We start from the raw sequence: 54,179 nt of genomic DNA on the forward strand, positions 1-54,179 counted from the left end.
GTACGGTATGGGCATCGGTGATCCGTTGCTGGCCACGTCCTGAGGCGCGGGTGTCGCCCGGCGCGTTGGGCGGCACCCGACTTTAGTTGGCCCGCCAGTGGGCGGCTTTCACCCTTCGGCCGCTTGGCGCACCCACGCATTTACGGTAGTTTGCCTCGCGCAATAGCCGTGAGATTCGCCAGAGGTAGTTATGAAGAAGTGGCAATGTGTGGTCTGTGGACTGATTTACGACGAAAGCCAGGGTTGGCCCGATGAAGGCATCGCCGCTGGTACGCCGTGGCAGGATGTCCCGGAAGACTGGCTCTGCCCCGACTGTGGCGTGGGCAAGATGGATTTCGAAATGATTGAGATCGGTTGATCGGCAATCTTTAAACGGCGACCTGCGGGTCGCCGTTTTGTTTGGGCAATGCGCATACTAGAACCGAACAAGCCGAATGATGGGCGAGGTGGGTATGCGCAAATGGCAGTGTGTGGTGTGTGGCTTTATCTATGACGAAGCCCTTGGCTGCCCCGAAGAGGGCATCGCCGCCGGTACGGCCTGGGAAGATATTCCCGCTGACTGGCTGTGCCTCGACTGCGGGGCCGGCAAGGCCGACTTCGAGATGATCGAGATCACCTGAGAGGGTGTTGGCAAATGACCGCGCTCGGCCATGCTGCGTTGAAATCGACCGTAGCGCCACACCCGCTACCCCTGAAAAATGCGTTCTGGTCACGGCCACCTGTGCTGTCGCCAAGTTTGAGGAATCGATGATGAGTGCACCCGTTGTGATAGTCGGAACCGGCCTGGCCGGTTACAACCTGGCGCGCGAATGGCGCAAGCTCGACAGCGAGACGCCCCTGCTGCTGATCACCGCCGACGACGGGCGCTCCTATTCCAAGCCCATGCTCTCCACCGGTTTCGGCAAGAACAAGGATGCCGATGGCCTGAGCATGGCCGAGCCCGGTGCCATGGCCGAGCAGCTCAAGGCAGAAGTGCGTACCCATACCCGCATCAGCGGCATCGACCCGGGCCACAAGCAGCTGTGGATAGGCGAGGAGGCGGTGCCCTACCGCGACCTGATCCTGGCCTGGGGGGCTGAGCCGATCCGTGTGCCGGTGGCCGGAGATGCCCAGGATGCGATCCTGCCGATCAATGACCTGGAGGACTACGCACGCTTCCGTACCGCGGCGGCGGGCAAGCAGCGCCTGCTGTTGCTCGGTGCCGGTCTGATCGGCTGCGAGTTCGCCAATGACCTCAGCCTGGGCGGCTATCAGGTCGAGCTGGTGGCACCCTGCGAGCAGGTGATGCCCGGCCTGCTGCATCCGGCGGCGGCGGCGGCGGTGCAGGCGGGGCTGGAAAGCCTCGGTGCGCGCTTCCACCTGGGGCCGGTGCTGGCCAGCCTCAACCACAAGGGCGCGGCCCTGGAGGCGCACCTCTCGGATGGCAGCGTGCTGGCCTGCGACCTGGTGCTCTCGGCGGTGGGCCTGCGCCCGCGCACCGAACTGGCGGCGGCCGCCGGCCTGGCGGTCAATCGCGGGGTGGTGGTCGATCGCCTGCTGCAGACGTCCCACGCCAATATCTATGCCCTCGGCGACTGCGCCGAGGTCGATGGCCTCAACCTGCTCTATGTCATGCCCTTGATGACCTGTGCCCGTGCCCTGGCCCAGACCCTGGCTGGCAAGCCGACTGCGGTCAGCTATGGACCCATGCCGGTGACGGTGAAAACCCCGGTCTGCCCGCTGGTGGTATCGCCGCCACCGCGCGGCCTGCAGGGTGAGTGGAGCGTGGAAGGCAGTGGCGGCGACATCAAGGCGCTGTGCCGCGACAGCAGCGGAGCCCTGCTCGGGTACGCGCTGACCGGTACGGCCGTGCAGGAAAAATTGGCCTTGAATAAGGCTCTGCCAGCACTTTTGGCGTAAATGGCAGCTGCTCTGTCGGTTATGTCTTTATGTTGTCCGCTGAAACTGTCTGACAACACTGGCGCAGCTCCAAATGGCATGCCATTCTCGGTGGGTCTGCCGCAGCCCAGAGCTGTTGCGGCGCCTTGGACGCTGCTCGCGCAGAGCAGCCCCGGACACAACAACAAAAACCGTCAAAGAGGCATTTATGCGTAAACCGGAACTCGCCGCCGCCATCGCGGACAAGGCAGATCTGACTAAAGATCAGGCCAGCCGTGTACTCAACGCCGTACTCGAAGAAATCACTGGTGCATTGAACCGCAAGGACAGTGTCACCCTGGTGGGCTTCGGGACCTTCGTCCAACGTCATCGCGGTGCCCGCACCGGGAAGAACCCGCAAACCGGTGAGCCGGTGAAGATCAAGGCCAGCAACACGGTCGCCTTCAAGCCGGGCAAATCGCTGAAAGACGCCGTCAACTAAGTTGCAAAACCCGGAGTCGCCAGGCTCCGGGTTGCCCACCCACTGTTTTCCCTTCTTTCAGCCGGATGTAGTCCCCGGCGCGAAGCGCTACAATGCGCGGCCTTTTCATTCCCCTCGCGAGGCCTTGCGCATGAAATTCCGTTTTCTTCTGTGGATGCTGGGCCGTCTGATGGCCAAGGCGAGCCGTGACAATCCGGCGTTTCAGCAACAGCTCGAAGGCCGCGATATGGTCTTTCAGCTGCACACCCTGGACGGCAAGGTTGCCCGCCACTTTATCGTCAAGGACCGGCGCATCAGCAGCAAACGCGGCCCGGCCAGCGAACCCGCCTTTGCTCTGGGCTTCAAGGATGCTGCCTACGGTTTCGCCACCATGAATGCGAAGAACAAGCAGCTGGCCTTTATGCAGGGCATCCAGAACAAGGAGATCCAGATCCAGGGCAACCCGGCGCTGGTGATCTGGTTCCAGGGGCTGACCAAGTACCTGATGCCGAAGAAGAAAACCGCGGCGAAAAAAGCCGCCTAAGCCGCAGTAGCGCGCGTCAGGGCTGGCCGGCGTGCCCGGCATTGGTTAGGCTGGGCCGAGTTCTTCGAGAGTTCGCCCATGCGTTTGCTGATTACCTTTCTGTGCCTGGCCGCCAGCCTGGCCCATGCCGCGCCGCCCAAAGCTGAAGCCTTTGCCCCATTGTTCGAACTGGCCGGCATCCGCCTGCTCTGCGAGCAGAGTGCGCCGCTGGTGCAGCGCGGCCTTGGTCAACAGCAGCAGGCGCAATTGGCCCAACTGTTCGCCGCCGATGCCCTGTGCCTGGATCTGGCCAAGCGCATGGTGGCCAGCTTTGATCAGAAGGGTCTGATCGAAGCCACGCGTGTGCTTGAGAGCCCGCTGGCCCAGGGTTTTACTGCCGCCGAGCGGGCGGTGGGTGAGGGTGGTGCAGAAGATCTGGCCGCCTATCGTCAGCAACTGGCCGAGCGCCCGCCCCGGGAGGAGCGTCTGCAGCTGGTCAAGCGCCTGGATGCCGCGGCCCACACCACCGCACTGGCCACTCTGTTGCGCTATGAGGTCGGCAAGACCCAGGCCCTGCTCGCCCTCAAGGCCCGTGGCGAGAACATCGACGAACAGGCCCTGAGCAGCCAGACCCAGGCTCAGGAGCAGGCCCTGCGGGCCTCCAGCACCACCGCAGTGGAGTCGTTTATGCTGTTCGCCTACCGGCGCATGCCCAGTGCGCAGCTGGCCGACTATGCAGCGCTCTACGAGCAGGAGGCGGTCGCGTTGCTGCTGGATCGCAGCCTGGAAATCCTCCCCGAGCTGTTTGCCGCGCGCCGCGCCCAGCTGCGTAAATAACCCCAGGTAGTGTTCGCGGTCGAGATCGCCCACACAAAAAAGCGCCCCCGTCGTAACTCCTTTAGGAGCGGCGGGGGCGCTTGGTTATGGGGCTCGGATGCAGGTGACTCGCCTAGACACTGGGCTAAGTTGCATCCGTGGTGGGTTACGGCGCAACGCATCTTGCGCAGTGATCTAGCGGCGTTGTACGCCTAACCCACCCTACTTGATCGCCTAGTACTGCGAAGCCAGCTCGCGCAGGGCCACTTCGGCGGCCAGCACCTTGTTGACCGCTTCCTCGGCCTTGTCGCGGCTGATGCCCAGGTTGTCGAGCAGGTTCTGCGGGATTTCGCCCTGGGGGCCGGCCCCTATGCCGTGGTTGCGCAGCAGTTTTACCGCCAGGCACACCAGATTCGGGTACATCGCATGGGGGCCGTTGTAGTCGGTGTCGTGCTGGAAACGCAGGGCGCTGGCCAGTTCTTCCGGCATATCCCAGTAGCGCATCAACCAGGCCCCGATCTGCTCGCGGCTGATACCCAGCAGGTGCTGCTCGATATAGCTGTGTGGCAGATGCGGGTTGACCTCCAGGTGGCGGCAGATCAGCGAGAAATGCGGCGGGAAGACGTGGGCCAGGACCAGGTAGCCGAAGTTGTGCAGCAACCCGGCGAGGTAGGTCAGGCCGGCTTCCGGGCGCTGGGCGCGGGGGATGGCGCGGGTCAGGCCTTCGATCACCGCTGCGGTGTAGATCGCCTGCTGCCAGTAGGGGGTGGCGTGCTGCGGCTTGTCCTTGGGCAGGCTCAGGGTCTTGCCCAGGGCGAGGCCCAGGGCCAGGTTGATCACCAGATCGAAGCCGAGTACGCGGACGATGGCATCTTCCACCGAGCGGATCTTGCCGGGGGCGGCGTAGTAGGGCGAGGCCGCCCAGCTGACCACCTGGGCAGCCAGCGCCGGATCGGTTTCCACCACGCCGGTGATGTCGTCCACCGTGGCGTCAGGGTCGACCCGCAGCTTGATGATCTTCTGCGCGGTTTCTGGCAGCGGCGGGATCTCGATGGTTTCTTCCAGGCGCTGCTGGATGCGTCGGGCGGTAAAGGCCTGCACCGCCTGGGTGATTTCGGCGCGGTCGTCGTCGGGGCGATCTAGGTTCAGGCGGATATTTTCCAGCGGCTCGCCGAAGCGCGCGGCGCTAGCCTTGCTCAGCAGGCTCTTGAAGGCCTCGGTGGGCAGTTCCAGCAGCACGCCGGGGGTGCCGGATTCGACAAACAGGCTGGGCACCTGCAGCAGGCGCTCGTCGTACAGGCAGGGCGAACTGGTCAGCGGCGGCAGCCCGGGCAGCGCCTTCAGGTTGTGTTTGCCGAGCATGCGCTCCAGGCGTTCCGGCTTGACTGCGACGAGCTGGCGGCCGGTCAGTTCGGTGAGGCGCTTGAGGTCGAGCAGCTGGCTCTGCGGGTAGAGCACCAGCAGGGCCCCGACGGCATCGTCGAGCAGGACCGCCTGCAGGCGCTGCGCGGCCGGCAGATTGGGCAGATCGCTGCGCACCTGATAGCTCAGGCCCAACTTCTCCAGAAGTTGCAGAATCACCGCTGGCGGTTGCGGTGCGGTGGAAGTGGAGAGGGCGAGTTCAGTCATGGCGATATCCGGCTGAGGCAGCAGTTTGGCAAGTATATGCAGCTGTTGGGATGGGCTAGGCGCTCAGGTGACGGATGCTCCGTGAACTGGTTCACACTTGCCCATATTGTTGTCCGTGGCGTAACCAGCGCTCCAGCAGCGGGCTGACATGCTGCGGCCAGCGCTCCAGTAGGGCCTGTGCGGCATCGCGCACCGCGGGTAGCAGGTCGGCGTCGCGCATCAGGTCGGCCACCTTGAACTGCAACAGGCCGGTCTGACGGGTGCCGAGCATTTCGCCGGGGCCACGCAGTTCCAAGTCCTTTTCGGCGATAACGAAACCATCGCAGGTCTCGCGCATGATTGCCAGCCGTTCGCGGCCCAATTGCGACAGCGGCGGGTGGTAGAGCAGCAGACAATGGCTGGCGGCGCTGCCGCGCCCGACCCGTCCGCGCAGCTGGTGCAACTGAGCCAGGCCGAGGCGTTCGGGGTTTTCGATAATCATCAGGCTGGCATTGGGCACGTCGACGCCCACTTCGATCACCGTGGTGGCCACCAGCAGTTGCAGCTGGCCCTGCTTGAACTGGTCCATCACCGCGGCCTTTTCCGCCGGCTTCATGCGCCCGTGGATCAGCCCGACATTCAGCCCGCCCAGCGCCGCCGATAAATCCTCGAAGGTGGTCTCGGCAGCCTGGCAGGTCAGCTCTTCGGATTCCTCGATCAGCGTGCATACCCAGTAGGCCTGTCGCCCTTCGTTGCAGGCCAGGCGCACGCGCTCGACCACTTCCAGGCGGCGGCTGTCGGCGATCACCAGGGTATTCACCGGGGTGCGGCCTGGTGGCAGTTCGTCGAGGATTGAGGTGTCCAGGTCGGCGTAGGCGCTCATCGCCAGGGTTCTGGGAATCGGCGTTGCGGTCATGATCAGCTGGTGCGGGCACATGCGCCCGCCGATACCTTTCTGCCGCAGGGCCAGACGCTGTTGCACGCCGAAGCGGTGCTGCTCGTCGATAATCACCAATGCGAGTTTCTGGAACTGCACTTCTTCCTGAAACAGCGCGTGGGTGCCGACCACCATGGGCGCGCCGGCAGCGATCTGTTCCAGGGCGCTGGCGCGGGCCTTGCCCTTGAGCTTGCCGGCCAGCCAGGCGACTTCGATGCCCAGCGGCGCGAGCCACTTGCTGAAGGTGATGAAGTGCTGCTCGGCGAGGATCTCGGTGGGGGCCATCAGCGCCACCTGATAGCCGGCCTCCAGGGCCTGCAGCGCGGCAAAGGCGGCGACCACCGTCTTGCCCGCGCCGACATCGCCCTGCACCAGGCGCAGCATGGGCTCGTCCTGGCTGAGGTCGTAGGCGATCTCCGCGCCGACCCGCTGCTGTGCGCCGGTGGGGGTAAAACCCAGGTTGGCCAGGTACTGTTGCGGCAGGGTTTTCGCCAGGGGCAGGGCGGGTGCCTGCTGTGCGCGGACGCTTTCGCGCAGGCGTTGCAGCGACAGCTGGTGGGTCAGCAGTTCCTCGAAGGCCAGGCGGTGCTGGGCCCAGTGCCGCCCTTCGGCCAGTTCCTCAAGATCGGCGTCCGGCGGTGGCCGGTGCAGGTAACGAATGGCCTGATCGAGCGGGCTGAGCTGGTAATCGTCGGCCAGTTCGCGCGGCAGCCAGTCCGGCAGGCTGTGCGGGCCGAGGCGGGCCAGGGCCTGTTCGCTCAAGGCGCGCAGGCGTTGCTGAGTCAGGCCTTCGGTGGTCGGGTAGATGGGGGTCAGGGTCTGTTCCACGGCAATCGGCTCGCTGCCCGACAGCGCGCGGTATTCCGGGTGGTAGATCTCCAGCCCCGAAGAGCCGGGGCGCACTTCGCCGTAGCAGCGCACCTGAGTGCCGCGCTTGAGGCCTTCCTTCTGCGCCTGGCTGAAGTGGTAGAAGCGCAAGGAGAGGGTGCCGCTGCCGTCCTGCAGGCGCACCAATAAGCTACGTCGCCTGCCCATCACCACATCCGCGCCGGCGACGATACCTTCGACCACGGCATCCTGACCCGGGCGCAGTGCGCCGATCGGCACGATGCGGGTGCGATCCTGGTAGCGCAGCGGCAGGTGGAACAGTACGTCCTGCAGGGTTTCCAGGCCGACCTTGGCGAGCTTTTCGGCCAGGGCCGCGCCCACGCCTTTCAGCGCGGTCACCGATACCGTGGCCAGCTCGCTCATGCCCGGTCTCAGGCCTTCTGAGCCGGCGGGCGGGCCACCGAGCACAGGCGGATCGAGTCGGTCAGCACCTCGATGGCGTTGGGCCGTGGGAAGCTGGCGCGCCAGGCGATGGCCACGGTGCGGAACGGCGCGGGCGGGCTGAGTGGGCGCACTTCGATCACGCCGGGGGCGTAGTGGTGGCTGTCCACCGCGGAGAAAGGCAGGATCGAGATGCCGAGGCCGGAGGCGACCATATGGCGGATGGTTTCCAGGGAGCTGGATTCCACCGTGGTGTGCTTGGCATTGTCTTCGCCGCCCTTGCGCAGGCTGGGGCAGGCTTCCAGTACCTGATCACGGAAGCAGTGACCTTCACCGAGCAGCAGCAGGCTCTTGTCGTTGAGCAGCTTGCTGTCGATGGTGTCCATCGCCGCCCAGGGATGGCCGGCGGGTAGCAGGGCGTAAAAGGATTCATCGTAGAGCGGCTTGGTCAGGACATCGGCCTCCTGAAACGGCAGGGCGATGATAATGGCGTCCAGCTCGCCGTTGCGCAGCTTGTCGCGCAGCACGTGGGTGAAATTTTCTTCGATGTACAGTGGCATGTCCGGGGCGACCCGGTGCAGCTGCGGGATCAGGTGGGGAAACAGGTAAGGCCCGACCGTATAGATGGCCCCGATCTTCAGTGGCGCGGCCATCTGGTTCTTGCCGGCCTGGGCCAGCTCGCGGATGCTCTGGGCCTGCTCCAGCACCTTCTGCGCCTGGGTGACGATGCCCTCGCCGACCGGGGTCAGGCGTACCGCGCTCTTGCTGCGCTCGAAAATCAGTACCCCGAGCTCGTCCTCAAGCTTCTTCACCCCCACCGACAGGGTCGGCTGGCTGACATGACAACGCTCGGCGGCGCGGCCGAAGTGTTGTTCCTGGGCCAGGGTGACGATGTAGCGCAGTTCGGTGAGGGTCATAGTGTTTATCCATTAAATTGCGCCTAAGCATAGCCTTTGCAATGCAATCAACCAACCGGGCTAAACTGCCCGCCTGCAAATACAGGGAGAAGCCCATGGCGGGTTCAGCGAGTCTTTTGATTGCCGGCTGCGGCGACGTCGGTAGCCGTCTGGGGCTGCGCCTGGCTGCGGAGGGTTGGACCGTGCATGGCCTGCGCCGCTCGGTTGCGCAGTTGCCCGCGCAGATCCTGGCGGTGGCCGGGGATCTGCAGGCCGACGCCTGTCCGCCGGCCTGGCCGACGGGCCAGCTGGATTACCTGGTGTACTGCGCGGCGGCCAGCCAACATGACGAAGCCGGTTACCGCGCCGCCTATGTCGACGGCCTGCGCCGGGTGCTGGGTTGGCTGGCCGAGCATGGGCAGCGGCCCAAACGCCTGCTGTTTGTCTCCAGCAGCGGCGTTTATGGCCAGCAGGGCGGCGAGTGGGTCGACGAGGCTTCGCCGGCCGAGGCCGAGGGCTATTCCGGGCGCATCATGCGCGAGGCCGAACAGCTGGCGCTGGGCAGCGGCTTGCCAGCCAGCCTGGTGCGCCTGACCGGGATCTACGGGCCGGGGCGGCAGTGGTTGCTCAATCAGGTGCGCCAGGGCTACCGGGTGGCCACCGAGCCGCCGCTCTACGGCAATCGCATCCATGTCGACGATGCCGCCGGTTTGCTCGCGTTTCTGTTACAGGCCGATGCCCAGGGCGTGGCGCTGGAAGATTGTTATATCGGCGTCGACGATCAACCAGCACCGCTGCATGAAGTGGTGGCCTGGCTGCGCGAGCAGCTCGGGGTCAGCCACTGGGCAGAGCAGGCGACGGTGCGCCGTGCCGGCAGCAAGCGCTGCAGCAACGCCCGCGCTCGGGCCCTGGGTTGGGAGCCGCAGTACCCCAGTTATCGCGAAGGTTACAGCGCGATCCTGGCGGAGCGCTGAGGTGGATGCCAATCGGCTGCTGGCCCGCACCTGGTTACCGGGGGTGGAACTCTTCCATGCCGATTTTTCCGGGCAGGCATTTGCGCGCCACAGCCACGATGCCTTTGCCATCGGAGCCATCCTGCAGGGCGTTGGCGGCTACCAGTGCCGGGGTGCGCGGCATGCCTTGCCGGCCGGCACCCTGTCGCTGATGAATCCGCAGGAGGCCCATAACGGCTATGCCGAGTCCGAGCGCCTGGTGTATCGCATGCTCTATGTCGAAGAGGGTCGGCTGCCGCATCTGCTGGGGCGCAAGCGCCTGCCGCGTGGCTTTGCCGAATTGAACCCGCAGGATGATGGCGCGGTAGCCCTGGGCCTGGCGCGCCTGGCGGCGGCGTTCGAGCAGGCGGATGTACTGACTCTGGAAAGCGAGTTGCTGGCGGTGCTGGAGCGGGTGTTCCTCCGTCATGGTGGATTGCCGGCGGCCCAGACCACGCGACGCGATGGCGGGGTGATCCTGGCCCTGCGCGATTATCTGGAGGCGCACTATGCCGAGGCCGTCAGCCTGGAGCAGTTGGGCCAGCAGCTACAGCGTCATCCGCGGCATCTGATCGAGGCGTTTCGCCGGGTCTACGGCGTACCGCCGCATACCTACCTGCTGCAGCGCCGGGTCCGCGAGGCCAAGCGTCGCTTGCTTGCGGGCGAGGCGGTAGTGGCGGTGGCGCTGGACCTGGGCTTTTACGATCAAGCGCATTTCTCCACGACGTTCAAGCGCTTTACCGGGGTCAGCCCCGGGTTGTTTCGCCGCTCGGCCGCCTGAGTTTCTTCCAAGACCGGTCCAGCTCGCCCGTTGAAACTGGCTCCCGTTCAATTCGGGAGTCGTTTATGTTCGCCTTGTTTGTGCTGGTCGCCAGCACCCATTTCGCCGCCCTGCTGTCGCCGGGGCCGGACTTCTTTCTGCTGATCCGCGCCGCGCTGCTCAAGGGCCGGCAGCAGGCGGATGGCTGCGCCGCCGGGATCGCCCTGGCCAATCTGCTGAGCATGTTGCTGGTGCTGCTGGCCCTTGGTCTGCTATCGGCCCAGGGGGGCTGGTTATGGCCTGCTCTGCAGGTCGCGGGTGGGGCCTATTTCATCTGGCTCGGTGGTCAGGCGCTGTGCTCGCAGCGGCGGCTGGAGCTGACCGCGGTTGAGCCGCAGGCGTGCGCGGGAACCTGGGTGGACGGCCTGCGCGAGGGGCTGCTGGCCAGCTGCCTGAATCCCAAATTGCCGATTTTCTACGCCGGCTTGTTCGGCGTGCTGCGCGAGGCGGCGATGCCCGCCTGGGGGATGCTACTGAGCATGCTGTGGATGACGCTGGTGGTGCTGATCTGGGACCTGGCCCTGGTGCGTCTGCTCGGGCAGGCGCGTTGGCGCGGCTGGTTGCAGCGGCGCGTGGTCTGGCTGGACCGGCTGTGCGGCGGTTTTTTGCTGGTACTCGGAGTGTGGTTGGTATGTGCCTAACGCCGTTGCAGCCGCCAGTGCAGCGGGCCCTTGTGGTAGTCGGGCATTTCGTCGATGGCCGCGCGGTTGAGCGCCTGGAAGATGCGCAGCTGGTCGCCTTCGCGCTCGAACAGCCAGCTCTGTCCCTGGTCGCCCAGTTGCAGCCAGATACTGTCGGCCTCGCCGCTCATGGCGGCGCAATCGCCGGCCAGGCACAGGGCGTAGCGATCGGCCCCGGGCAGGCCTTCGAGCTTGCCGTCGGCGGCGAACAGCACCAGGCCACCTTCGCCCAGGCCCTGTCTGATGACCCAGGTGCCGCCCAGGTAGGCCCGATACAGGGCCTGCTCGAAACGGCTGCCGGGCGCGGCGTAACCGCTGTCGGTCGGGTTGGCGCGGACAAAGCGCTGTTGCGGCCAGGTGTCGCTGGCGGCCTGCACCAGCTCGTTGCGGTCCAGGCTCAGCCACTCCTGATGATCGCCGTGGAAGTGCACGCGGAAACCACCATCGGGTTCGCGGCTCAGCCGCCCCTCGCCACGTTCGAAGCCATTGCTGAAGCTGGCTTGCTGGCGCTGGCTGTCGACTTGCCATTCCAGATTGGGGCCATAGGCGAGCAGGGCTTCCCGCAGCTCACCGCCGGCCGCCGCGGCGTCGATGGCCGCCTGGTTGATCCAGATACCGTCAGGGTCTTGCGTCTGGCTGACACAGCCGCTGAGTAGCAGGGTGGCGATTAGCAGGCTGGGCAGGCAACGCATGGGACGTCCTTGGAAAGAGGCGGCGGGGTGGGGAAACCCCGCCGGAGGGGCTTACTCGAGTACCAGAATCGCGTCCATTTCCACCTGGGCACCCTTCGGCAGTGCTGCTACGCCGATGGCGGCGCGGGCCGGGTAGGGTTGCTGGAAGTAGCGGCCCATGACTTCGTTGACGGTGGCGAAATGCGACAGGTCGGTGAGGAAGATGTTCAGCTTGACCACGTCCTTGAACGAGCCGCCAGCGGCTTCCATAACAGCCTTGAGGTTCTCGAATACCTGCACGGTCTGGGCTTCGAAGCCTTCCACCAGCTCCATGGTGGCGGGGTCCAGCGGAATCTGCCCGGACATGTAGACAGTGTTGCCGGCCTTGATCGCCTGGGAATAAGTGCCGATGGCGGCCGGGGCCTTGTCGCTGCTGATAACGCTCTTGCTCATGGGAGCTCCTTGATAAGGGTGTTGAGAATGACGCACGCGGCGTGTCGTCTCGCCTTGAACGCTGTGTGCGTCCAAGGTCAGGCCGCATAGGGTGGTCGATAGCCGGGGGCGCTGTCAAAGCGACAGGCAATGTAAAAGATATTTCCCAGTGACTATAGGGTCATTCGTCGGTGCCGGGTTTGCCGAGCAGACGCTGGCGCTGTTTGTCGGCTTGCTGGAGCGTGGCAACCGACTTCAAGCGTCGACTATCGCCACCTGCGGTTGACCCGCCTGCTGAGGTTGCAACGACAGGCGTGCGGCGCTGCGTCGGGCGATGTCGCGGTAGGCCTGGGCCAGGCTGCCCTCGGGTGCGCTGACCACTATCGGCAGGCCGTCGTCGGCACCGAGGCGGATGCGTATATCCAGCGGCAGTTCGCCGAGCACTTGACTGCCGTACTGCTCGGCCATGCGTCGCGCGCCGCCGCTGCCGAAGATATGTTCTTCGTGGCCGCACTGGCTGCAGATATGCAGGCTCATGTTCTCGATGATGCCGAGCACCGGCACATTGACCTTGTCGAACATCCGCAGGCCCTTGCGGGCATCAAGCAGGGCGATGTCCTGGGGCGTGGTGACGATCAGCGCGGCGGACACCGGCATGCGCTGGGCCAGGGTCAGGTGGATATCGCCGGTTCCTGGCGGCAGGTCGACGATCAGATAATCCAGGTTGTCCCAGGCGGTTTCGTTAAGCAGGCGAGTTAATGCCTGGCTGATCATCGGCCCGCGCCAGATCACCGGGGCTTCCTCGTCGACCAGAAAACCAATCGACATGCACTGCAGGCCATGGCCGAGCATGGGCTGTAGCTTGCCGTCGCGGCTCTCCGGCAGGCCAGATAGGCCGAGCAATCGCGGCTGGCTGGGACCGTAGAGATCGGCGTCGAGCATGCCGACCCGTGCGCCGTCGGCGGCCAGTGCCAGGGCCAGATTGGTCGCGGTGGTGGACTTGCCCACCCCGCCCTTGCCCGAGGCCACCGCGATCAGTTGCTTGACCGCGGGCAGTGCCTGGACGGTCGCAGGTGCCGCCTCCACGGTCCAGGCCACCTGGATTTCCACCGCCTCGGCATCGGTCTGCGCCAGCAAGTGGCCGCGCAGTTGTTCCGCCAGGATTTGCCGGTAACCCTCGGCCGGAAAACCCAGTTGAATTGCCAGGCGCAGTTGCCCGCCCGTTGTATCCAGGCTGCGCACGGCCCCGGCCGAAAGCAGATCGCAGCCGAGGTAGGGGTCGATCCATTGGCCGAGGGCCAGTTCGGCCTGTTGCAACAATGGGGTTGGTGCAAGGTGTGGGGCGCAAGCGTTCATGGCGTGTTCCTCGGTTAAGGTTTATGCGGGGCCAAACAGCGCCAGCAGCGTCATCGCCGTCAGCAGCAGCCCGGCGCTTAGCAGCACCAGCAAGAGAAAGGGTTTCCAGCCCTGGGCCAGCAACTCGCCGAGGCTGGTGCGCATGCCTAGCGCGGCCATGCTCAGCAACAGACAGGCCTGGGATGCGGCGACCAACACCTCGCGCAGGCCGGCCGGTAGCCAGCCCAGACTGTTGAGGCCGAATAGCGCGAGAAAGCCCAGCAGGAAGTAGGGAAACTCGCCGCCGCTGCTATCGCGGCTGCGCAGGAGTACGCCGAGCAGCAGCACCAGCGGTGCCAGCAGGGCGACTCGCAGCAGCTTGGTCAGGGTGGCGACATCGCCGGCGCTGTCGGACACCAGATAACCAGCCGCGGCGGCCTGGGCCACGTCGTGAATGCTGGCACCGAGCAGCAGGCCGCTGTCCAGGGCGCTGTAGCCGAGGGCGGCAAGCAGCGGTGGATACACCAGCATCGACAAGGTGCCGAGGGCGGTGACGCCGACCACCACGCCGAGCAGGCGGCGTTCTTCCAGGCGTCCCGCGGGAATCACCGCGGCCACGGCGATGGCCGCGGATACCCCGCAGATCGCCACCGCCACCCCGGCGACCAGGCTGTGCAGGGTCGGCAGGCGCAGCCAGCGGCCGAGGGCCAGGGCCGCGCCTATCACCAGCGGCGTGCTGCCGAGCACCACCAGCAGCGGCAGGCTGCCGACCGCCAGCACCTGCTCGATGCCGATGCGCGCGCCGAGCAGGGCCACGCCGATGCGCAACACCTGGCGGCTGCAAAAGCCCACCCCCGGTTGCAGGCGCGCATCGCCGGCCTGGCTGGCGAAGCCGAAGCCCAGCAGCAAAACCAGCAGCAGCGCCGGCGCGGCGTAATGTTCGGCGAGGAAACTGCCGGCCAGCGCCAGCACCACGCCGAGGGCGATGCCGGGATACAGGCGGCGCAGGCTGACGAACGAGGGGGCCAGCAGTTGCAGGGTGCGTTGGTTCATCGCAGCCGCTCGCCCAGTTCGCGCAGATAGGCCCAGGGGTAGAGTCCGCGGTAGTGGCCGTCGCTAAAGAACAGTTGCAGTCCGCTGATGCCGGAGACTTGCAGCTTGTCGACGCCGACATCGGCGTCGATCAGGCTCAGGGCACCACGCTGGCGGGCCTGGGCGCAGGTCGAACAGGCGCAGCTCTTGCGCAGGGCCAGGCAGCTCAGGCGGCTGAGTTGGCCATCCGGCCACAGCACCTCGAGGGTTTTCTGCGCTTTGCGCAGGCGGATTTCGCTGGGGGCGGCAGTCAGGGTCTGGGTGCTCATGGGCATGGGTATCTCCAGCATCGTCAGGCGCTACAGGGTTTTTGCCGGCAGCGGCGGTTCGCCATTGGGCACCAGCAGCGTTGGCACTTCCGGCGGCTTGACCTGGCGCTGCTCGCTATCCAGCGGGCGGGCGCTGCCGGTGGCCGCGGCGCTGGCGATCAGCGCTGCCAGCAGTGCGCGTTCGAACCAGGGTTTAAGGCGCTCGGGCACGGTCAACGCTCCAGAAATTGCAGTTTGTCGGTCTGGTCGACCCAGTCATCGGCATTCGCCAGGGGGGCATTGGTCTGGGTGATGACCGGCCAGAGCTGGGCGAGGTCGGCATTCAGCTCGATGAAATGGCTTTGCTCGGGCGGTACTTCCTTGTCGGCGAAGATCGCGTCGGCCGGACATTCCGGGCCGCACAGGCTGCAGTCGATGCAGGCCTCGGGATTGATCACCAGAAAGTTCGGGCCTTCGTGGAAGCAATCGGTCGGGCACACCTCGACGCAGTCGGTGTATTTGCAGCGGATACAGTTTTCGGTCACTACGTAAGTCATCGGGTCTTCCTCGCTTCGTGGGCGGGAGGGGCTTTGGCCGCGACGCTTGGTTGCCAGCGATTCGTGGCTGAAGCTCCTCCCACACGACGTCTGCCATCCGGCCTTAAGCGGCGGCGTCCAGTTTCGACAGGGCCCAGCGGGCCAGCTTGCGCACGTCTGGGTCGGGGTCTTCCATGGCGGTTTCGACAAAAGGTCGGCCGGCGCTGTGGCCGATGCTGCCGAGGGCACCGATCGCCGCCTTGCGCAGGTTGCTCATGGGGTCGCGGGCGCAGACGCCGAGGGCCGGGATCGCGCCCACTGCGGCGAGCTTGCCGAGGGCGTCGACGGCTTTTTCGCGGACTTGCCAGAAGCTGTCGTGGGTGGCGTCCACCAGCGACTGCAGCGCTGCCTGGCAATCCAGTTTGCCGAGGCTCACGGCCGCTTCGACGCGCACCTGCCAGTGCTCGTCCTGGAGAATCTCGATCAGGGTCGGGCCGACCTGCTCGGCTTCGGCGTAGACCAAGGCACCGGCCGCGGCACGGCGCACCTCGGCATCGGTATCGTATTGGGCGCGCTGCATCAGCGCCGGCAGGTTTTCCGGCTGCTTGAGCCAGCCGATCACCGCCACCGCCTCGCGTCGCACCTGGGCATCGGCATCGTTTAAACGGAGTAGCGCCGGGGCCTGGGCCGCCGGATTGCGCAGCGGCTTGAGCGCGCGGAGGATGCCTGCGACCACAAAGCTGTCCTGGCTCTGTTCCAGTGCTGCGAGCAGCGGCATGGCGGCAGCCGGGTCCTTGAGGTCGGCGAGGGCGTGGGCGGCGGCGTTGCGCACCACCTCGTCGCTGTCGCCGAGGGCGGCGATCAGCGCGTCGGCGATATCTGCGGCGTCGAACTCGTCGACCACCTTGGCGGCTTCCTGGCGTACTGAGGGATCGGGGTCGTTGAGGGCGAGGATCAGCAGCTCGGCCGCTTCAGGCTCGCCGCAATCGACCAGTTCGAGCACCGCCACCCGGCGGATCGCGGGGTCGGTCGAGGCGAGGTTTGCGGCGAGGCTCTGCAGTTGAGGATCGTCGTAGTGCTTCATGGGGTAGTTCCTTGATCAGCGCAGCAAATAGGGGATGTTTACCTTTACTGCATCGGTCGGGCAGTCGGTCTCGCAGGGCATGCAGTACCAGCATTCGTCGTATTTCATATGGGCCTTGCCGGTGTCCGGGTTGATCCACAGGACATCCAGCGGGCAGACATCGATGCACACGCGACAGCCCTTGTCGGCGATGCATTTGTCCTCGTCGACGACGACGGGAACGCTGGAACGGTGGTTGGCTACGGGCTTGGGGTGCTCCTCGAATTGCTTTCGTTTGGGGGAGCGGCCTGGGCCGCCAAAAGCGCAGCAACGGGTTCGGGGCCACGCCCGCTCCTACAGGCTCGATCAGGCATTGGCGGCTTTCTTTACGCGCAGCTTGCTGTAGGCGTCCTTTTCTTCGCCGAGGGCCACCACGTAGTCGGCGACCGGGCGTTTGCCGTGGGCCATCTGGCCGTTTTCGTCCTTGAACAGACGGCTGTGGTAGAACCACTCGGCGTCGTTCTGCTCGGGGAAATCGACCCGGTAGTGGTAAAGCCCCCAGCGCGACTCGGTGCGATACAGCGAGGCGCGGGCGGCCATCTCGGCGCAGTCGATGATCGATTGCACTTCCAGGGCGCGCAGCAGTTCGTGGGGGTCGGCGGCGCAGAGTTTGGGTAGGTCCGCACGCACGGCCAGGATGCGTTCCAGGCCGATTTCCAGCTTCTTGGTGACCTTGGGCGGCTGCAGGTAATCGTTCACCAGGCGGCGTACCTTGTATTCCATCTGCTCCGGCGGGATGCCGTCCTTGACCAGCAGCGGTGCCTGGATGCGCGCCAGCTCCTCGGCGATAAAGGCTTCGTCGAGCTGGATTTCGCCGCGCGCCTGGGCGAACGCCGTAGCGCTCTCGCCGCAGATCTGCCCATAGACGAAGGCACCGAGCATGTAGTTGTGCGCCACCGAGGCCATGTCGCCGGCACCGTACAGGCCCGGCACCGTGGTCGCGCCCGTCTCGTCGGTCCACACACCGGAAGCGGAGTGGCCGGAACAGAAGCCGATCTCGGAGATATGCATCTCCACCATGCGCTGGCGGTAGTCAATCTGGCGGCCTTCGTGGAAGCGCCCGCGGGTCGGCCGTTCGTTGGTGTGCAGTACGGTCTCGATTTCCTGGATGGTTTCCTCGGCCAGGTGGTCGAGCTTGAGGAACACCGGGCCGGTGCCGGATTCCAGCTCCTTGAAGAACTCCAGCATCATCTGTCCGGACCAGTAGTCGCACTCGATAAAGCGCTCGCCGTAGGCGTTGGCGGTGAAGCCGCCGAGCGGGCCGGTGACGTAGGCGCAGGCCGGGCCGTTGTAGTCCTTGAGCAGCGGGTTGACCTGAAAACACTCCAGGTTCACCAGGTCGGCACCGACGTGGTAGGCCATGGCGTGGCCATCGCCGCAGTTGGCCGGGTTCTCGTAGGTGCCGAACAGGTAGCCGGAGTTCGGCAGGCCGATGCGCCCGGCCGCGCCGGTGGCCATGATCACCGCCTTGGCGCGGATGATGATCGGCTCGGCGGTGCGGGTGTTGACCCCGATCATCCCGGCGATATTGCCGTCGGCGTCCTTCAGCAGGCGCGTGGCCTGGAAGCGGTTCTCGATCTCCACCCGAACGCGGCGCAGGCGGCGGTAGAGGATCTTCTTGACGTTGTGGCCCTCGGGCATCGGCAGCACGTAGGTGCCGAGGTGATGGACCTTTTTCATGTCGTAGTCGCCGGTTTCGTCCTTCTGGAAGTGCACGCCCCAGGAGTCGAGTTTCTCGATCATCGGAAACGAGCGCTGGGCGTAGGCCAGTAGCGCCGGCTGATGGACGATGCCGTCGTTGGCGATGGTGATTTCCTTGACGTACTGCTCGGGCGTGGCGTGGCCGGGGACCACGGCGTTGTTGAGGCCGTCCATGCCCATGCAGATGGCACCGGAGCGCTTGACGTTGGCCTTCTCCAGCAGGATTACCTTGAGTGTTGGGTCCAGCTCCTTGACGGTCACGGCGGCCATTGGGCCGGCGGTGCCGCCGCCGATTACCAGCACGTCGGTATCTATTACCGGGATGCCATTGATGTGGGTGGTAGTCATTGTCGTCTCCTATTTCCGATCCACTCGGAACTGGTATTTGAATGAGTCGCCGCGGTAGCAGAGGTATTCGAAGTCGATTGGGCGGCCGCCCCGATCGTGGGTCAGGCGCTCGACGCGCAGGATCGCTTCGCCAGCCTTGAGGCCTAGCAGGTGCTGCACCTCGTCGTCGGCAAGCATGGCGTCGAGGCCGATATCGGCGCGGCCTAGGGCAATGCCGAAGAGGTTTTCCAGCATCGGGAAGATGTCGCCGGACAGATCCAGGCCGAACAGCCGGCGACCGATATCCAGGGGGAAGTAGCTGTTCTCCACGCACACCGCCTCGCGGTTGAGGTAGCGCACGCGCTTGACCTCGACCACGTCCTCGCCGGGGGCCAGATGCAGGGCGACGACTACCGCCTTGGGTGGCTTGCGTTGCTGGATCGAGAGCAGCCGCGCGGTAGCCTCGTAACCCTGGGCCGCCATGGCTTCGCCGAAGCCTTGCAGGCGCTGCACGTTCTGCACCGCCTTGGGCTTGCTGACGTAGGTGCCCTTGCCTTGGGCGCTGAACACCAGGCCCTCGTTGTGCAGGTCACGCAGGGCCTGGCGAATGGTGATGCGGCTGACGCCATAGGCCTGCATCAGCTGGTTCTCCGAGGGCAGGCGGGCATGCACCGCGTAGCTGCCTTCGAGAATCTGCTGGCGCAGGCTGTCGCGGATCTGCACATACAGCGGCAGCGGCGACTGCCCCGGCGCTAGTTGTTGGATACCGTTCACGGAGGGAGTCTCCAGCCTGTCATGACAGGTCATGTCGAGCGCGGACGTGAGTAAGGGCTGTGCACTCATGGCTCAGCCCACCTGGTTCTGTTGCTGGAAGGCGCACAGGGTTTCCTGACGGATCAGGTCCATGCATTGGCGTTTGAGGGCGATGAATTCGGGGCTGGTCAGCATGCTCTGCTCGCGCGGACGCGGCAGCGCAACCTTGATGTCGGCGATGATCCGGCCGGGACTGGCGCTCATCACCACGATGCGGTCAGAGAGGAACACCGCCTCGTCGATATCGTGGGTGACGAACACCAGGGTGTTGCGGAATTCGCGCCAGATCTGCAGCAGGTTCTCCTGCATCATGATCCGCGTCTGCGCATCCAGGGCCCCGAACGGCTCGTCCATCAGCAATACACTGGGGTAGTTGGCCAGGGCGCGGGCGATGCCGACGCGCTGCTGCATGCCGCCGGAGAGGGTGCTCGGGTAGGCGTCCTCGAACGCCGCCAACCCCACCAGGGAGAGGAAGGTGCGCGCCACGCTCATGGCTTCGTTGCGCCCGACCCCGGCCATCAGTGGGCCAAAGGCGACGTTGTCGCGCACGGTTTTCCAGGGGAACAGCGAGTGCTGCTGGAACACCATGCCGCGATCCGGGCCGGGCTCGGTAACGGCCAAACCGTCGATGCTCAAACTGCCGCGACTCGGCTGGACGAAGCCGGCAATGGCGTTGAGCAGGGTCGACTTGCCGCAGCCGGAAGGGCCGAGCAGGCAGACGAATTCGCCGGGTTTGATCTCCAGTTGGGCGTTCTGCACCGCGGCGCGTTTGCCGCCGTTGTGGTCGAACTCGATGTGCACGTCCTGCACGCGGATATGCCCGCGTCCGCTGGTCTCGGCCTGGGCGCGCTGGCGGCTGTGGTCGAGCACGGCCAGGCGGTTGTCGCTGACGGCGCTGTTCATGGCCGGCCTCCTTTGGCTTGCCAGCGCAGCAGCGGGGTGCAGGCCTTGCGCACGAGCAGTGTGCAGAGGGTGCCGAGACCACCGATGGTGAGCATGCCGATGATGATTTGCGGGTACTGGATCAGCGTGTAGGAGGTCCAGGTGAAGTAGCCGATGCCGTACTGGCCGCTGATGATTTCTCCGGCCAGCAGGGAGAACCAGGCCACGCCCATGCCGATCGCCAGGCCCGCGACGATGCTTGGCATGGCACCTGGAATGACCACGTGCCAGAGGATCGCGCGCTTGCTTGCACCCAGGCTGCGGGCGGCACGCACCAGCACGTCGGGGGTCTGTTCGACGCCGTGTACGGTGTTCAGCACGACGGGAAAGAGCGCGCCGAGAAAGGTGATAAAGATGATGCTCGACTGCTCGCTGGGCAGCATCAGGATCGCTAGAGGAATCCAGGCCACCGCTGGGATCGGTCGCAGTAACTCGATATACGGCAGGATGATGTCCTCGGCCCAGCGCGAGCGGCCCATCAGCACACCGAGCATTACGCCCAGGACCACCGCCATGCCATAGGCGATGGCGATGCGTTCCAGGCTGTAGCCGATATGCAGGTAGAACTCCTGGCTGGCCAGTTGCACCAGTAGGGCTTCGCCGACCACCACGGGGGTGGGGATGTTTTCGAAGTTCAGCAACAGGTTGAAGTCGTTGCTGGCGGCCAGGTGCCAGAGCAGCACGGCCATCACCAGGGCACCCGTGCGTACCAGGTAGTGGGCGAAATTGGCCGGCAGGCGTCGCCGGCGTGGCGTCGGCGCGCTAGGGCCCGTGCTCGGGCTCGGCGGCACCGCCAGCAGCGCTGGGCTGACGGCTTCAGCGGGCTGCAACGCAAGGTTCTGTTTAACACTCATGGTCAATCCTCGGCTCAGGTGCGCCCCCGCGCTCTGCGACGCGTGGGGCGCTCAGGCGGATTAGGGCAGCATCGCCAGCGCTTCGCTGAGCGGCAGTGCGCTGCCGCCGTGCTCGGCGATGTGTTGCTGCGAGTCGGCTTTCTTCATGAATGCGACCACCTCGCCGGCCTTGTCCTTGACCAGGTAAGCGGCCTTGCCGAACAGCTTGAGGCCGGTCAGGTTGTCGTAGACGTAGGTGCTGTTGATCGCCTGGCCTGCGGCCTTGGCTTCTTCGGCGGCGACGAGCATGGCGGCGATGCTGTCGTAAGCGACCATGCCCTTATCCTTGAACCAGATTTCCGCCGGTTTCAGCGCCGGGTTGCGCGGCTCGGAAGTCACCACGCTGGCGACCATCGCGTCGTAGTCCAGGCCGCTGGTGGCATAGGCTTCTTTCAGATAGCTGGCGTCGATCCAGGCGTCGAAATCGAGGTCGGGGATCTGCATTTCTTTCTGCAGCAGGGCGTGGTCGTACTTCAGCGCCTCGACCCACTGCGGCTTGATGCTGGCCTCCATGGTGGAAATGCCACCGTTGCTGAAGTAGAGGTAGAGCACTTCCTTCTCCGCGCCCGTCCATTCGGCAACCTGGGTGGCGGCGCGCATCGGATCGTCCTGAATCCAGCGCTGTGCTTCCAGGGTGGCCATAAGAACCGCCTTGACCACCTCCGGATACTGTTTGGCGAATTCGTCGCGCACTACGATGCCGTGGAAGGTCGGTACGCCGGCCTCGCTGCCGTCATAGATCTTTCGTGCGGTACCACGAAATTCCATGATCTCCGACCAGGGGCAGAAGTCGGCGTGGGCGTCGATCTTGCCGGCGGCGATATTGGCTGCGCCCACCGGCGGGCTCTGGTTGGCGATGCTGACCTTGTCGAACAGGTCGGCGTCGCGCAGTGCCTTGAGGGTCATGCCCCAGGCAGCGCTGCCCACCGGCACCGAAATGGTCTTGCCGGCGAGATCGGCCAGCGACTGCACCGAAGAGGCGGCCGGCACCACGATGGCGTTGCCGGTGCCCTTGAGGTTGTAGCCGGTTACCGCGATAAAACGGCTTTGCTGCTTGCCGGTTTCCTGGAACTTGGCACCGTTGACGATCAGTGGGTAATCGCCCATCACGCCGAAGTCCAGCTTGCCGGCGAGCATCTGGTTGGTGATTGGCGGGCCGGAGTCGTAGTCGCGAAATTCGATGGTGTAGCTGGCGTCGGCGTATTTGCCGGTGGTTGGCAGGTACTTCTCGATCAGCTTGAGTTTCTCCAGCACGATGCCGCCGGAAACGGTGTTGGTAACCATGCTTTGATGACCGATGCCGATCTGGATTTTCTCGGCCGCGGCCGGGCCGGCGAATAGCAGAATCGAGCCGAAGAACAGGGTGGTAAACAGGCTGTTTGGGTTGTGCATAGTCTTCCCCTTGTCGGTTGGGCAACTTGTACTAACAGGACATAACGCCTGCTTTGAAAGGTGCACCGGCCGTGCCAGGAAGCGCTGAAATCGCCATAGGCGTCTGTTTTTAAACGGCAAATAGCGGGCTTTTATGACTCGCTGGTCAAGCCTGTTTTGCCCGCCAATCGCCCCCTGCTGGTGCGCGAAACGCGCCCAAGGGCCAAGCCGGCGCAAGCGCTGACGCGGGGTTTAGGACAAGTAAGGCAAGTGGCAGGGTAGGCGCGGACGGGTGGCGATGGCGGGGTAGCCTGGACAGGCGCAACGCAATCCGGGAGCGATTGGGTTGAATGCAGAGGGAGGGGTTGAGCGGTTTCTTAACTGGCCGTCAGGCCTTGACCCGGTTGATATGAATCACGCCCTTGAGCGCGCGCAGCTTCCTGATCACCCGGGCCAGGTGGACGCGGTCATGCACGCTGACGATCAGCAGGACCACGCTGATACGGCCGTCGCGCTCGTCCATGCTGATCTTCTCGATATTGCCGTCGGCGGCGTTGACGCTGCCGGCCAGCAGGGCGATCAGGCCGCGCTGGTGTTCCAGTTCGATGCGCAGTTCGACGTTGAACTCGCCGACCACGTCCTTGGCCCAGGACAGCTGGATACACTTCTCCGGGTTATGCCGGATTTCGCCGATGTTCCTGCAGGTTTCCAGGTGCACCACCATGCCCTTGCCCGCGGACAGGTGGCCAACGATGGGGTCGCCGGGAATCGGTGTGCAGCATTTGGCGTAGCTCAGTACCAGGCCTTCGGTACCGCGAATGGCCAGCGGGCCTTCGGCGTTCTGCAGGGTTTCGCCGCCTTCGCTGAGCAGGCGGCGCGCCACCACATAAGCCATGCGATTGCCCAGGCCGATATCTTCCAGCAGGTCTTCGATCACCTCCAGGCGATACTCGTCGAGCACCGCCTTGACCCGTTCCGGCGCGAGCTTCTCGATCCGGCTGTTGAAGCCGGCCAGCACCTTGTTGAGCAGGCGCTCGCCGAGGCTGATCGACTCGGAGCGGCGCTGCAGCTTGAGGGCGTGGCGAATATGGGTGCGCGCCTTGCCGGTGACCACGAAGTTGAGCCAGGCCGGGTTCGGCCGCGCGCCGGGGGCGCTGACGATTTCCACCGTGGCCCCGCTCTGCAGCGGCTCGGACAGCGGTGCCAGGCGGCGGTTGATGCGGCAGGCGATGCAGGTGTTGCCGACATCGGTGTGCACGGCGTAGGCGAAGTCCACCGCGGTCGAGCCCTTGGGCAGCTCCATGATCCGCCCCTTGGGGGTGAACACATAGACTTCGTCGGGGAACAGGTCGATCTTTACGCTTTCGATAAATTCCAGCGAGTTACCGGCGCGCTGCTGCATCTCCAGCACGCCCTTGACCCACTGCCGCGCGCGGGCATGGCTGCCCTTGGGCTGGTCTTCCTCGTTGGATTTGTACAGCCAGTGGGCGGCGATGCCGTTGTTGGCCAGCTCTTCCATCTCGCGGGTGCGGATCTGGATCTCGATCGGTACGCCGTGCATGCCGAACAGGGTGGTGTGCAGCGACTGGTAGCCGTTGGCCTTGGGGATCGCGATATAGTCCTTGAAGCGCCCGGGCAGCGGCTTGTACAGGTTATGCACGGCACCGAGCACGCGGTAGCAGGTGTCGACCTTGTCGACGATGATACGGAAGGCGTAGACGTCCATGATCTCGTTGAAGGCCCGCCGCTTGCCGCGCATCTTCTGGTAGATGCCGTAGAGGTGCTTCTCGCGGCCCACCACCTCGCCTTCCATACCCTCGCGGGCCAGGCAGTGGCTGATCGACTCCTCGATCTTGTTGACGATTTCCTTGCGGTTGCCGCGGGCCCGGCGCACGGCGGCGCGGATGCGCTCGGAGCGCATCGGGTGCATGGCCTTGAAACCCAGGTCCTCGAACTCGATGCGCATGCTGTGCATGCCCAGGCGGTTGGCGATGGGCGCGTAGATTTCCAGGGTTTCCTTGGCGATGCGTCGGCGTTTCTCGCCGGACAGCACTTCCAGGGTGCGCATGTTGTGCAGGCGGTCGGCCAGCTTGACCAGGATCACGCGGATATCGCGGGCCATAGCCATGGCCATCTTCTGGAAGTTTTCGGCCTGGGCCTCGGCCTTGGTCTCGAAGTTCATCTGGGTCAGCTTGCTGACCCCATCGACCAACTCGGCCACGGATTCGCCGAACTGGGCGTCCAGAGCTTCCTTGGCGATACCGGTGTCTTCGATGACGTCATGCAGCATGGCGGCCATCAGGCTCTGATGGTCCATGTGCATATCGGCGAGGATGCTCGCCACCGCCAGGGGGTGGGTGACGTAGGCTTCGCCGCTGCGCCGGCGCTGGCCGTCGTGGGCCTGCTCGGCGTAGAAATAGGCGCGACGCACCAGGTTGACCTGGTCGTCGTCGAGGTAGGTCGAAAGTCTGTCGGCGAGGGCGTCTATGCTCGGCATGGGCGTTCCCCTTGCCGATTCAGATGACCCTGCGCCTGACGACGTCGACCCGGCATAGGCTTACAGAGGCTCGTTGGCCTCTTCCTCGAATGCGGCAAACAGCGGTTCTTCTTCGACGATCTCGTCCTGGGCGATGACGTCATAGCTCATCAGGCCGGCAGCGATTTCGCGCAGGGCGACCACGGTCGGCTTGTCGTTTTCCCAGGCGAGCTTCGGCTCTTTGCCGCCGGTGGCCAGCTGGCGCGAACGCTTGGTGGCGAGCATGACCAGCTCAAAGCGGTTATCAACGTGATCCAGGCAATCTTCGACGGTAACGCGGGCCATGGTGTTCCTCGTAGCAAATGCGTAATAAAGCGGGCCCAAATGGGCGGGCGGACTGGATAGTCTAGTTAAGCCCGTGGTACGGCCGCAAGCTTTAAGCTACAAGCGGCAAGAAATACCCGGGTTGCGAACGTGCCGCATACGGCGTTAAACCAGCAATTCGCTGAGCAAACCACTGTGGCGCTGCTGTTGCGGCCCCTGCAGCAGTTGGTTGGCGCGGAAAATGGATTTCAGGTCGCTGAGCGCGTGGGCGAAGTCGTCGTTGATCAGCAGGTAGTCATATTCGACGTAGTGGCTCATCTCGCTGACCGCCTCACGCATGCGCCGCTCGATGATCTCGCCGCTGTCCTGGCCGCGGTTGGTCAGACGATGGCGCAGGGCCTCCTGGGTCGGCGGCAGGATAAAGATCGACTTGGCCTCGGGCATCAGTCGGCGCACCTGTTGTGCACCCTGCCAGTCGATTTCCAGAATCAGATCGTAGCCTTCGGCCAGGGTCTGCTTGACCCACTCCTGGGAGGTGCCATAGAGGTTGCCGAACACCTCGGCATGCTCGAGGAATTCGGTGTTGTCGAGCATGGCATGGAACTGTTCGCGACTGACGAAGTGGTAGTTGACCCCTTCCACCTCGCCCGGGCGCATGGCGCGGGTGGTGTGCGACACCGAGACGCGAATCTGCGCCTCGCTGTCGATCAGAGCCTTGACCAGGCTGGTCTTGCCCGCGCCGGAGGGGGCGGAAACGATATAGAGGGTGCCGGTGGTGACGGTCATGGATGCATCCTGGAAAACTTTGCTCGTAGGGTAGCAGCGTCGTGCGCTGGGTTATTCGATGTTCTGTACTTGTTCGCGCATCTGCTCGATCAGCACCTTGAGGTTGACCGCCGCCTGGGTGCTGCGGGTATCGAAGGCCTTGGAGCCCAGGGTATTGGCTTCGCGGTTGAGTTCCTGCATCAGGAAGTCCAGACGCCGGCCGGCCGCGCCGCCGCTTTTCAGCACACGGCGTACTTCGCCGACATGGGTGACCAGGCGATCGAGCTCTTCGGCGACGTCGCTTTTCTGCGCGAGCATCACCAGCTCCTGCTCCAGGCGTTGCGGGTCGAGTTCGGCCTGCATCTCGGCGCAGCGGTCGAGGATCTTCTGCCGTTGGCCGGCGAGCATCTGCGGCACCAGTTCGCGCAGGGCGACGACCTCGGTGGCGATGGCGTCCAGGCGTTCGTTAAGCAGCTTGGCCAGCTCGGCACCTTCGCGCGAACGGCCTATTTTCAGTTCATCCAGCGCCTGGGTGAAGAGACTCAGGGCGGCCTTGTTGAGGGCTTGCGGGTCGGCGGCATCGGCCACCAGCACGCCGGGCCAGCCGAGCACTTCCAGGGGGTTGAGCGGGGCGGGCTGCTGGATCAGGTCGGCCACGCTCTGCGCCGCCGCCACCAGCTGCGCGGCGCGGTTCAGGTCAACCTGCAGGGCCTTGCCGGTGCTGTCTTCGGTAAAGCGCAGGGTGCACTCGACCTTGCCGCGCGACAGGCCGCTGCGCAGCGCTTCGCGTACCGCGCCTTCGAGGTCGCGAAAGGCTTCCGGCAGGCGCAGGTGCGGTTCCAGGTAGCGGTGATTGACCGAGCGCAGCTCCCAGCTCAGGGTGCCATTGGTACCGGCCTGTTCGGCGCGGGCGAAGGCAGTCATGCTGTGGATCATGGGGCAAACCTCGCAGAAACGTCGTAGCTCAAGGCGCAGGATTGTAGCGCAGTGCGTCGGTCGCTCCCAATTCGGCATACCGCCGCGGGCTTAGGGCCCTATAATGCCGGGCAGATTTTTTATTAAGAGCAGGTATTCCCAGATGAAACGTCCCAGTGGCCGCGCCGCCGATCAGTTGCGCTCGATTCGCATCACCCGCAACTACACCAAGCATGCCGAGGGTTCGGTGCTGGTGGAATTTGGCGATACCAAAGTGATTTGCACGGTCAGCGTCGAGTCGGGTGTACCGCGCTTCCTCAAAGGCCAGGGCCAGGGCTGGCTGACCGCCGAGTACGGCATGCTGCCGCGCGCCACCGGCGAGCGTAACCAGCGTGAGGCCAGCCGCGGCAAGCAGGGCGGTCGTACCCTGGAAATCCAGCGCCTGATCGGCCGTTCGCTGCGCGCCGCGCTGGATATGAGCAAGCTGGGCGAGAACACCCTGTATGTCGACTGCGACGTGATCCAGGCCGATGGCGGCACCCGCACCGCGTCCATCACCGGTGCCATGGTGGCCCTGGTCGATGCGCTGAAAGTGATCAAGAAGCGTGGCGGCCTGAAAGGCGGCGACCCGCTCAAGCAGATGATTGCCGCGGTATCGGTGGGCATGTACCAGGGCGAGCCGGTGCTGGATCTGGATTATCTGGAAGATTCGGCGGCGGAAACCGACCTCAACGTGGTGATGACCAGTGCCGGCGGCTTTATCGAAGTGCAGGGCACGGCCGAGGGCGCGCCCTTCCAGCCGGCCGAGCTGAATGCCATGCTGGCATTGGCGCAGAAAGGCATGGCCGAGCTGTTCGAGTTGCAGTTGGCGGCCCTGGCTGACTGATTGAGCTGTACTACAAGCCCGTAACGCAAGGAGAAGCACCATGAGCGACGAGTCCCCAGTGCCGCAGCCGGCACCCAGTCAGGAAGCCCGGCAATGGGCGATGTTCTGTCACTTCGCGGCCTTTCTCGGGCTGGTGTTTCCCTTTGGCAATCTGCTTGGGCCGCTGATTGTCTGGCAGATCAAGAAGGACCTCGACCCCTTTGTCGATCAGCAGGGCAAGGAAGCCCTGAACTTCCAGATCAGCGTGTCGCTGGCGATGGCGCTGTGTTTCCTGCTGATGGTGGTAATTATCGGCTTCCCGCTGCTGGTACTGGTCGGGGTTGCCGCGCTGGTGCTGACCGTTATTGCCGGGGTCAAGGCCAATGAGGGCCAGGCCTATCGCTATCCCTTCGCCTGGCGTCTGGTGAAATAGGCGCAGGCGCACAACAAAAAAGCCGGCATCACGCCGGCTTTTTTGTTGTCTGTTGATCAGACGCTGAGGGTCCAGTCGTAATCGACGATCAGTGGCGCATGCTGGGAGAACCTTGGCTGGCGCGGCAGGCGTGCACTGCGCACGCTGCGGCGCATGCCCGGGGTCAGCAGCTGGTAGTCGTAGCGCGAGCCGAGGTTGAGCAGTTCGGCCTGCTCGCTGTCCGGCCACCAGCTGAACTGCTCGCCTTCGCGGCTGACTTCGCGCAGGGCATCGACATAGCCCATGGTGCCGATCACTTCATCCATCCAGGCCCGCTCGGGCGCGAGGAAGCCCGGCGATTGCTGGCAGTCGCGCCAGTTCTTCACGTCGAGCTTCTGGTGCGCCACGTAGAGCGAGCCGCAGTAGATGTATTCGCGGCGCTTGCGGCGCTGCTTGTCCAAATAATGAGTGAAGTCGTCCATAAACTTGAACTTCTGGTTCAAGCTTTCATCGCCGTTCTGCCCCGATGGCAGCAACAGGGTGGCGATACTTACCTTGTCGAAATCGGCCTGCAGGTAGCGCCCGTAGCGATCGGCCATTTCAAAGCCGAGGCCGCTGATTACCGCCTTGGGTTGCAACCGCGAATAGAGTGCCACGCCACCTTGGCTCGGCACTTCAGCATCGCAGGCATAGAGGAAATAGCCATCCAGTTGGAGGGCTTGGTCGTCCAGTTCAAAGGCGGAGGCGCGGGTGTCCTGCAGACAGATGACGTCGGCATTCTGTGCTTGCAGCCAGCTGAGCAAACCGCGCTCGACTGCAGCATGAATACCATTCACGTTCACACTGATGATCCGCATAAATGGCCCCCAAAATCACGTGCGTGTATGATACCCGAGCTCACCTCTATTAGCTAAATTCCTAGCAGATCCGTGTTGTCCGGGGCTTTTCCATGCAAGCGTACCAGCGCGATTTCATCCGTTTTGCCATCGAGCGTGGGGTTCTGCGCTTCGGTCAGTTCACCCTGAAATCCGGGCGGATCAGCCCGTATTTCTTCAATGCCGGCTTGTTCGACAGTGGTTCGGCCCTGGCCCAGCTTGGGCGTTTCTATGCTGCTGCGGTGGTAGACAGTGGAATCGCCTTCGACGTTCTGTTCGGCCCGGCCTATAAGGGCATTCCGCTGGCGGCGACCACTGCAGTGGCACTGGCCGAGCATCATCAGCGCGATCTGCCCTGGTGTTTCAACCGCAAGGAAGCCAAGGATCATGGCGAAGGCGGCACCCTGGTGGGTGCACCGCTGGCCGGTCGGGTGTTGATCGTCGACGATGTGATCACCGCCGGTACGGCCATTCGCGAGGTGATGCAGATCATTCAGGCCCAGGGCGCGCAGGCCGCCGGTGTGCTGATCGCACTGAACCGCCAGGAGCGCGGCAAGGGCGAACTGTCGGCGATTCAGGAAGTCGAGCGCGACTACGGCATGCCGGTGGTGAGCATTGTGTCACTGCAGCAGGTGCTGGAATATCTGGCTGACGACGCCGAACTCAAGCAGTATCTGCCTGCGGTCGAGGCTTACCGCGCCGAATACGGCATCTGATTTCTTGAAGTGAGGTACGGCATTGATGCGCACAACCAGGCTGATCCGCTGTTCGCTGTTGTTGGGCCTACTGCTGCCGGTTGTGGCGAGTGCGGTCGAGCTGTACCGCTATACCGACGAACGCGGTACCACGGTACTCAGCCGCCAGGGCGTGCCGCCTGAGCATATCGGCCGGGGTTACCAGGTGCTGAACGAGCAGGGGCGGGTGATCCGGGTGATTCCCCCGGCCCCCACTGCCGAGGAATTGCGGCGTATGCAGCTGGAGAAGGCGCAGGCGCTCTCCGATGTGCAGCTGCTGCGCCTCTACAGCACCCCGGAAGACGTCGAGCGGGCCCGGCAACGTAAGCTGGCCGAGCTCGATGGCCTGATTGGCGTGGCGCGGGGCAATCTTCAGTCGGTGCGTAATCAGCAGGCCAGTCTGCAGAGCCAGGCCGCCGAGCATGAGCGCGCCGGCCGCGAAGTGCCCGCCCACCTGCTGGCGCAGATCGATAACCAGATTGCCGAGCAGGCGCGTCTGAAAAGCGATATCGAGCGCTACCAGGCGTTGCGTGAGCAGTCGAATGCCAATTTCGACGCCGATCTCGAGCGCCTCAAGCAGCTGACCGAGCGCTAGCGCCGTAACGCTTCGGCCAGCTCAAGGGCTGGCCGAAGGGCATGGCTGAGGCCGATCAGGGGCGCTTGCGGTTGCAGATCAGGGTGCCGACGCCGCTGTCGGTGAAGATTTCCAGCAGCACCGCATTGGGTACCCGACCGTCGATGATATGGGCGCTGTTGACGCCACCCTGCACCGCTTCCAGGGCGCAACGGATCTTCGGCAGCATGCCGCCGTAGATGGTGCCGTCGGCGATCAGGCCGTCGACCTGCTCGGTGGTCAGGCCGGTGAGCACCTCGCCCTGCTTGTCCATCAGCCCGGCGATATTGGTCAGCAGCATCAGCTTCTCAGCCTGCAGCGCCTCGGCCACCTTGCCGGCCACCAGGTCGGCGTTGATGTTGTAGGACTCGCCGTTCTGGCCGACGCCGATGGGCGCGATGACCGGGATAAAGTCGCCCTTGACCAGCATATTGAGCAGGTCGGTGTTGACTCCGGTAACTTCGCCGACATGGCCGATGTCGATGATTTCCGGCTGAGTCATCTCTGGGGTCTTGCGGCTGACTTGGAGCTTCTTGGCGCGGATCAGTTGGGCATCCTTGCCGGTCAGGCCGATGGCGCTGCCGCCATGCTGGTTGATCAGGTTGACGATGTCCTTGTTGACCTGGCCACCGAGGACCATCTCCACCACGTCCATGGTGGCCGTGTCGGTGACGCGCATGCCGTCGATAAAATGGCTCTCGATGGACAGGCGCTTGAGCAGATCACCGATCTGCGGGCCGCCGCCGTGGACCACCACCGGATTGATACCCACCGCCTTCATCAGCACGATGTCGCGGGCGAAGCCGGTTTTCAGCTCGTCGCTTTCCATGGCGTTGCCGCCGTATTTGATCACCAGGGTCTTGCCAACGAAGCGGCGAATATAGGGCAGCGCTTCGGACAATACCTTGGCGACGTTGGTGGCGGCATCACGTTCGAGGGTCATGCAGGGCTCCAGTGGGTAAGCGGTGTTGATCAAAAGGGCAGATCGAGTTCAGGTATGACGCTGTAGAGTTGGGCGCGGAACACGTCCTTGATGCGTTCGAGTTCATCCTCGTTTTCCGCTTCGAAGCGTAACACCAGCACCGGCGTGGTGTTGGAGGCACGTACCAGACCCCAGCCCTTGGGGTAGTCGACCCGCACGCCGTCGAGGCTGGTGATATTGCCTTCGCCCCAGACCGCATCGCGTTGCAGGCGCTCGATAATGCCGAACTTGTTCTGCTCGGTGACCTGGATATTGATCTCAGGGGTGGCGATATCGTTGGGGAAGGCCCCGAAGATCTGGTCGGCATCGCGCTTGTCCTGGCTGAGAATCTCCAGCAGGCGGGCGGCGGCGTAGACACCGTCATCGAAGCCGAACCAGCGCTCCTTGAAGAAGATATGCCCGCTCATCTCGCCGGCCAGCAGGGCACCTGTTTCCTTCATCTTCTTCTTGATCAGCGAGTGGCCGGTTTTCCACATCACCGGACGGCCGCCGTAGCCGCTGATCAGAGGGGTCAGGCGGCGCGTGCATTTGACGTCGAAGATGATGTCGGCCCCAGGGTTGCGCGACACCACGTCCTTGGCGAACAGCATCAGCAGGCGGTCCGGGTAGATCATGGCCCCGCTGTTGGTCACAACGCCGACACGGTCGCCGTCGCCATCGAAGGCCAGGCCGAGGTCGGCCTTTTCTTCCTTGACCTTGGCGATCAGGTCGACCAGATTTTCCGGCTTGCCCGGGTCCGGGTGGTGGTTGGGGAAGTTGCCGTCCACCTCGCAGAACAGCGGAATCACCGTGCAGCCGAGGGCCTCGATCAGTTGCGGGGCGATCACCCCGGCGGCACCGTTGCCGCAGTCGACCACCACTTTCAGCGGGCGCGCCATGGCGATGTCGTCGCGGATCTGCTGGAAGTAGCGCTGCAGCACATCGACCTGCTCGACCGAACCTACGCCGCTGGCCAGGTCGTTGTTGTCGATGCGCGTCTTCAGCGCCTGGATCTGCTCATTGGCCAGGGTGTCGCCGGCGATAACGATCTTGAAACCGTTGTAGTCCGACGGGTTGTGGCTGCCGGTGAGCATCACCGCGGATTTGCCGGCGAGGATATTGGCGGCGTAGTAGACCACCGGGGTCGGTACCATGCCGACGTCGCTGACATTGCAGCCACAGTCGAGCAGGCCCTGGATCAGCTGTTGCACCAGCTCCGGGCCGGACAGGCGGCCGTCGCGGCCCACGGCGATGTTTGGTTCGCCCTGGGCCAGGCTCTGCGAGCCAATGGCGCGGCCGATCCAGTAGGCGCTTTCCGCGGTCAGGCTGCTGCCGACCACGCCACGGATGTCGTAGGCGCGGAAAATATCGGCGGGTAAGCTGGGTGCGGTTTGTTGAGTATTCATTGCAGGGGGTTGCTCCAGTCCCAGGAGATCCTGGTCTTCGTCGAGAATATCGATATCGAGGATATCGGTGTCTTGAAACAGTGGATCAACCAGGCCGGCCGCTGCCATTTGCTGCGGATCGGGTGTCGGGGCGGACGTTTGCGCGGGGGCGCTCGCGACAGTTTCATGGGCTCGGCGTGGCAGACGTGCCAGAGCGTGGGCCAGGCTGTCGAGCGCTGGCAGGCTCAGGCTGAAGGGTTTGACTGCCTTGCCGGCCGAGAGTTCTTTGATCAGTTGGGCCAGCTGCATGACGTCCTTTTGCAGGCGGCGCTGCAGGGTGCTGTGCAGCTGGTGCAGGCCGAGCAGGGAGCCGAGCAGGGCGATCAGGCCGATGATCACCAGCAGCAGTGGCGAGTAGGTCAGCTGCTGCAGTGCCGGGCCCGGGGTAAAGCCGAGCGTCCAGTTGGGGTTGCCGGTGGGGAACGTCTGGGCCTGGCCGCTGGCCTGGCCAATACTGGCCAGCACCTGGGCGGCGGTATTGCTGAACTGCTGGCTCAGCTGCACCTGGCCGACATCCGCCGGCAGGGTCGGCAGGCTGGCCAGCAGCTGGTCGAGGTCGACGGCCAGAAGCAGGGTGCCATACAGCGGCTCGCCGTCCCTCAGGCGCAGCGGCGCGGCGCTGTAGACCAGCCAGCGCTGGCCGACCTTGTAGGCTTCGGGGGCAGGGTTCTGGTCGCTTTCCACCCGGCGCAGCATGTCCAGGGCGGCAAAGTTCATCGGCGCACTGCGGGTCATGTCCTGCCGGGCCTGGCCGCGGGCATTGAGGTGGGCATCGATCACTCCGTGCCAGTGGCCGAGATTGCGTTCGGCGGCGCGCAGCTGGTTGCTGTCCTGGCTTTGCAGGGCTTCGAGCAGTTGCGGGTTGCGCGCGGCGCTGGCGGTGTTCGCGGCCAGTTGTTGCAGGGCCTTGTCCAGGGCCGAGGCCTGGCTGCTGCCCCAGGCCTGGCTGAGCTGTTGCTGCTGCCGCTGCTGGCTGCTGTCGAGTATGCCGAACCAGAGCAGGCCGCCGGCGACGAGCAGTCCGGCGAGTGCGGCCAGCAGGCCCGGCAGGATGGCATTGGCAGCCTGCTGCTGGGGGCTTGGCGCGGAGCTTGTGGCCTGGTGGCCTGGATTGGCGGAGGCGGCATCCTTGGCAGTGCGCTTGAAGAGTTTCATGCGGCGTCTCCTCGACGGTTCATCCTACAATCATTGGGGCCAATCAGTGGCTGCCGGAGTGGCCGAAGCCGCCTGCGCCACGCTCACTTTCGTCGAACTGCTCGACCAGCTGGAAATGCGCCTGGACCACCGGCACCAGAATCAGCTGGGCGATACGCTCGCCGATGGCAATGGTGAAGGCGCTCTGCCCGCGGTTCCAGCAGGACACCATCAGCTCGCCCTGGTAGTCCGAGTCGATCAGGCCGACCAGGTTGCCGAGGACGATGCCATGTTTATGGCCCAGGCCCGAACGCGGCAGGATCATCGCCGCCAGACCCGGGTCGCCGATATAGATTGATAGGCCAGTGGGGATCAGCACGGTCTGTCCGGGTTCCAGTACCAGCTCCTGCTTGAGCATGGCGCGCAGGTCGAGGCCGGCAGAGCCCGGCGTGGCGTATTGCGGCAGGGGGAATTCGTGGCCCAGGCGCGGGTCGAGGATCTTGGCTTGTAAGGCGTGCATGCGGGACTCGTTGTTGTGTAAGTGGCTTCAGGTGCGGGGCAGACGCTCGGCGATAAAACCAATCAGCTGGCGGGCGATCTTGCTCTTGCTGGTCTGGCCGAAGCTGCTCTGTTGCAGTTCGCGGTCGATGATGGTGATGGCGTTTTCCTCGCTGTTGAAGCCGATGGTGGGGTTGGCCACGTCGTTGGCGACGATCAGGTCGAGGTTCTTGTCCTTGAGCTTGCGCGAGGCGTACTCCAGCAGGTTCTCGGTTTCGGCGGCGAAGCCGACGCTGAAGGGGCGGTCGCTGCGTCCAGCCAGAGTGGCGAGAATATCCGGGTTACGCACCATTTGCAGGAGCAAACCATCGCCGCTGCTGGGGTCTTTCTTCAATTTGTGCTGGGCGACCACTTCTGGGCGGTAATCGGCAACCGCGGCGGCGGCGATCAGCAGGTCGCAGGGCATGGCGGCCTCGCAGGCGGCGAGCATGTCGCGGGCGCTGGTGACATTGATGCGGTCGACCCGCTCGGGCGTCGGCAGATGCACCGGGCCGCTGATCAGGGTGACCTTGGCACCGGCTTCGGCTGCGGCCTCGGCCAGGGCGAAGCCCATCTTGCCGGAGCTGTGGTTGGTGATATAGCGCACCGGGTCGATGTTTTCCTGGGTCGGCCCCGCAGTGATCAGTACATGTTTGCCGGTCAGGGCCTGGCCCTGGAAGCAGTCGGCGGCGCATTGCGCCAGTTGCTCGGCTTCGAGCATGCGGCCCAGGCCGACATCGCCGCAGGCCTGGCTGCCGGCGGCCGGGCCGAACAGGTGCAGGCCGCGCTGGCTGAGTAACTGGGCATTGGCCTGGGTCGCCGGGTCGCGCCACATGGCCTGGTTCATGGCCGGAGCCAGGGCTACGGGGGCGTCGGTGGCCAGCACCAGGGTGGTCAGCAGATCGTCGGCCACGCCCTGGGCCAGGCGCGCCATCAGGTCGGCGGTGGCCGGGGCGATCAGCACCAGGTCGGCCCAGCGCGCCAGGTCGATATGGCCCATGGCGGCTTCGGCAGCGGGGTCGAGCAGGTCCAGGTGTACCGGGTGGCCAGAGAGGGCTTGCAGGGTCAGCGGGGTAATAAATTCGCGGCCGGCCCGGGTCATGACCACGCGCACGTCGGCGTCCAGATCCTTGAGTCGGCGAACCAGCTCGGCACTCTTGTAGGCGGCAATGCCGCCGCCCACGCCCACGATGATGCGTTTCCGATAAAGCCGCTGCATAGGCCTGCCTTTTATAGACGGTGGATGTGCGCCGCGGCGGTGCGCCGGCCGCCGCGCAAAAGTTGCGCTACGATAGCACAGAGGCCGCACGGGAGCAGCGGTGTGCCCAGTCCTGCGGCCTTCGCCCGGAGGCTGGCGGGACGACCACAAGGAGGTGTTATGAGTATTCGCGATTGGCCCGCGGCAGAGCGCCCGCGGGAAAAATTACTGGCCCAGGGGGCCGTCAGCCTGACCGATGCCGAGTTGCTGGCGATCTTTCTGCGTACCGGCGTGGCCGGGCAGAGCGCGGTGGATCTGGCGCGCCACCTGCTGGGCGATTTTGGCGGGTTGCGTGCCTTGCTGCAGGCCGATTTGCCGTCATTCAGTCAGCGTCTGGGGCTGGGTCCGGCCAAGTTTGCCCAGCTGCAGGCAGTGCTGGAAATGGCCCGCCGTCACCTGGCCGAGCAACTACGCCGTGATTCCGCCCTGGAAAGCCCGCAGGCAGTACGTGACTACCTCAAGGCGCTGTTGCGTCACGAGCCCCACGAAGTCTTCGGCTGCCTGTTTCTCGATGCCAAGCATCGGGTGCTGGGCTTCGAGGCGTTGTTTCATGGCTCCATCGACAGTGCCAGCGTCTACCCGCGCCAGGTGGTCAAGCGGGCGCTGGCACACAATGCGGCGGCGCTGATTCTGACCCATAACCACCCCTCGGGCGTAGCCGAGCCGAGCCAGGCGGATCGGCTGCTGACCCGTCGCCTGAAGGAGGCCCTGGAGCTGGTGGAGGTGCGGGTACTCGACCACTTTATCGTCGGCGATGGTGAGCCGCTGTCGATGGCCGAGTACGGCTGGCTCTAGTGAGTTGTCTCAGCATTATTGTTTTGATGCCACCGGTTCGTAGGGCGCGCGGGGCCGCCTAGGCCGTGCGCACCAGGCAGCCGGTTGTCAGTGGTGCGCACGGCGCACCCTACACAGGCAAACCGCAGCAGCTTGAACAATGATTATTGCGAGACAGCACGCTAGGGAACCAGGCGCACCTTGGCGAAATCCTGGCGGCCGAAGGGGCTGACCTGATAACCCTCGACTTCCTTGCGCATTAGCGCATAGGCGGTCGGGTGGGCCAGCGGCAGCCATAAGGCCTGCTGCTGGATGATCCGCTGCGCTTCCTTATACAGCTGGCTGCGCTGCGCCTGGTCGCTGTGGGTCTTGCCATCGGTGATCAGCTGGTCCAGTTGCGGGTCGCAGTAGCGGGCGAAGTTCAGCCCGGACTCCAGCGAGGCGCAGGCAAACTGCGGAGTGAGGAAGTTGTCCGGATCGCCGTTGTCGCCGGCCCAGCCCATGAACAGCAGGTCGTGCTCGCCGGCCTTGGCGCGGCGAATCAGCTCGCCCCATTCGATCACGCGGATCTCGGCCTGGATGCCGACCTGGGCGAGATCGGCCTGCAGCAGTTGCGCACCGAGGCTCGGGTTGGGGTTGAGCAGGCTGCCGCTGGGACGGGTCCAGATGGTGGTCTTGAAACCCTCCGCCAGACCGGCTTCGGCCAGCAGGGCGCGGGCCTTGGCAGGGTCAAAGGCGTAGCCCGGCAGCTCGCTGGCGTAGCTCCAGGTGTTGGCCGGGAAGGGGCCATTGGCGGCTTCGGCACTGTTCTCGAACACCGCCTGCAGGTAGCTGGCCTTGTCGAAGGCCAGGTTGATCGCCTGGCGCACGGCCGTTTGGTCCAGCGGCGGGTGCTGGCTGTTGATGGCCACGAAGGCGGTCATAAAGGCGGCGCTGCGTTCGCTCTTGAGGCGGCTGTCGTCGGCGATGGCCTGCACGTCCTGGGGCTTGGGCGAGAGGGCGATATGACACTCGCCGCGGCGCAGTTTCTGCAGGCGCACATTGGCATCCGGGGTGATGGCAAACACCAGCTGATCCACCGCGGGTTTACCGGCGAAGTAGTGCGGGTGGGCGCTGTAGCGCACCTGGGCATCCTTCTGGAAGCGCTTGAAGACAAACGGACCGCTGCCGATGGGCTGGTTGTTGAGTTTTTCCGGGCTGCCGGCCTGCATCAGCTGTTCGGCATATTCGGCGGAATAGATGGAGGCGAAGCCCATGCTCAGGGTCGCGAGAAAGGTCGCATCGGGACGGTTAAGGCTAAAGCGCAGGCTGTGTTCGCCGGTCTTGTCGATGCTTTTGATCAGGCTTGGCAGCTGCATCGATTGAGCGTGGGGGTAACCGCTGGGGGCAATTTTATGCCACGGATGCGCCGGATCGAGCATGCGCTGGAAGCTGAACAGCACGTCGTCGGCATTCAGTGGGCGGCTGGGGCTGTAGTAGTCGGTTGTGTGGAAGGCGACATCTTCGCGCAGGACAAAGCTGTAGCTGAGGCCGTCCTCGCTGACTTCCCAGCTCTGCGCCAGGCTCGGCAGCAGTTGGCCGCTGGCGGCGTCGAAGTCCACCAGGCGGTTCATCAGCACGTCGGCGGAGGCGTTGGTGGTGGTCAGCGAGTTGTACTGCACCACGTCGAAGCCATCCGGGCTGGCCTCGGTGCAGACGCTGAGTGTGGCGGCCTGAACCAGCAGCGGGCTCAGCAGGCTGGCGAACAGCAGCGTTGGGGCAATACGGCGCATGGCAAACTCCTTCCTGGATGCGGTGCGCCCAATAGGGTGCGCCAGCAAAAGCCTTACCCTAGCAGCCTGTCGGGCTTAACGCTGCCCTGCTGTGGAAAATTCGGATGTGGCCATTTTTGCTGCTTTCCCTCGTTAAATAGCCAGCTATTCGCGGGGCGGCCCCCCGCCTCGTAAAATCAGCAAAACTGACTCAATCCGGGCTTTCCCTCGCTACGGGCGGTCAAATCCGACAGGCTGCTAGTCGATAAGCGCGTGCTCGAACAGCCAGTCTGGGCGACGAGCGGCAGATGCCAGCCCGGCCCAGCCCTGCTGGCGGCGCGGGGAAAATCGGCGGCACCACTGGTTCAGGCAAAGTACGGTTGTCCTTGTTGCACCCTGGGCTTTCTGGTATAAAGCAGCGCTCTTTTGTAGGGGCCCGGTTCGTGCGCTTTGTTGTGCAGCTGGTAAGACCCTCGAGATACGCGGCGCCGAGCGCCAATGATATTGAGTTTAAGCGGCCAACCCATGCCGGGTTGGGCATGTGGTTTTAGAGGGCTGAGGCATGTCGAGAGTCTGTCAAGTTACCGGTAAGGGTCCGGTAACTGGGAATAACATTTCCCACGCAAACAACAAAACCCGTCGTCGTTTCCTGCCGAACCTGCAGCACCATCGCTTCTGGGTCGAGTCTGAGAACCGTTTTGTGCGTCTGCGCGTTTCTGCCAAAGGCATGCGTTGCATCGACAAGCGTGGTATTGACGTCGTTCTGTCCGAGCTGCGTGCTCGTGGCGAAAAGGTTTAAGGAGTAAGTCATGCGCGAACTGATCCGTTTGATCTCGAGTGCCGGTACTGGTCATTTCTACACTACCGACAAGAACAAGCGCACCACTCCGGACAAAATCGAAATTAAAAAATTCGATCCGGTTGTGCGTAAGCACGTGATGTACAAGGAAGGCAAGATCAAGTAATTGATCTGGCTCCTTGCCGAAAAAGCCCGCCTTCATGGCGGGCTTTTTCTTGCCCGGGATTTACCTCGGGCCTCGGGTTGCGTTGTGCCGTCGCCCCTGCAGAGCCGGCATGTCGCGTCTTGGGGTTCGCCCTGGGCGTAAAAAAGCCCGCTCGGGGCGGGCTAAAGGGTGACACATGAGCGGGTTGTTCAGGCCTGGGCCTGCTCGAAGATCACATAGACTTTGCGGCAGGGCTCCAGCACTTCCCAGGTGCCGGAAAAACCGGCCGGGATCACGAAGCGGTCGCCGGCGCGCACGGTTCTGGCGTTGCCATCCTGGTCGCGCAGCACCGACACGCCGGCAAGAATTTCGCAGTACTCGTGTTCGCTGTAATTGACCGTCCACTGGCCCACCGCGCCTTCCCAGATGCCCGTGTTGAACTGGCCGCAGGGGCTGCCGTAGTGGTTGCGCACGCTTTGCGCGGGATCGCCCTTGAGGACTTTCTCCGGGGCGGGGCGGTAGTGTTCGGGGGCGCTGTTGGCCTGGGCGAAATCGACGATCTTTTCGATATGCATCTGAATATTCCGTGTGGTGGGTTAATCGGCCTGGCGGATCGCGTCGGCGAGCTTTTCGACCAGGGTGTCGATCTGCGCCTTGGTCACGATCAGCGGCGGTGACATGGCCAGTGTATCGCCGGTCACCCGCACCATCAGGTCGTTGTGGAAACACTGTTCGAATACCTGGAAGCCGCGCTTGCCGGGGCCCTGGCTGTTCGCTGCCAGCTGCACCCCGCCGACCAGGCCGATGGCGCGGATGTCGAGCACATTGGGCAGGTCCCGCAGGCTGTGCAGGCCGTCCTGCCAGTAGCCTTCCAGTTCGATGGCGCGCTCGAACAGCTGCTCCTGCTGGTAGATATCCAGGGTGGCCAGGGCCGCGGCACAGGCCACCGGGTGACCCGAGTAGGTATAGCCGTGGAACAGCTCGATGCCGTCCGGCCCCTGCATCAGGGCATCGTGGATGCGCTCGTCGACAAACACCGCGCCCATGGGGATGGCCCCGTTGGTCAGGCCCTTGGCGGTGGTGATCAGGTCCGGGGTGACGCCCCAGCGTTGGGCGGCGAAGGCCTTGCCGACGCGGCCGAAGCCAGTGATGACTTCATCGAAGATCAGCAGGATGCCGTGCTTGCGTGTTATCTCACGCAGGCGCTGCAGATAGCCCACGGGCGGCAGGATGACCCCGGCCGAGCCGGACATGGGCTCGACGATGACCGCGGCGATATTCTCCGCGCCGTGCAGGGTTACCAGGCGCTCCAGCTCGTCGGCCTTCTCGATACCGAACTCCGGCAGACCGGTGCTGAAGGCGTTGCGCGCGATATCCAGGGTATGCGGCAGGTGGTCGACCCCCGGCAGCTGCAGGGGGAAGGCGCGGCGGTTGTTGACCATGCCGCCCACCGAGATACCGCCGAAGCCGACGCCGTGATAGCCCAGCTCGCGGCCGATCAGGCGGGTGCGGCTGCTCTGGCCGATGGCGCGCTGGTAGGCCAGGGCGATCTTCAGAGCGGTGTCCGCCGACTCGGAGCCGGAGTTGGTGAAGAAAATCCTGTTCAGCCCGGGCGGGGCGATCTCGGCCAGGCGGCTGGCCAGCTCGAACGGCAGCGGGTGGCCCATCTGGAAGGACGGGGCAAAATCCAGCTTGGCGATCTGCTTGCTTACCGCCTCGGTGATTTCCTGGCGGCCGTGGCCGGCGTTGCAGCACCAGAGCCCGGCGGTGCCATCGAGGATCTGCCGGCCGTCGTCGCTGGTGAAGTACATGCCGGTGGCGCTTTCCAGCAGGCGCGGTTTGGCCTTGAATTGACGGTTGGCGGTGAACGGCATCCAGAAATTGTCGAGAGTGTTTGTTTTTTCGATCATGTTGGCGCTGTTATCGAAGGTCATGCTGGTCATCCGCGGGCGCAAATAAAGGGTTGGCGAAGGATTTTGCGCAGTCTATGTTTAATAAAACGAACATGACAAGGGCGTTTTAGTGCTCTTTGTCAAAAATATTGAAATTATCCCGGCCTCTGGTTTAGTGTGGCCGGCAGGACGAGGCCTGATCGAGGCCTTGCAGAATTATTGACAGTGCTGCGGCGAGACTGCGGCACTTTTTACCGTTAGAGGATCCCCGAATGACTAGCCTGACTCGTGCCGACTGGGAGCAGCGCGCCAACGACCTGAAGATCGAAGGCCGTGCCTTTATTCACGGCGAATACCGCGCCGCCGTCTCCGGGGCGACCTTCGACTGCGTCAGCCCGGTCGACGGGCGTCTGCTCGGCCAGGTCGCTAGCTGCGACCTGGCCGATGCCGAATTGGCCGTGCAGGATGCCCGCGCCACCTTCGAGTCCGGCGTCTGGTCGCGCATGGCACCGGCGCAGCGCAAGCGCGTGATGATCCGCTTCGCCGACCTGATGGACGAGCACGCCGAAGAACTGGCGCTGCTGGAAACCCTGGACATGGGCAAGCCGATCAGTGATTCCCTGGGCGTCGATGTGCCGGGTGCTTCGCGGGCTATTCGCTGGAGCGGTGAAGCGGTGGACAAGATCTACGACGAAGTGGCGGCCACCCCCCACGACGAGCTGGGCCTGGTCACCCGTGAGCCGGTCGGCGTGGTCGCGGCGATCGTGCCGTGGAACTTCCCGATGATCATGACCTGCTGGAAGCTCGGCCCGGCCCTGGCCACCGGTAACTCGGTGATCGTCAAACCCTCGGAGAAATCGCCGCTGACCGCCCTGCGCATGGCTGAACTGGCCTTGCAGGCCGGCATTCCGGCCGGCGTACTCAACGTGCTGCCGGGATACGGCCACACCGTCGGCAAGGCTCTGGCCCTGCATATGGACGTCGACACCCTGGTGTTCACCGGTTCGACCAAGATCGCCAAGCAGCTGATGATCTACGCTGGCGAATCGAACATGAAACGCGTGTGGCTGGAGGCCGGCGGCAAGAGTGCCAACATCGTCTTCGCCGATGCCCCGGACCTCAAGGCGGCGGCGGAAGCAGCGGCCGCAGCGATCTGCTTCAACCAGGGCGAGATGTGCACCGCCGGCTCGCGCCTGCTGGTGGAGCGTTCGATCAAGGATCAGTTCATGCCCATGGTGCTGGAAGCCATGCAGGGCTGGAAGGCCGGTCACGCCCTGGACCCGGACACCAAGGTCGGCGCACTGGTCGATGCTGGCCATCTCAATGCGGTGCTCGGCTATATCGAGGCGGGCCATGCCGACCAGGCCAAGCTGCTCTGTGGCGGCAAGCGCACCCTGGAAGAGACGGGCGGCGTGTATGTCGAGCCGACCATCTTCGACGATGCCCACAACGCCATGCGCATCGCCCAGGAAGAGATCTTCGGCCCGGTGCTGACGGTGATTCCGTTCGACAGCACCGAGGAGGCGATCAAGATCGCCAACGACAGCATCTATGGCCTGGCGGCGGCGATCTGGACCAGCAACCTGTCCAAGGCGCACCTGGCGGCCAAGGCCCTGCGTGTGGGCAGCATGTGGGTCAACCAGTACGACGGCGGCGACATGACCGCACCGTTCGGCGGCTACAAGCAGTCGGGCAACGGCCGCGACAAGTCGCTGCATGCCTTCGACAAGTACACCGAGATCAAGGCGACCTGGATCAAACTGTAAGCAATCGGGATGGCTTGAACAGCGTCCCAGCGGCTGCTCGATACTTCGACAGTCCGTCAGGTCGATCCCCCAGGGGATCGGCTCATCGAGCCAGACCCGCGCCGGGTTCCCCCAAGGAACCCGGCCGCCTTGCATTCGCGCGCCGGGCTTTGCGAGCGGTGCCTGAGGCACCCAAGGAATGGAGTTGAGCAGATGAAGTGGGCAACCTATTTCGCCGTCAGTGCGGCGGTGGTGATAGTCGGACTGTCGCTGGGGGTAACCCTGCCGCTGGTGTCCTTTCGCCTCGAGGCCTGGGGTTATGGCCCCTTTGCCATCGGCGTGATGGCGGCGATGCCGGCGTTGGGGGTATTGCTGGGGGCGCGCCTGACCGGGCATCTGGCCGGCTGGTTCGGCACGCCGCAGACGCTGCGCCTGTGCCTGCTGGCCAGCGCGGTGTCGGTGGGGCTGCTCAGCGTGATGCCGAGCTATCCGCTGTGGCTGCTGCTGCGTCTGCTGATCGGTATTTCCCTGACTGTGGTGTTTGTCCTCGGCGAAAGCTGGATCAACCAGCTGGTCGAGGACCGTCTGCGCGGCCGCCTGGTGGCCCTGTACGGCACCGGTTTCGCCCTTAGTCAGCTGTGCGGGCCGCTGCTGCTGACCCTGATAGGCACCGAGAACGACCACGGGTTCTGGTTTTCCGCGGGCTTGCTGGTGGCGGGCAGTCTGCTGTTGCTGGGCCATGATGGCGCGCCCAAGGTCGATGCGCAGAGTGCTTCCGGGCGGGGCATCCTGGCGTTCTGCCGAACCTCGCCGGCGATTGCCTGGGCGGTGGTGCTGTTTGCCGCCTTCGAGGCCATGGTCCTGACCCTGTTGCCGGTCTACCTGCTGCGCGAAGGCTTCCCTCAGCAACTGGCGTTGATCATGGTCAGCACCGTGGTGGTGGGCGATGCCGCCTTGCAGCTGCCCATCGGCTGGCTGGCCGACCGGGTGCCGCGGCAGACCCTGTTCCGCTGCTGCGGGGTGGTGCTGCTGGGTTCCAGCCTGAGCATTCCCGTGCTGCTGCATACACCGCTGATCTGGCCCGTGCTGGTGCTGTTCGGAGCCAGTGCCGGCGGGCTCTACACCCTGTCGCTGATCCTGGTCGGCCAGCGCTATCGGGACGATGCCCTGGTACGCGCCAATGCCCATATCGCCCTGCTCTGGGGCGCGGGTTGTCTGCTCGGACCGCTGTCCACCGGTGCCGCCAGCCAGTGGGTCAGCGGTCATGCCCTGCCGGTGTTGATGGCCCTGGGCGCGGCGTTCTTCGTCTGGCTGGCGTTTCAGCGCAGGGCATTCAGCGAGGTGGCTAGCGCCAGGACGTGAGCATGGCGTCTGCCGCTGTTTCGGCGAGCTGCTGTTCTGCCTGCAACCTGGCGACGCAGACCCCGGTCTGGCGGATGGCCTCTTCGAGGCTGGCGCTGGGCTTGGCGGCGTAGTTGATGCGCAGGCAATTGCGGTATTTGCCGGCGGCGGAAAAGATGCTGCCGGGGGCGATCTGGATGGCGTGTGGCAGCAGTTCGCGGTTCAGGCGCTGGCTGTCAAAACCTGTCGGCAGTTCAATCCACAGCATAAAACTGCCCTGGGGTCGGCTGACCCGGGTGCCAGCAGGGAAATAGCGGCTGACCCAGTCGATCATCAGGTCGCGTCCGCGCTGGTACTGTGCGCGCATGCGCCGCAGGTGGGGCTCGTAATGGCCGGCTTCCAGGTATTCGGTGATGGCCAGCTGCGGCAACTGGGCGGTGCTGCCGGTACCCATGTATTTCATGTGCAGTACGCGCTCCAGGTAGCGTCCTGGGGCGATCCAGCCGATACGCAGGCCGGGGGCCAGGGTCTTGGAGAAGGAGCTGCAGAGCAGCACGCGACCGTCATCGTCATAGGATTTGATCGTGCGTGGGCGCGGGTAGCTGTAGGCCAGGTCGCCGTAAACGTCATCCTCGATAATGGCCACGTCATAGCGCTGGGCCAGGGCCAGCAGGGCGCGCTTGTTGGCGTCGGGCATGATATAGCCCTGCGGATTGTTGCAGGTCGGGGTCAGCTGAATGGCCTTGATCGGCCATTGCTCCAGGGCCAGCTCCAGGGCCTCCAGGCTGATCCCGGTAATCGGGTCGGTGGGCAGTTCCAGGGCCTTCATGCCGAAGCCCTTGAGCGCCTGCATTACGCCGTGGAAGCTCGGCGAGTCGACCGCGACGATATCGCCGGGTTGGCAAATCGCGCGGATCGCCGCCGACAGCGCCTCGTGGCAGCCGGTGGTGACGATGATCTCCTCGGGCGACAGGCTGCAGCCGGAGTCAAGCATCAGCCGCGAGATCTGCTCACGCATACCCAGGTGGCCGTATATGCAGCCATAGGTCAGGCTGGTTGCGTCCTGGCGGCGGCTCAGGCGCGACAGCGAACGCAGCAGTGGCTTGAGTGTCGGGCTGTCGATATCCGGCCGGCCCCGGCCGAGCTGCAGCAGGCCCTCTTGCCCGGGCGGCCGGCTGATCAGCTCCAGCACCTGATCCCACTGCGATACGTCCACGGGGCGCTGAGCCATGCGGCTGACCATGGGCAGCGCCGGCTGATGGCGGGCCTGGGGCACAAAGTAGCCGGACTTGGGTTTGGGTGTGGCCAGGCCCTGATCTTCCAGGTGGCGATAGGCTTGCTGCACTGTGCTCAGGCTGACGCCATGTTCCAGGCTCAGGGCGCGCACGGAGGGCAGGCGATCGCCGGGGCGGTACAGCCCCTGCTCAATACGGGTGCCGAGCAATTCGGCCAGATTGATATAAAGCGTCATAACAGTTGCCCCGCACTTTCCCTTGGCATTTAACCCGCCAGTACAGATAGACCGAAAATCCACCATTCAGAGCCTGGATGCTGAGATCTGTATGGATTTAAAAGTTATTTTTTGAATCTGTCATGCTTTTTCCCCGTCGCTCATCATGATCTCCCATCAGGCTTACGGGCAGGAGCAGGCGATGAACGGATTAAGTGATGTCAGGCTGACAATGAAATCAGGCGAGTTGCAGCAGTGCGCTGGCGGGCATCTGTATGCACAGGCGGGCGCGGCCAAACCGGCTGTAAGCCGCTGGAGCGCTTTCTGGCTGCGCCTGTCGACTCGCCGGGCGCTGCTGACACTGACCGATGAACAGCTCAAGGATGTCGGCCTGAGCCGTGAACAGGCCAGGCGCGAGGCTTTTCTGCCGTTCTGGAAGTTGTGAGGGGCGTGCGCAAAACGCTCAGAATCTGCTTAGGATTTCGCGAGCTAGAGTCATGCAAGGCGCTACGTTAGTAACAGCCTCCGGCTGGTCAAAGCGGCGAGGAAGCGGACTGGGCTCGCATACGAGTGTACTTTTGTACATGAGCATTCCGACTGAGCTCGCACCCGAGCCTGTTTTTAACGCAGCAGGGCCGATGCGCAGCAGATCATAAGCAGGTTCTCAGACCAGTTCTTTGAGTCGATGCCAAAGCATGCCCAGAGCCAGCAGCGGTGAGCGCAGGTGTTTGCCGCCGGGGAAGGTCATATGCGGCACCTTGGCGAACAGGTCGAAGCCGCTGCTGGCCTGGCCGGCGATGGCCTCGGCGAGCAGTTTGCCAGCCAAGTGGGTGGCGTTGACCCCGTGGCCCGAGTAGGCCTGGGCGTAGTAGACGTTGGCCTGATCCTTGAGCCGGCCGATCTGCGGCAGGCGGTTGGCCCCGATACCGATCATGCCGCCCCATTGGTAGTCGATGCGCACGTCGTGCAGGTGCGGGAACACCGCCAGCATCTTCGGTCGCATATAGCCGGCGATGTCCGCCGGGTCCCGCCCGGAGTAGTGGCAGGCACCGCCGAACAGCAGGCGGCGGTCGGCGGACAGGCGGTAGTAATCCAGGGCCACGCGCTGGTCGCACAGGGCCATATTCTGCGGAATGATCGCCCGCGCTTCGGCCTCGGACAGCGGTTCGGTGGCGATCACATAGCTGCCGGCCGGCAGCACCTTGCCGCCCAGATTGTTGTTCAGGCCATTCAGGTAGGCGTTGCAGCCGAGCACCAGGCTGGCGGCGCGCACCACACCCTGGGCGGTGTGTACCCTGACCTCGGGGCCGTAGTCGATGCGGTTGACCTCCGAGTCCTCGAACAGCTGCACGCCCAGGCTCTGCGCCGCGGCGGCTTCGCCGAGGGCCAGGTTGAGCGGGTGCAGGTGGCCGGAGCCCATATCGATCATGCCGCCGACATAGCGGTCGGAGCCCACCACCTCATGCATCTGCTCCGGTTGCAGCAGGCGCATTTCGTGCTGATAGCCCAGCTGCTTGAGCTCGGCCATGTCCTCGGCGAAGCCTTCCAGGTGGCTGGGTTTGTTGGCCAGGTCGCAATAACCCCAGGTCAGGTCGCAGTCGATACTGAACTGCGCGACCCGGCGGCGGACGATTTCCACCGCCTCCAGGCCCATCAGCTTCAGCTGGCGCACGCCCTCGGCACCTATCTGCGCCTCGAACTGCTCGACGCCGTGGCCGACCCCGCGGATAAGCTGCCCGCCGTTGCGCCCGCTGGCTCCCCAGCCGATCTTGTGGGCTTCCAGGAGAATCACCGAGAGCCCCTTCTGCGCCAGCTCGATCGCCGTATTAAGGCCGCTGAAGCCACCACCGACGACGCACACATCGGCACGCAGTTCGCCTTGCAGCGGCGGGTAGGCCAGTTGCCGGTTGGCGCTGGCGGCGTAGTAGGAGGCGGCGTGCTGGCTGTTGTGAACCGGCTGGTGAACGCGGGCGTTCATGTGTGGAATCCTGATTATTGTGTTTGGAAAATTTTACGAAGCATAAGCGTGCGCTTCGCCATACGCCAAGGGGCAATTGCCAAATAACGCGTTTTTCGTCGATAAAGCCGCTGGCCCGGCGCGCTCGCGTCGCCTGTGCAGTTACCATGGGCACCCGTCCTCAGGATCGTTCCCATGAGTTGCACCGGCCGCAAGATCGACCAGCTGCGTTTGCAGATTCCCGCGTTCGCCTGCGTGCCAGGTTGCCACGATTGCTGTGGCCCGGTTACCGCCTCGTCCGAGGAACTGGCGCGGCTGCCGGTCAAAAGCGATGCCGAGCACGACGCCGCTCTGGCCGAGTTCAACTGCGTGCACCTGGGTCCGCAAGGTTGCCAGGTGTATGACCAGCGCCCGCTGATCTGCCGCCTGTTCGGCACCACCCCGAGCCTGCCGTGCCCGCGCGGGCAAGGCCCCGAGCAGCCGATCGAGGCGGCGGTGGAAAAGCAGGTGCACCAGCTGATAGCCACGACCCGACAGCGACTTGTGTAGGTCCGAACATTGCTGCGCACAGCGCACCCTGCGGGCGATGGACTGCATTGGTGTGTACGGCCTGGGCGGACCCGGGACACCCCAAGTAGGTATTCGTCGCGTGGTTCAGTCCGGTACCGGCAGGCTGAGCGACTCCTTGACCTCTTCCATCACGATATAGCTCTTCGACTCGCGCACATGGGGCAGCTTGAGCAGGATATCGCCGAGCAGCTTGCGGTAGCTGGCCATCTCGTTGATCCGCGCCTTCACCAGGTAGTCAAAGTCGCCGGACACCAGGTGGCATTCGAGTACGTGGGGCAGCTTGAGTACGGCGCGGCGGAATTCCTCGAAGGTATCACCGGACTTGTAGTCCAGGCTGATCTCGACGAATACCAGCAGGCTGGCCTTGAGCTGCTGCGGATTGAGCCGCGCGTGGTAGCCCATGATGATGCCCTCGCGCTCCAGGCGGCGTACCCGCTCGGTGCAGGGGGTGGTGGACAGACCGACCCGCTCGCCCAGCTCGGTAAAGCTGATGCGCCCGTCTTCCTGGAGGATGCGGAGGATATTGCGGTCGATCTTGTCCAGCTCGCGGCGACTCTGATGTTGGGTTCGCATGGTGGATACCCCTCTGCTGAAGGCGTTTTTGCCAAGAATTCTCGCCAAATATAGCTATTTATATAGTGAATAGCACTGCTCGTCTCTTCTTATACTGCGCTCAATTGTGGTTCTGGCACTGTCCGTCGCGCTGGGTCGCGTCGAGGAGAAGGTTATGCGGGTTCTGGTTCTGGGTAGCGGTGTAATTGGTACGGCCAGTGCGTATTATCTGGCGCGCCAGGGTTTCGAGGTGGTGGTGGTCGACCGTCAGGACGGCCCGGCCATGGAAACCAGTTTCGCCAATGCCGGCCAGGTCTCTCCCGGCTATGCCTCGCCCTGGGCCGCTCCAGGCATCCCGCTGAAAGCCATCAAGTGGTTGCTGCAGAAGCACGCGCCGCTGGCGATCAAGGCCACTGGCGATATCGACCAGTACCTGTGGATGGCGCAGATGCTGCGCAACTGCACCGCCAGCCGTTACGCGGTGAACAAGGAGCGCATGGTGCGCCTGTCCGAGTACAGCCGCGACTGCCTCGACGAACTGCGGCAGGAGACCGGCATCGCCTACGAGGGCCGCAGCCTGGGCACTACCCAGCTGTTCCGCACCCAGGCCCAGCTGGACAACGCGGCCAAGGACATCGCCGTGCTGCAGCAATCCGGCGTGCCCTATGAAGTGCTCGACCGCGCTGGCATCGCCCGGGTTGAACCGGCCCTGGCCGCGGTTACCGACAAGCTGGCCGGCGCGCTGCGCCTGCCCAACGACCAGACCGGCGACTGCCAGGTGTTCACCAGCAAGCTGGCCGAGATGGCCAAGGGGCTGGGCGTGGAATTCCGTTTTGGCCAGAACATCCAGCGGATCGACGCGGTGGGTGATCGGGTCAATGGCGTATGGATCGACGGCAAGCTGGAAACCGCCGACCGCTACGTGCTGGCCCTCGGCAGCTACAGCCCGCAACTGCTCAAGCCGCTGGGCATCAAAGCCCCGGTGTATCCGCTCAAGGGTTACTCGCTGACCGTGCCAATCACCAATGCCGAGATGGCTCCGACCTCGACCATCCTCGACGAAACCTACAAGGTGGCGATCACCCGTTTCGACAACCGCATTCGGGTGGGCGGCATGGCCGAGATCGCCGGTTTCGACCTGAGCCTCAACCCCAAGCGCCGCGCCACTCTGGAAATGATCACCGCTGACCTTTATCCGCAAGGCGGCGATCTGGCCCAGGCCGAATTCTGGACCGGCCTGCGTCCTGCTACCCCGGATGGCACGCCGATCGTCGGTGCCACTGCGTTCCGCAACCTGTTCCTCAACACCGGTCACGGTACCCTGGGCTGGACCATGGCCTGCGGCTCTGGTCGCCTGCTGGCCGATCTGATCGGCAACAAGCGCCCACAGATCAGCGCCGAGGGCCTGGATATTTCCCGCTACTCGCGCAAGCGTCCCGACGTGCAGATCGCGCCGCAGCCGCTGCGCACCTGATAGGCTGCGCGCCCCGTTCTTCAGGAGACTCGAACCATGTCCATCCAGCGCCTGCATGTGGAAAAACGCTACAGCGAAGTGGTGATCCACAACGGCACCGTCTACCTCGCCGGCCAGCTGGCCGACGACTACAGCGGCGATATCCGCCAGCAGACCCGCGAGACCCTGGCCAATATCGACCGCATGCTGGCCGAGGCCGGCAGCGACAAGAGCAAGATTCTCTCGGTGACCATCTACCTCAAGGACATGGACGCCCACTACGACGGCCTTAACGCCGAGTACGACGCCTGGGTCGCCGAGGGTGCCGCTGCCGCCCGCGCCTGCGTCGAGGCGAAGATGTACAAGCCCGAGGTGCTGGTAGAGATGATGGTGGTGGCGGCTCTATAAGTCGCCACCGCCCCGATTGCGATAAGTGTTTGCCCGGCATCACACCGGGCTTTTTTAAGCCTGCAGTTTGCCTAAGCTGGCCCGATTGTAGGGTGCGCCGTGCGCACCGGCAGCCCTACGCGGTGAGTGCCGATGGCCTGTTAGCCCCAAGACTGCCTGACCATTCGAGAACACCATGCGTCCTGCCCGTGCCCTGATCGATCTGCAAGCTCTGCGTCACAACTACCAGCTGGCCCGTGAAGTAACCGGCGCGCGCGCCCTGGCGGTGATCAAGGCGGACGCATACGGCCATGGCGCGGTGCGCTGTGCCCAGGCCCTGCAGGAGCAGGCCGATGGCTTTGCCGTGGCCTGTATCGAGGAAGCACTGCAGCTGCGCGAGGCCGGTATCCGTGGGCCGATCCTGCTGCTGGAGGGCTTTTTCGAGGCCGACGAACTGGCGCTGATCGAGCAGCACGAGCTGTGGTGCGTGGTGCATTCGTTGTGGCAGTTGGAGGCGATTGAACGCAGCGCTGTACGCGGCCCACTGACAGTCTGGCTGAAGATGGACAGCGGCATGCACCGGGTCGGTCTGCATCCGGCTGACTACCAGGCGGCTTACCAGCGTCTGCTGGCCAGCGGCAAGGTCGGCAAGGTGGTGCTGATGAGCCACTTTGCCCGCGCCGACGAGCTGGATTGTCCGCGCAGCGAGGAGCAGCTGGCGGTGTTTCAGCAGGCGCGCCAGGGCATTGTCGCCGAGGTCAGCCTGCGCAATTCGCCAGCCGTATTGGGCTGGCCAAGCGTGCCAAGCGACTGGGTGCGCCCCGGCATCATGCTCTATGGCGCAACCCCGTTCGAACAGACCCAGGCCGTGGCGGCGCGCCTGCAGCCGGTGATGACCCTGGAATCGAAGATCATCAGCGTGCGCGAACTGCCGGCCGGCGAGCCTGTTGGTTATGGTGCACGCTTTGTCAGCGATCGGCCGACCCGGGTCGGCGTGGTCGCCATGGGCTATGCCGATGGCTATCCGCGCCATGCCCCCACCGGCACCCCGGTGGCGGTGGATGGCCAACTGACTCGCCTGATCGGTCGGGTGTCGATGGACATGCTCACCGTCGACCTGACCGATTTACCCCACGCAGGGCTGGGCAGCAGGGTCGAGCTCTGGGGTAAGCAGGTGCTGGCCAGCGATGTGGCTACTCAGGCCGGCAGTATTCCCTATCAGCTTTTCTGCAACCTGCGGCGGGTGCCGCTGCTCTATCTCGGGGACTAAGAGTGACGCTGTAGGTGAGTTTGCATGCGAGTGTTGTAAATTCTGAACGCTATGCCATGATACGGCGACTTTTCCGTATCTATCCCAAGGGGGACTCCAGCATTGGACGTCGGTGTACGACTGCAATCCATTCGCAAACTCAAAGGCCTATCCCAGCGTGAACTCGCCAAGCGGGCAGGCGTGACCAACAGCACCATTTCGATGATCGAGAAGAACAGCGTAAGCCCCTCGATCAGTTCGTTGAAAAAGGTGCTGGCGGGTATTCCCATGTCGCTGGTGGAGTTTTTCTCCCTGGATGTGGAGCCGGACAACCAGGCCCAGGTGGTCTATCGCGCCGCCGAACTTACCGATATCTGCAGTGGTGCCATCACCATGAAGCTGGTGGGCAAGGCACATCCGAGCAGGGCCATCGCCTTCCTCGATGAAACCTATCCCGTGGGTTCCGATACCGGTGACGAGATGTATGCCCATGAGGGCGAAGAGGCCGGCATGCTGGTTTCCGGCAGGCTGGAGCTGACCGTCGGCGACGAGGTATTTATCCTCGAGCCGGGCGACAGCTACTACTTCGAGAGCAGCAAACCGCACCGATTCCGCAACCCTTATGAACAGCCGGCGCGGCTCATCAGCGCCACCACACCGGCGAATTTCTAAATAACCCTGCGACAATCTGGGTTGTTTCGGCCTGCTGCGCTTGCCGTTATACTGACGCCCGCTCGCGAAACCGTGGCCGCGGGCGTGACTAGCCACGATGAGGGTGTACCGTGAACCTGATTAAAAAGATCCTGGTAGCACCTGCTACCGTATTGGCCCTGTGGGCAGTGACTGCTCAGGCCACGACCGACGAAGCCATTGCCGAGCGCCTCAAGCCGGTCGGTGAAGTCTGCGTGATGGGCGAAGAATGCAAGGGCGTGGGTGCCGTGGCGGTTGCTGCTGGTGGTGCTGCACGTACTGCCGATGACATCATCGCCAAGCACTGCGGTGCCTGCCATACCCCGGGTATCCTCGGCGCGCCGAAGATCGGCGATACCGCTGCCTGGACGGCCCGTGCCAGCAATGGCGTAGACGGCTTGCTGGCGAATGCCATCGCCGGCCTCAATTCCATGCCGCCGAAAGGCACCTGCGCCGATTGCTCGGATGACGAGCTGCGTGGTGCAATTCAGAAGATGTCCGGCTTGTAAGCGAGAGCGGCACCTAAGAAAACCGCCTTCGGGCGGTTTTTTGTTTTTCCGTGGGACCTTAGCATCCCCATTCGCCGCCGCGGGTCCACACTGCTATGCAGATGGCAGCGCGGCATTGCGCGCCGCCGATCCCGAGCCACTCACCCTGCAGGGCATTGGATGCACAAGCTTTGCTCCATCGAGCAAGCGGTCGACCGGGTGCTCGTCGAACTCGACGGCCCGATCCGGCTCGGCCTACCCCTGGGCCTGGGCAAACCCAACCAGTGGGTGAATGCGCTCTATGCGCGGCTCAAGCAATTACCCGAACGCCAACTGGTGATCTACACCGCACTGTGCCTGGGCCGTCCGCCCCTCGGTTCGGGGCTGTCGCGGCGCTTTCTCGAGCCCTTTATCCAGCGCGTATATGGCGACTACCCGGAGCTGGATTTTCTCGCTGACCTGCGCCGCGACTGCTTGCCGGCCAACGTGCGTGTCGAGCAGTTCTTCCTGCAACCGGGCAGCCTGCTCGACAGCACCACGACGCAGCAGAACTACATCAGCAGCAATTACAGCCATGTCGCCCGCGACCTGAATGACAAGGGCCTGAATCTGATTGCCCAGCTGGTTGCCCAGGATCCGCAACGCCCGGAGCATTTCAGCCTCAGCTGCAACCCGGATATCACCCTGGACCTGCTGCCGCTGTTGGCGCGCCGCCGCGCCGCCGGCGAAACCATTCTGTGCCTGGCCCAGGTGCATCGGGCGCTGCCCTATATGGCCGGCACTGCCGAAGTGCCGCGCGCCATGTTCGACCTGCAGTTACTGGACGAAGACCACAGCACGCTGTTTTCCACGCCGAATATGCCGGTGACCCTGCAGGACCATTGCATCGGTCTGCAGGCCAGCGCCCTGGTTCGCGACGGCGGCACCCTGCAGATCGGCATCGGTGCCATGGGCGATGCACTGACCGCCGCCTTGCTCGCCCGCCAGGCGGATAACCCGGCCTACCGGGCGGCGCTGGACGAACTGCACTGCACGCGTCACTGGGCCGCCGAGATCGACAAGGATGGCGGTCTGCAGCCCTTTGCCGAGGGCCTCTACGGCTGCAGCGAGATGTTCGTCAACGGCCTGCTGGTCCTGGCCGATGCGGGCATCGTGCGCCGCCCGGTATACCCCGAGTTGCATCTGCAGCAGTTGGCCAATGGCGCTGCGCTGGATGAACGGGGCATGCCGCGCAGCGTCCAGGCCCTGCTCGACGCCGG

Annotated in this window: 58 protein-coding genes and 1 pseudogene (2 of these 59 cut by a window edge); 27 read left to right on the forward strand and 32 right to left on the reverse strand. The window is 64.2% G+C overall.

The genetic code is table 11. The features are described 5' to 3' along the window. The 7 genes from WMW70_RS00475 to WMW70_RS00505 all read left to right on the forward strand — a co-directional run. A protein-coding gene (locus WMW70_RS00475; protein ID WP_341435572.1) for an L-lactate permease crosses the window boundary here: on the forward strand, nt 1–43 show its end. Its footprint begins 1,658 nt before the window's first position; the window shows 43 of its 1,701 coding nt (coding positions 1,659–1,701); its start codon lies off the left edge, out of view; its stop codon occupies nt 41–43. Between the two features lie 147 nt (nt 44–190). Next, nucleotides 191–358 (forward strand): rubredoxin, encoded by a 168-nt coding sequence (locus WMW70_RS00480; RefSeq protein WP_339458327.1) that lies wholly within the window; start codon nt 191–193, stop codon nt 356–358. 94 nt (nt 359–452) lie between these two features. Continuing rightward, on the forward strand, nt 453–620 hold the full coding sequence (locus WMW70_RS00485) for a rubredoxin (RefSeq protein ID WP_341435573.1): 168 nt from the start codon (nt 453–455) through the stop codon (nt 618–620). 130 nt (nt 621–750) lie between these two features. Next, nucleotides 751–1,899, forward strand: a complete 1,149-nt coding sequence (locus tag WMW70_RS00490; RefSeq protein ID WP_341435574.1) for an NAD(P)/FAD-dependent oxidoreductase — start codon at nt 751–753, stop codon at nt 1,897–1,899. A gap of 187 nt (nt 1,900–2,086) precedes the next feature. Next, nucleotides 2,087–2,359 carry an HU family DNA-binding protein gene (locus WMW70_RS00495; RefSeq protein ID WP_339458332.1) on the forward strand — a complete coding sequence of 91 codons (273 nt, stop codon included), beginning with the start codon at nt 2,087–2,089 and terminating at the stop codon, nt 2,357–2,359. 130 nt (nt 2,360–2,489) lie between these two features. Continuing rightward, nucleotides 2,490–2,882, forward strand: coding sequence for a helicase (locus WMW70_RS00500; RefSeq protein ID WP_341435575.1), 393 nt, complete (start codon nt 2,490–2,492; stop codon nt 2,880–2,882). Between the two features lie 78 nt (nt 2,883–2,960). After that, nucleotides 2,961–3,698 carry a hypothetical protein gene (locus tag WMW70_RS00505; RefSeq protein ID WP_341435576.1) on the forward strand — a complete coding sequence of 246 codons (738 nt, stop codon included), beginning with the start codon at nt 2,961–2,963 and terminating at the stop codon, nt 3,696–3,698. A gap of 213 nt (nt 3,699–3,911) precedes the next feature. On the opposite strand, the gene WMW70_RS00510 is transcribed toward WMW70_RS00505, so the two are convergent. From WMW70_RS00510 to WMW70_RS00520, 3 genes are all read right to left on the reverse strand, one after another. Then, on the reverse strand, nt 3,912–5,306 hold the full coding sequence (locus WMW70_RS00510) for an aminoacyl-tRNA deacylase and HDOD domain-containing protein (protein ID WP_341435577.1): 1,395 nt from the start codon (nt 5,304–5,306) through the stop codon (nt 3,912–3,914). A 91-nt stretch (nt 5,307–5,397) separates the two neighbouring features. Beyond that, nucleotides 5,398–7,473 carry an ATP-dependent DNA helicase RecG gene (gene recG, locus WMW70_RS00515; RefSeq protein ID WP_341435578.1) on the reverse strand — a complete coding sequence of 692 codons (2,076 nt, stop codon included), beginning with the start codon at nt 7,471–7,473 and terminating at the stop codon, nt 5,398–5,400. Nucleotides 7,474–7,481: 8 nt separating this feature from the next. After that, nucleotides 7,482–8,408, reverse strand: coding sequence for a hydrogen peroxide-inducible genes activator (locus tag WMW70_RS00520; protein ID WP_341435579.1), 927 nt, complete (start codon nt 8,406–8,408; stop codon nt 7,482–7,484). 95 nt (nt 8,409–8,503) lie between these two features. Here WMW70_RS00520 and WMW70_RS00525 point away from each other — a divergent pair, with 95 nt between their 5' ends. The 3 genes from WMW70_RS00525 (at nt 8,504) to WMW70_RS00535 (ending at nt 10,840) form a co-directional block, all read left to right on the forward strand. Next, entirely contained in the window at nt 8,504–9,361 is an 858-nt protein-coding gene (locus WMW70_RS00525; protein ID WP_341435580.1) for an SDR family oxidoreductase, read from the forward strand. A 1-nt stretch (nt 9,362) separates the two neighbouring features. Beyond that, nucleotides 9,363–10,160, forward strand: a complete 798-nt coding sequence (locus WMW70_RS00530; RefSeq protein WP_341435581.1) for a helix-turn-helix transcriptional regulator — start codon at nt 9,363–9,365, stop codon at nt 10,158–10,160. A 65-nt stretch (nt 10,161–10,225) separates the two neighbouring features. Further along, nucleotides 10,226–10,840: a LysE family translocator gene (locus tag WMW70_RS00535; RefSeq protein ID WP_341435582.1), complete on the forward strand. Its 615-nt coding sequence runs from the start codon at nt 10,226–10,228 to the stop codon at nt 10,838–10,840. On the opposite strand, the gene WMW70_RS00540 is transcribed toward WMW70_RS00535, so the two are convergent. The 18 genes and pseudogenes from WMW70_RS00540 to WMW70_RS00625 form a co-directional block, all read right to left on the reverse strand. Further along, a complete protein-coding gene (locus WMW70_RS00540; protein WP_341435583.1) occupies nt 10,837–11,571 on the reverse strand; it encodes a hypothetical protein in 735 nt (244 codons plus the stop codon). The genes WMW70_RS00535 and WMW70_RS00540 overlap by 4 nt on opposite strands. 51 nt (nt 11,572–11,622) lie before the next feature. Beyond that, complete coding sequence (locus WMW70_RS00545; protein WP_341435584.1) at nt 11,623–12,003, reverse strand: RidA family protein; 381 nt, start codon at nt 12,001–12,003, stop codon at nt 11,623–11,625. 234 nt (nt 12,004–12,237) lie between these two features. Continuing rightward, nucleotides 12,238–13,338, reverse strand: a complete 1,101-nt coding sequence (gene apbC / locus WMW70_RS00550) for an iron-sulfur cluster carrier protein ApbC (RefSeq protein WP_341435585.1) — start codon at nt 13,336–13,338, stop codon at nt 12,238–12,240. A gap of 21 nt (nt 13,339–13,359) precedes the next feature. After that, nucleotides 13,360–14,370, reverse strand: coding sequence for a YeiH family protein (locus WMW70_RS00555; RefSeq protein ID WP_341435586.1), 1,011 nt, complete (start codon nt 14,368–14,370; stop codon nt 13,360–13,362). Then, on the reverse strand, nt 14,367–14,684 hold the full coding sequence (locus tag WMW70_RS00560; RefSeq protein WP_341435587.1) for a DUF971 domain-containing protein: 318 nt from the start codon (nt 14,682–14,684) through the stop codon (nt 14,367–14,369). The genes WMW70_RS00555 and WMW70_RS00560 overlap by 4 nt, the downstream gene beginning before the upstream one ends. A gap of 24 nt (nt 14,685–14,708) precedes the next feature. Next, on the reverse strand, nt 14,709–14,888 hold the full coding sequence (locus tag WMW70_RS00565; protein ID WP_341435588.1) for a hypothetical protein: 180 nt from the start codon (nt 14,886–14,888) through the stop codon (nt 14,709–14,711). Between the two features lie 2 nt (nt 14,889–14,890). Next, the gene (fdxA, locus tag WMW70_RS00570; protein WP_341435589.1) at nt 14,891–15,214 is read right to left on the reverse strand and encodes a ferredoxin FdxA; all 324 of its coding nucleotides are present in this window, start codon (nt 15,212–15,214) and stop codon (nt 14,891–14,893) included. A 103-nt stretch (nt 15,215–15,317) separates the two neighbouring features. Beyond that, nucleotides 15,318–16,277: a HEAT repeat domain-containing protein gene (locus WMW70_RS00575; RefSeq protein ID WP_341435590.1), complete on the reverse strand. Its 960-nt coding sequence runs from the start codon at nt 16,275–16,277 to the stop codon at nt 15,318–15,320. A gap of 15 nt (nt 16,278–16,292) precedes the next feature. Beyond that, nucleotides 16,293–16,508: pseudogene (locus WMW70_RS00580) on the reverse strand (4Fe-4S dicluster domain-containing protein); the annotation flags it as partial. 114 nt (nt 16,509–16,622) lie between these two features. Beyond that, entirely contained in the window at nt 16,623–18,365 is a 1,743-nt protein-coding gene (locus WMW70_RS00585) for a fumarate reductase/succinate dehydrogenase flavoprotein subunit (protein WP_341435591.1), read from the reverse strand. 9 nt (nt 18,366–18,374) lie between these two features. After that, a complete protein-coding gene (locus WMW70_RS00590; protein ID WP_341435592.1) occupies nt 18,375–19,118 on the reverse strand; it encodes a GntR family transcriptional regulator in 744 nt (247 codons plus the stop codon). 72 nt (nt 19,119–19,190) lie between these two features. Further along, on the reverse strand, nt 19,191–20,060 hold the full coding sequence (locus tag WMW70_RS00595) for an ABC transporter ATP-binding protein (protein ID WP_341435593.1): 870 nt from the start codon (nt 20,058–20,060) through the stop codon (nt 19,191–19,193). Further along, entirely contained in the window at nt 20,057–20,953 is an 897-nt protein-coding gene (locus tag WMW70_RS00600) for an ABC transporter permease (RefSeq protein ID WP_445942085.1), read from the reverse strand. Before WMW70_RS00600 ends, WMW70_RS00595 begins: the two co-directional genes overlap by 4 nt. A gap of 60 nt (nt 20,954–21,013) precedes the next feature. After that, the gene (locus WMW70_RS00605) at nt 21,014–22,384 is read right to left on the reverse strand and encodes an ABC transporter substrate-binding protein (protein WP_341435594.1); all 1,371 of its coding nucleotides are present in this window, start codon (nt 22,382–22,384) and stop codon (nt 21,014–21,016) included. A 367-nt stretch (nt 22,385–22,751) separates the two neighbouring features. After that, nucleotides 22,752–24,860 carry a bifunctional GTP diphosphokinase/guanosine-3',5'-bis pyrophosphate 3'-pyrophosphohydrolase gene (gene spoT / locus WMW70_RS00610; protein WP_341435595.1) on the reverse strand — a complete coding sequence of 703 codons (2,109 nt, stop codon included), beginning with the start codon at nt 24,858–24,860 and terminating at the stop codon, nt 22,752–22,754. Nucleotides 24,861–24,920: 60 nt separating this feature from the next. Continuing rightward, nucleotides 24,921–25,184, reverse strand: a complete 264-nt coding sequence (gene rpoZ, locus WMW70_RS00615) for a DNA-directed RNA polymerase subunit omega (RefSeq protein WP_305621687.1) — start codon at nt 25,182–25,184, stop codon at nt 24,921–24,923. A gap of 144 nt (nt 25,185–25,328) precedes the next feature. Then, nucleotides 25,329–25,949 carry a guanylate kinase gene (gmk, locus tag WMW70_RS00620; protein WP_341435596.1) on the reverse strand — a complete coding sequence of 207 codons (621 nt, stop codon included), beginning with the start codon at nt 25,947–25,949 and terminating at the stop codon, nt 25,329–25,331. 51 nt (nt 25,950–26,000) lie between these two features. Continuing rightward, a complete protein-coding gene (locus tag WMW70_RS00625; protein ID WP_341435597.1) occupies nt 26,001–26,864 on the reverse strand; it encodes a YicC/YloC family endoribonuclease in 864 nt (287 codons plus the stop codon). 142 nt (nt 26,865–27,006) lie between these two features. On the opposite strand from WMW70_RS00625, the gene rph reads away from it, so the two are divergent. After that, nucleotides 27,007–27,729, forward strand: a complete 723-nt coding sequence (gene rph / locus WMW70_RS00630; protein WP_341435598.1) for a ribonuclease PH — start codon at nt 27,007–27,009, stop codon at nt 27,727–27,729. A 40-nt stretch (nt 27,730–27,769) separates the two neighbouring features. After that, nucleotides 27,770–28,141 carry a DUF4870 domain-containing protein gene (locus WMW70_RS00635; protein ID WP_341435599.1) on the forward strand — a complete coding sequence of 124 codons (372 nt, stop codon included), beginning with the start codon at nt 27,770–27,772 and terminating at the stop codon, nt 28,139–28,141. Between the two features lie 56 nt (nt 28,142–28,197). On the opposite strand, the gene WMW70_RS00640 is transcribed toward WMW70_RS00635, so the two are convergent. Beyond that, the gene (locus WMW70_RS00640; RefSeq protein ID WP_341435600.1) at nt 28,198–28,977 is read right to left on the reverse strand and encodes an exodeoxyribonuclease III; all 780 of its coding nucleotides are present in this window, start codon (nt 28,975–28,977) and stop codon (nt 28,198–28,200) included. A gap of 92 nt (nt 28,978–29,069) precedes the next feature. Between WMW70_RS00640 and pyrE the strand changes: the two genes are divergently transcribed. Both pyrE and WMW70_RS00650 read left to right on the forward strand, forming a co-directional pair. Further along, nucleotides 29,070–29,711 (forward strand): orotate phosphoribosyltransferase, encoded by a 642-nt coding sequence (gene pyrE / locus WMW70_RS00645; RefSeq protein ID WP_325505295.1) that lies wholly within the window; start codon nt 29,070–29,072, stop codon nt 29,709–29,711. Between the two features lie 25 nt (nt 29,712–29,736). Continuing rightward, a complete protein-coding gene (locus tag WMW70_RS00650) occupies nt 29,737–30,324 on the forward strand; it encodes a DUF4124 domain-containing protein (RefSeq protein WP_341435601.1) in 588 nt (195 codons plus the stop codon). 55 nt (nt 30,325–30,379) lie between these two features. Here WMW70_RS00650 and argB read toward each other — a convergent pair whose 3' ends face one another. The 4 genes from argB to coaBC all read right to left on the reverse strand — a co-directional run bounded on the left by argB (nt 30,380) and on the right by coaBC (nt 35,638). Further along, nucleotides 30,380–31,285, reverse strand: a complete 906-nt coding sequence (argB, locus tag WMW70_RS00655) for an acetylglutamate kinase (RefSeq protein ID WP_341435602.1) — start codon at nt 31,283–31,285, stop codon at nt 30,380–30,382. 29 nt (nt 31,286–31,314) lie between these two features. Further along, nucleotides 31,315–32,709 carry a phosphomannomutase/phosphoglucomutase gene (gene algC / locus WMW70_RS00660; protein WP_341436528.1) on the reverse strand — a complete coding sequence of 465 codons (1,395 nt, stop codon included), beginning with the start codon at nt 32,707–32,709 and terminating at the stop codon, nt 31,315–31,317. A gap of 1,237 nt (nt 32,710–33,946) precedes the next feature. Then, nucleotides 33,947–34,402, reverse strand: a complete 456-nt coding sequence (gene dut / locus WMW70_RS00665) for a dUTP diphosphatase (RefSeq protein WP_341435603.1) — start codon at nt 34,400–34,402, stop codon at nt 33,947–33,949. Between the two features lie 27 nt (nt 34,403–34,429). Beyond that, nucleotides 34,430–35,638: a bifunctional phosphopantothenoylcysteine decarboxylase/phosphopantothenate--cysteine ligase CoaBC gene (gene coaBC, locus WMW70_RS00670; protein WP_341435604.1), complete on the reverse strand. Its 1,209-nt coding sequence runs from the start codon at nt 35,636–35,638 to the stop codon at nt 34,430–34,432. Nucleotides 35,639–35,797: 159 nt separating this feature from the next. Between coaBC and radC the strand changes: the two genes are divergently transcribed. Continuing rightward, nucleotides 35,798–36,472, forward strand: a complete 675-nt coding sequence (gene radC, locus WMW70_RS00675) for a RadC family protein (protein WP_341435605.1) — start codon at nt 35,798–35,800, stop codon at nt 36,470–36,472. A 161-nt stretch (nt 36,473–36,633) separates the two neighbouring features. Here radC and WMW70_RS00680 read toward each other — a convergent pair whose 3' ends face one another. Further along, nucleotides 36,634–38,223 carry an ABC transporter substrate-binding protein gene (locus WMW70_RS00680; protein ID WP_341435606.1) on the reverse strand — a complete coding sequence of 530 codons (1,590 nt, stop codon included), beginning with the start codon at nt 38,221–38,223 and terminating at the stop codon, nt 36,634–36,636. Nucleotides 38,224–38,764: 541 nt separating this feature from the next. On the opposite strand from WMW70_RS00680, the gene rpmB reads away from it, so the two are divergent. Further along, nucleotides 38,765–39,001, forward strand: coding sequence for a 50S ribosomal protein L28 (rpmB, locus tag WMW70_RS00685; RefSeq protein ID WP_090240685.1), 237 nt, complete (start codon nt 38,765–38,767; stop codon nt 38,999–39,001). A 10-nt stretch (nt 39,002–39,011) separates the two neighbouring features. After that, nucleotides 39,012–39,167, forward strand: a complete 156-nt coding sequence (gene rpmG, locus WMW70_RS00690; RefSeq protein ID WP_022960960.1) for a 50S ribosomal protein L33 — start codon at nt 39,012–39,014, stop codon at nt 39,165–39,167. A 188-nt stretch (nt 39,168–39,355) separates the two neighbouring features. Here the strand turns inward: rpmG and WMW70_RS00695 are convergent, their stop codons facing one another. Together WMW70_RS00695 and WMW70_RS00700 are read right to left on the reverse strand one after the other, a co-directional pair. Further along, the gene (locus tag WMW70_RS00695; RefSeq protein ID WP_341435607.1) at nt 39,356–39,721 is read right to left on the reverse strand and encodes a cupin domain-containing protein; all 366 of its coding nucleotides are present in this window, start codon (nt 39,719–39,721) and stop codon (nt 39,356–39,358) included. 21 nt (nt 39,722–39,742) lie between these two features. Next, complete coding sequence (locus WMW70_RS00700; protein WP_341436529.1) at nt 39,743–41,056, reverse strand: aspartate aminotransferase family protein; 1,314 nt, start codon at nt 41,054–41,056, stop codon at nt 39,743–39,745. A gap of 254 nt (nt 41,057–41,310) precedes the next feature. Here WMW70_RS00700 and WMW70_RS00705 point away from each other — a divergent pair, with 254 nt between their 5' ends. Continuing rightward, nucleotides 41,311–42,804, forward strand: coding sequence for an aldehyde dehydrogenase (locus tag WMW70_RS00705; protein ID WP_341435608.1), 1,494 nt, complete (start codon nt 41,311–41,313; stop codon nt 42,802–42,804). A 192-nt stretch (nt 42,805–42,996) separates the two neighbouring features. Continuing rightward, nucleotides 42,997–44,145 (forward strand): MFS transporter, encoded by a 1,149-nt coding sequence (locus WMW70_RS00710; RefSeq protein WP_341435609.1) that lies wholly within the window; start codon nt 42,997–42,999, stop codon nt 44,143–44,145. On the opposite strand, the gene WMW70_RS00715 is transcribed toward WMW70_RS00710, so the two are convergent. Next, nucleotides 44,129–45,595 (reverse strand): aminotransferase-like domain-containing protein, encoded by a 1,467-nt coding sequence (locus WMW70_RS00715; RefSeq protein WP_341435610.1) that lies wholly within the window; start codon nt 45,593–45,595, stop codon nt 44,129–44,131. The two genes, WMW70_RS00710 and WMW70_RS00715, sit on opposite strands and share 17 nt — an antisense overlap. Nucleotides 45,596–45,776: 181 nt before the next feature. On the opposite strand from WMW70_RS00715, the gene WMW70_RS00720 reads away from it, so the two are divergent. Continuing rightward, nucleotides 45,777–46,019 carry a DUF1127 domain-containing protein gene (locus WMW70_RS00720; protein WP_341435611.1) on the forward strand — a complete coding sequence of 81 codons (243 nt, stop codon included), beginning with the start codon at nt 45,777–45,779 and terminating at the stop codon, nt 46,017–46,019. A 219-nt stretch (nt 46,020–46,238) separates the two neighbouring features. Here WMW70_RS00720 and WMW70_RS00725 read toward each other — a convergent pair whose 3' ends face one another. Next, nucleotides 46,239–47,552: an NAD(P)/FAD-dependent oxidoreductase gene (locus tag WMW70_RS00725; RefSeq protein WP_341435612.1), complete on the reverse strand. Its 1,314-nt coding sequence runs from the start codon at nt 47,550–47,552 to the stop codon at nt 46,239–46,241. Between the two features lie 174 nt (nt 47,553–47,726). Here WMW70_RS00725 and WMW70_RS00730 point away from each other — a divergent pair, with 174 nt between their 5' ends. Further along, nucleotides 47,727–48,080 (forward strand): YkgJ family cysteine cluster protein, encoded by a 354-nt coding sequence (locus WMW70_RS00730; protein ID WP_341435613.1) that lies wholly within the window; start codon nt 47,727–47,729, stop codon nt 48,078–48,080. A 105-nt stretch (nt 48,081–48,185) separates the two neighbouring features. Here the strand turns inward: WMW70_RS00730 and dadR are convergent, their stop codons facing one another. Next, nucleotides 48,186–48,674 (reverse strand): transcriptional regulator DadR, encoded by a 489-nt coding sequence (gene dadR, locus WMW70_RS00735; RefSeq protein ID WP_160342859.1) that lies wholly within the window; start codon nt 48,672–48,674, stop codon nt 48,186–48,188. A gap of 154 nt (nt 48,675–48,828) precedes the next feature. Between dadR and dadA the strand changes: the two genes are divergently transcribed. From dadA to WMW70_RS00765, 6 genes are all read left to right on the forward strand, one after another. After that, nucleotides 48,829–50,127, forward strand: coding sequence for a D-amino acid dehydrogenase (gene dadA / locus WMW70_RS00740; RefSeq protein ID WP_341435614.1), 1,299 nt, complete (start codon nt 48,829–48,831; stop codon nt 50,125–50,127). Nucleotides 50,128–50,163: 36 nt separating this feature from the next. Continuing rightward, complete coding sequence (locus WMW70_RS00745; protein WP_341435615.1) at nt 50,164–50,514, forward strand: RidA family protein; 351 nt, start codon at nt 50,164–50,166, stop codon at nt 50,512–50,514. 175 nt (nt 50,515–50,689) lie between these two features. Further along, nucleotides 50,690–51,763 carry an alanine racemase gene (alr, locus tag WMW70_RS00750; RefSeq protein WP_341435616.1) on the forward strand — a complete coding sequence of 358 codons (1,074 nt, stop codon included), beginning with the start codon at nt 50,690–50,692 and terminating at the stop codon, nt 51,761–51,763. Between the two features lie 102 nt (nt 51,764–51,865). Continuing rightward, a complete protein-coding gene (locus WMW70_RS00755; RefSeq protein ID WP_341435617.1) occupies nt 51,866–52,414 on the forward strand; it encodes a cupin domain-containing protein in 549 nt (182 codons plus the stop codon). 110 nt (nt 52,415–52,524) lie between these two features. Continuing rightward, entirely contained in the window at nt 52,525–52,941 is a 417-nt protein-coding gene (locus WMW70_RS00760) for a c-type cytochrome (RefSeq protein ID WP_341435618.1), read from the forward strand. A 159-nt stretch (nt 52,942–53,100) separates the two neighbouring features. After that, nucleotides 53,101–54,179: the 5' portion of an acetyl-CoA hydrolase/transferase C-terminal domain-containing protein gene (locus WMW70_RS00765; protein WP_341435619.1), read on the forward strand. The gene runs 1,069 nt beyond the window's last position; the window shows 1,079 of its 2,148 coding nt (coding positions 1–1,079); it begins with the start codon at nt 53,101–53,103; its stop codon lies off the right edge, out of view.

It is taken from the genome of Pseudomonas sp. XK-1 (genome assembly GCF_038069885.1).
GTDB lineage: Bacteria > Pseudomonadota > Gammaproteobacteria > Pseudomonadales > Pseudomonadaceae > Aquipseudomonas.

Excerpts from the sequence above, each read along its gene's own strand:
- WMW70_RS00480 (WP_339458327.1), top strand. The coding sequence starts at position 191 with ATGAAGAAGTGGCAATGTGTGGTCTGTGGACTGATTTACGACGAAAGC.
- WMW70_RS00485 (WP_341435573.1), top strand. The coding sequence starts at position 453 with ATGCGCAAATGGCAGTGTGTGGTGTGTGGCTTTATCTATGACGAAGCC.
- WMW70_RS00490 (WP_341435574.1), top strand. The coding sequence starts at position 751 with ATGAGTGCACCCGTTGTGATAGTCGGAACCGGCCTGGCCGGTTACAAC.
- WMW70_RS00495 (WP_339458332.1), top strand. The coding sequence starts at position 2,087 with ATGCGTAAACCGGAACTCGCCGCCGCCATCGCGGACAAGGCAGATCTG.
- WMW70_RS00500 (WP_341435575.1), top strand. The coding sequence starts at position 2,490 with ATGAAATTCCGTTTTCTTCTGTGGATGCTGGGCCGTCTGATGGCCAAG.
- WMW70_RS00505 (WP_341435576.1), top strand. The coding sequence starts at position 2,961 with ATGCGTTTGCTGATTACCTTTCTGTGCCTGGCCGCCAGCCTGGCCCAT.
- WMW70_RS00510 (WP_341435577.1), bottom strand. The coding sequence starts at position 5,306 with ATGACTGAACTCGCCCTCTCCACTTCCACCGCACCGCAACCGCCAGCG.
- recG (WP_341435578.1), bottom strand. The coding sequence starts at position 7,473 with ATGAGCGAGCTGGCCACGGTATCGGTGACCGCGCTGAAAGGCGTGGGC.
- WMW70_RS00520 (WP_341435579.1), bottom strand. The coding sequence starts at position 8,408 with ATGACCCTCACCGAACTGCGCTACATCGTCACCCTGGCCCAGGAACAA.
- WMW70_RS00525 (WP_341435580.1), top strand. The coding sequence starts at position 8,504 with ATGGCGGGTTCAGCGAGTCTTTTGATTGCCGGCTGCGGCGACGTCGGT.
- WMW70_RS00535 (WP_341435582.1), top strand. The coding sequence starts at position 10,226 with ATGTTCGCCTTGTTTGTGCTGGTCGCCAGCACCCATTTCGCCGCCCTG.
- WMW70_RS00540 (WP_341435583.1), bottom strand. The coding sequence starts at position 11,571 with ATGCGTTGCCTGCCCAGCCTGCTAATCGCCACCCTGCTACTCAGCGGC.
- WMW70_RS00545 (WP_341435584.1), bottom strand. The coding sequence starts at position 12,003 with ATGAGCAAGAGCGTTATCAGCAGCGACAAGGCCCCGGCCGCCATCGGC.
- apbC (WP_341435585.1), bottom strand. The coding sequence starts at position 13,338 with ATGAACGCTTGCGCCCCACACCTTGCACCAACCCCATTGTTGCAACAG.
- WMW70_RS00555 (WP_341435586.1), bottom strand. The coding sequence starts at position 14,370 with ATGAACCAACGCACCCTGCAACTGCTGGCCCCCTCGTTCGTCAGCCTG.
- WMW70_RS00560 (WP_341435587.1), bottom strand. The coding sequence starts at position 14,684 with ATGCCCATGAGCACCCAGACCCTGACTGCCGCCCCCAGCGAAATCCGC.
- fdxA (WP_341435589.1), bottom strand. The coding sequence starts at position 15,214 with ATGACTTACGTAGTGACCGAAAACTGTATCCGCTGCAAATACACCGAC.
- WMW70_RS00575 (WP_341435590.1), bottom strand. The coding sequence starts at position 16,277 with ATGAAGCACTACGACGATCCTCAACTGCAGAGCCTCGCCGCAAACCTC.
- WMW70_RS00585 (WP_341435591.1), bottom strand. The coding sequence starts at position 18,365 with ATGACTACCACCCACATCAATGGCATCCCGGTAATAGATACCGACGTG.
- WMW70_RS00595 (WP_341435593.1), bottom strand. The coding sequence starts at position 20,060 with ATGAACAGCGCCGTCAGCGACAACCGCCTGGCCGTGCTCGACCACAGC.
- WMW70_RS00600 (WP_445942085.1), bottom strand. The coding sequence starts at position 20,953 with ATGAGTGTTAAACAGAACCTTGCGTTGCAGCCCGCTGAAGCCGTCAGC.
- WMW70_RS00605 (WP_341435594.1), bottom strand. The coding sequence starts at position 22,384 with ATGCACAACCCAAACAGCCTGTTTACCACCCTGTTCTTCGGCTCGATT.
- spoT (WP_341435595.1), bottom strand. The coding sequence starts at position 24,860 with ATGCCGAGCATAGACGCCCTCGCCGACAGACTTTCGACCTACCTCGAC.
- rpoZ (WP_305621687.1), bottom strand. The coding sequence starts at position 25,184 with ATGGCCCGCGTTACCGTCGAAGATTGCCTGGATCACGTTGATAACCGC.
- gmk (WP_341435596.1), bottom strand. The coding sequence starts at position 25,949 with ATGACCGTCACCACCGGCACCCTCTATATCGTTTCCGCCCCCTCCGGC.
- WMW70_RS00625 (WP_341435597.1), bottom strand. The coding sequence starts at position 26,864 with ATGATCCACAGCATGACTGCCTTCGCCCGCGCCGAACAGGCCGGTACC.
- rph (WP_341435598.1), top strand. The coding sequence starts at position 27,007 with ATGAAACGTCCCAGTGGCCGCGCCGCCGATCAGTTGCGCTCGATTCGC.
- WMW70_RS00635 (WP_341435599.1), top strand. The coding sequence starts at position 27,770 with ATGAGCGACGAGTCCCCAGTGCCGCAGCCGGCACCCAGTCAGGAAGCC.
- WMW70_RS00640 (WP_341435600.1), bottom strand. The coding sequence starts at position 28,977 with ATGCGGATCATCAGTGTGAACGTGAATGGTATTCATGCTGCAGTCGAG.
- pyrE (WP_325505295.1), top strand. The coding sequence starts at position 29,070 with ATGCAAGCGTACCAGCGCGATTTCATCCGTTTTGCCATCGAGCGTGGG.
- WMW70_RS00650 (WP_341435601.1), top strand. The coding sequence starts at position 29,737 with ATGCGCACAACCAGGCTGATCCGCTGTTCGCTGTTGTTGGGCCTACTG.
- argB (WP_341435602.1), bottom strand. The coding sequence starts at position 31,285 with ATGACCCTCGAACGTGATGCCGCCACCAACGTCGCCAAGGTATTGTCC.
- algC (WP_341436528.1), bottom strand. The coding sequence starts at position 32,709 with ATGAATACTCAACAAACCGCACCCAGCTTACCCGCCGATATTTTCCGC.
- dut (WP_341435603.1), bottom strand. The coding sequence starts at position 34,402 with ATGCACGCCTTACAAGCCAAGATCCTCGACCCGCGCCTGGGCCACGAA.
- coaBC (WP_341435604.1), bottom strand. The coding sequence starts at position 35,638 with ATGCAGCGGCTTTATCGGAAACGCATCATCGTGGGCGTGGGCGGCGGC.
- radC (WP_341435605.1), top strand. The coding sequence starts at position 35,798 with ATGAGTATTCGCGATTGGCCCGCGGCAGAGCGCCCGCGGGAAAAATTA.
- WMW70_RS00680 (WP_341435606.1), bottom strand. The coding sequence starts at position 38,223 with ATGCGCCGTATTGCCCCAACGCTGCTGTTCGCCAGCCTGCTGAGCCCG.
- rpmB (WP_090240685.1), top strand. The coding sequence starts at position 38,765 with ATGTCGAGAGTCTGTCAAGTTACCGGTAAGGGTCCGGTAACTGGGAAT.
- rpmG (WP_022960960.1), top strand. The coding sequence starts at position 39,012 with ATGCGCGAACTGATCCGTTTGATCTCGAGTGCCGGTACTGGTCATTTC.
- WMW70_RS00695 (WP_341435607.1), bottom strand. The coding sequence starts at position 39,721 with ATGCATATCGAAAAGATCGTCGATTTCGCCCAGGCCAACAGCGCCCCC.
- WMW70_RS00700 (WP_341436529.1), bottom strand. The coding sequence starts at position 41,056 with ATGATCGAAAAAACAAACACTCTCGACAATTTCTGGATGCCGTTCACC.
- WMW70_RS00705 (WP_341435608.1), top strand. The coding sequence starts at position 41,311 with ATGACTAGCCTGACTCGTGCCGACTGGGAGCAGCGCGCCAACGACCTG.
- WMW70_RS00710 (WP_341435609.1), top strand. The coding sequence starts at position 42,997 with ATGAAGTGGGCAACCTATTTCGCCGTCAGTGCGGCGGTGGTGATAGTC.
- WMW70_RS00715 (WP_341435610.1), bottom strand. The coding sequence starts at position 45,595 with ATGACGCTTTATATCAATCTGGCCGAATTGCTCGGCACCCGTATTGAG.
- WMW70_RS00720 (WP_341435611.1), top strand. The coding sequence starts at position 45,777 with ATGAACGGATTAAGTGATGTCAGGCTGACAATGAAATCAGGCGAGTTG.
- WMW70_RS00725 (WP_341435612.1), bottom strand. The coding sequence starts at position 47,552 with ATGAACGCCCGCGTTCACCAGCCGGTTCACAACAGCCAGCACGCCGCC.
- WMW70_RS00730 (WP_341435613.1), top strand. The coding sequence starts at position 47,727 with ATGAGTTGCACCGGCCGCAAGATCGACCAGCTGCGTTTGCAGATTCCC.
- dadR (WP_160342859.1), bottom strand. The coding sequence starts at position 48,674 with ATGCGAACCCAACATCAGAGTCGCCGCGAGCTGGACAAGATCGACCGC.
- dadA (WP_341435614.1), top strand. The coding sequence starts at position 48,829 with ATGCGGGTTCTGGTTCTGGGTAGCGGTGTAATTGGTACGGCCAGTGCG.
- WMW70_RS00745 (WP_341435615.1), top strand. The coding sequence starts at position 50,164 with ATGTCCATCCAGCGCCTGCATGTGGAAAAACGCTACAGCGAAGTGGTG.
- alr (WP_341435616.1), top strand. The coding sequence starts at position 50,690 with ATGCGTCCTGCCCGTGCCCTGATCGATCTGCAAGCTCTGCGTCACAAC.